The organism is Paenibacillus sp. YPG26, from assembly GCF_023704175.1.
Lineage (GTDB): Bacteria > Bacillota > Bacilli > Paenibacillales > Paenibacillaceae > Fontibacillus.
The window spans coordinates 2,593,187-2,650,857 of the sequence record NZ_CP084530.1; the positions used below are offsets into that span (position 1 = coordinate 2,593,187).

A 57,671-nucleotide genomic window follows, 5' to 3' on the forward strand; every position below is an offset into this window, starting at 1 on the left:
CGCGCTCCCCGATTAGGGCAATGACGTTCACGTCGGCAGCTGTATTTCTCGCAATCATCCCCATCAAGGTACTCTTTCCTACACCCGATCCGGCAAATATACCCACCCGCTGGCCTTTGCCTATTGTCAAAAGACCATCTATCGCGCGAACGCCAATGCTGATGGGGTCTTTGACCCTCGGCTTGCTTAGCGGATTCATCGGCTTATTGTAAGTGGAGTAATGACCCATCCGGGATGGAAGCATGGAACCGTCCAGCGGCTGGCCTAACCCGTCAAGCACCTTTCCAAGAAGCTCTGAACCCACCTGAACACTAAGCGGCTTACCTGTACCCACCACATCGCAGCCCGGTCCGATCGACTGAAGCTCTCCGAGAGGCATGAGAAGAACCTTGTTATCTCTAAATCCCACGACTTCTGCTTGTAGAGGCTGTGAGGACTTGGTTGGATAGATGTAGCAGACATCCCCTATACTTGCATCCGGCCCTTCTGACTCCACCATAAGACCAATCACCTGGGTTACCTTACCATTGACCCGGACTGGATCCAGCTGTCTCAAGTGTTCAAGATAGCGTTCAGAGTCAAGCCTCTTCATAGTTCTGTCCCCGTTCTTCGCCTTGGAGCGAAATCCGCATTAATTCTTTTTTTATCTCGGTAAGCTGAGTATCAATTCTTGCATCTATACTGCCGAAGGAAGAACGAATGACACACCCGCGGTCCTTGACAGTTGAGTCAGGAAGGATCTGAAGTTCTGCCTGTGAATCAATAACAAGACTCAGCTCTTCTCTCGCTCCTTGTACAAAGCTGAACTGGGAAGGCGCTACACAAAGGGTCAATATACTCTGGTCTCTCTTTCTCGCCAGATTCTGTTTGATTAAGTTCAGAGTGTATTCTGGCTCCAGCGTAAGCTGACGTTCTATAACTTTCTCGGCGATAGAGGTGCTGAGTTCAACCAGGAACGGCTCAGCTTCCTGTATAATCTGGTCTTTAGCCTGGTAAGCCTGTTCAAGTACCGCCGCTGCTTCCTGCATCATTTCATCAATTTCACTTTGAAGCGTACGAAGAGCTTCTTCCTTACCTTCCTCGTACCCCTGATTGAAACCTTCGGACTTCACAGCCTCGATCAGATGTTCATCCTGCTCTCTCCGCTCCTGCCACCACTGCTCGATCTGCTCTTTGGCCTCGGCAAGAATTCGCTCCGCTTCTTCTGAAGCATCCCTAACCTGCTTCTCCGCAAAATCTTTCGCGTCAGTAAGCATCTGACGCCTATTCTCTTCTGCTTCTTCATTCTTCAAGCGGTTCTGTTCAGCTGCATAAGAGTAAGGCTGCTGACTTTCAGATTCTTGATCTACAGCTGAAGGATAATGCTTGGATAAATCCAGCTGTTTCAGCAATTCGACAGGAACGTATTGAGTAGATTTGATCAGATTAGACAATGATGTCATCTCCTCCGCCACGGGCAATTATAATTTCACCTGATTCTTCCAGTCTGCGGATCGTTGCAACAATTCTGGTCTGGGCTTCCTCTACATCACGAAGCCTTACAGGACCCATGTACTCCATTTCTTCCTTGAAGGTTTCGGACATCCGCTTCGACATGTTGCGGAATACCGCCTCCCGGACTTCTTCGCTTGCCACCTTAAGCGCAAGCTGAAGGTCTGCATTCTCGATATCCCGGATAATACGCTGAATCGAACGGTTGTCCACGTTGACAATATCCTCGAATACAAACATCCGTTTCTTGATCTCTTCCGCAAGCTCGGGATCCTGAATTTCGAGTGAATCCAGAATGGTCCGTTCTGTGCCGCGGTCTACACCGTTCAAGATCTGAACGATCGACTCGATACCGCCTGCGCTTGTGTAATCCTGCGTTACTGTAGCAGACAGCTTCTGCTCAAGCACTCTTTCGACCTGAGAGATGACCTCAGGAGAAGTGCTGTCCATAACAGCAATTCTTCTGGCGACCTCGGCCTGCTTCTCTTGAGGCAGGGAAGACAGGATCACCGCAGCTTGTTCAAATTGCAGATAAGACAACACTAAGGCGATGGTCTGTGCGTTCTCATTTTGAATAAAATTCAGAATCTGATTCGGATCGGCCTTACGGGCAAAGTCAAAGGGTCTTACCTGCAGCGTAGCTGTCAGTCTGTTGATAATATCGTAAGCCTTCTGCGTACCCAGAGCCTTCTCTAATATTTCCTTGGCGTAGTTGATACCGCCTTGCGAAATATACTCTTGCGCCATACAGATCTGGTGGAATTCAGCGAGAATCATTTCTTTCTCGGTACTATTCACGTTGCGCACGTTGGCAATTTCTAATGTAAGCTGCTCGATCTCGTCATCACGGAGATGCTTGAAGATTTGAGCCGAGACCTCTGGTCCGAGCGAGATCAGCAGGAGCGCAGCTTTTTGCTTGCCGCTTAAACCTTGATTAAGTGTTTTTGACACTGCGTTCACCTCTATTCATCAGCTAGCCAAGTCCGCAGCAGATTAACGAACTCATCCGGTTTCTTCTTAGCCAACGTCTCCAGCTGCTTGCGTACTTGGTTCTCATTGGTAACCGAATCCAGATTAATGGACGGGAACTCTGTTGGCATCGCAAGAGGAACATCTTCTTCGGTCTCTTCATCCTGGTTGCGGCGGCGCCGATAAATGAGATAACCGATACCTGCTCCAGCTGCTAACAGTGCCGCGCCGATTCCCCAGACAATCGGACTGGACAAGCTCAAACCACTTTGAGATGCACTGTCTGTCTGGAAGGCTTGAGAGAATACCGAAACTTTCTTGACCAGATCTTCATCTGTATATGTAGTTCCGGAATCAGCCAAATATGAGGCGACAATATTTCTGAGTACGTTCTGAATCGCATCCTCTGTAGCCCGGTCCAAAGAATTTTTTCCGGCAGGTGGTTCAACCATCACATTTATGGTTAAATCTTTTACAATGTAAGGACTCTGCACAATTTCTTTGTTAATTCGATTAACCTCGTAATTAATGGTCGAAGTGCTCTCATCCGAGGTCGTATCTGAGGACGAAGTGGAACCCGGATAATTCGGCACATCGGTCTGACCTGTCCCCGTTACCCCTCCGCTAGAAGGAGTACCTTGTCCCGTATAACTCTTCTGAATCTTTTGGGCACTGATCTCGATCCCTTTCATGTTCTCGGTATCTACCGGTGTAACCAGATTTTCCTTCTGGGTTACGTGATCGAAATTCAGCTTTGAGGCTACAAGGACATTGATCTTGTCCGGGCCTGTCAACTTGCCGAGAAATTGTTGGACACTTTGACGAACATCATTCTCGAATCTCTTCTGAATCGCCATATTCTCCGATACATCACTCGTCAGACTCCCTGCCTTCCCGCCATTCTTCCCAGCTGTAAGTATCACGTTCTCATCACTGCTTGTGATCGTAATATTCTCGACCGGAAGATTAGGAACCGCCGTTTTGATCAAGTTATAGTAAGCATCGATCGCATTTTCATCTGGACGAAATCCCGGTTTGAAATTAAGACTAACGGAAGCGGAAGCCTTCTCCTGTTCATCAGGGCTTGCGAAGACATTCTCTGCCGGCAGATTAATAAGCACCTTTGCTGCGCTGACGCCCTGCATGTTTGTAAGCAGCTGCTCAACCTCACCATTCAGTGCGGTCTTATATTTCACCGCGAACTCATTCTCTGTCATTCCGATTGGAGAAGACGTCGTACCGAACGTTCCTTCGAAGCCAATAGAACCATTCTTCACAATCCCCTGGGAACCTACATCAACCTTCGCTCTGGCAGCCTGTGTGCTCGGGACCGAGATGCTCTTGCCATCCGCGCTTAATTGATAGGGAATGCTGCCCGACTCCAGATAGCTAATAATTCCGGCCGCATCCGTGGAATCCAGGTTAGTAAAAGCTACCTCGTATTGTGTCTTGGAGAACTGGATCGTTAATAGAATGATGGCTAGCAGAATGATTGTAACGGTGGATATTAATAATGTTTTTTGTTTTTTTGTAAAATGGTTCCAGTACTGGCTTATTTTTTCTCTATACTGGGCAATTCTTTCATTCACATCGTCACCTCATCCGAAACTTTTGCTAGATTGAATTAAATTTGCGTCCGCATAATCTCCTGGTAAGCTTCAATTACCTTGTTGCGGACTTGCGATGTAAGCTGCAAACTCAATAAAGCTTGTTCCGAAGCGACCATGACCTGATCCATATCGACTTGACCGGTAAGAAACTTGTCACCCATCTTCTGGGCGTTCTGTTCCTGGCTCGCAACGCCTTCAATAGCGTCTTTGAGGAAGGACCCAAAATTCCTGACTGTCTCCGACGGAGTGGCTGGCGCCGGATTGATTTTGGGCTGAACCAATTCAAGGGGCTTTATTGCACTTGCGGTTGTACTCTGGATCATTAGACACTCTCCTTACTTGTTCTATTTAGTCTATTTGCCAATCTGCAATGCTTTGGATTCCATCGATTTGGACGCGTTCAATGCTGTAACGTTAGCTTCATAAGAACGGGTTGCCGAGATCATGTCTACCATTTCTTTCAGCACATCCACGTTTGGCATATAGACATATCCGTCCTTGTCCGCATCTGGACTTGTAGGGTTATATACAGGCTTGAAAGCCGTCTGATCTTCTTGAATCGCGCTAACCTTCACACCCTGACCAACCGGGGCTTGTCCACTCACAGCGGAATTCAGCATCTTGCCGAACTGGGTCTCATTTGGCGCCATTACCACCATCTTCCGTCGATACGGAACAGCTTGGCCATTCTCTATCTTGGCCCGGGTCGTCTCCGCATTGGCAATGTTTGAGGAAATAACATCCATGCGAAGCCTTTGAGCAGTTAGTGCTGAAGAACTAATATCAAAGCTGCTGTTAAGTCTCAACTCTATGCTCTCCCTTCTACTGCTGTCCGCATCATTCTGATTCGGCTGTTAAGCTGCTCAATATAGGCGTTATATCTAAGTTGATTTTCTGCTAATGACGACATTTCAGAGTCTATATCAACATTATTCATATTGTTATTCATTGAAGTTGATTGATCTGTGGTAATCAAGGTATCCGGCACATTATTTGCAGGCCCGATAGCCATATGCTTGGGGTCCGTTTGACGCCCCCGAAGAACTATTCTACCCTCATTTACCTGACTTTGCAGCAAGCTCTCGAAAGAAACTTCTGATTTTTTATAATATGGAGTGTCCACGTTCGCGATATTATTGGCAATGACACTTTGTCTGGTGTTAGCAGCCTTTAACGCGCCTTCCAATCTATCAAATCCTACCCCATTTAATAACTGCACATCCGAGCCCCCCAAAAAGTAATTTGACCTCATGCTTCTCTAGTATGTCTTCTCATATCTTACGATAATTTACCACATAATTCGACATTTATTTCTATTTTGTTTCTCTTTCTATTGGCCTATTATAGCAAAATCACCACTAATGTCATATATCCTAAGTTTCGTAGAGAATGGCCTATATTACAATGAGAAAAAAGCCCTATTTTTTTAAAGAATTTGGTAATTTAATATAATTATAGCTAAAAACTAATTTTTTTCTTTCCAGTTTGATAAAAAACGACATACAACTTCCAATTTTTTTCTCCAAAAGAAAAACCGACCTTTAGTCCCGGAATTCAGGACCTTGGTCGGTAACTAACTTCATAAAATGTCGAATCTATAAAATATACTGGCTCAGATCACGATTTTTAGCGATATCGCCTAACTTTTCCGTAACATATTGGGGAGTAATCACCATTTTATCCAAAGTGAGCTCGGGAGCCTCAAAGGATAAATCTTCAAGAAGCTTCTCTAGAATCGTATGGAGTCGTCTGGCTCCAATATTCTCCGTATTCGCATTCACCGCAGCGGCAATATTAGCAATCTCGCGAATGGCCTCCTCCGAGAATTCAATCTCGATATCCTCGGTGCGCAGAAGATCAGCATACTGTTTGGTTAGTGCATTTCGGGGTTCCGTCAATATAGATACAAAATCCTCAAGCGTCAAGCTGCTGAGCTCAACCCGAATCGGGAACCGTCCTTGCAGCTCAGGGATCAAATCCGAAGGCTTAGACACATGAAAGGCTCCGGCAGCAATGAAGAGTACATAATCTGTCTTGACCGGGCCGTACTTGGTCATGATAGTAGACCCTTCCACAATCGGCAGAATGTCACGCTGGACGCCTTCTCTGGATACATCCGGACCCGATCCCTGTCCCCGGCTCGCCACCTTATCAATCTCATCGATAAAAATAATTCCCGACTGTTCGGCTCTGCTGATTGATTCCTGTACCACATCGTCGTGATCAATCAGCTTATTCGCCTCTTCCTGGGTGAGCACCTTACGCGCTTCCTTCACCGTAAGCTTCCGCTTCTTCATTCGCTTCGGCATCAGGTTTCCGAACATCTCCTGCATATTCATTCCAAGCTGATCGTTCCCTTGGCCGGCGAACATGTCTAGCATATTGGGCGCACTGTCCTCCACATCAATCTCTACCGTCTCATTCTCAAGCTGGCCCGCCAGCAGATTGAATCTTACCTGACGGCGCTTCTCAGTGACCGTGCTATCCAGCTCCTTGTCCTCTTCATTCACCTGCTGGGCACCGGAATTCTGATTCCCGAAGAGCATTTCAAATGGATTGCGCTGATTCTTGTTCTTGGCGGGTGATGGCACGAGAATTTGAACAAGGCGCTCATTGGCCAGCTCCACTGCCTTATCCTTCACCTGCTCGGTGCGCTCCTGCTTGACCATTCGGATAGCTGTCTCTACCAGATCACGCACCATAGATTCCACATCGCGTCCAACATAACCAACCTCCGTGAACTTCGTCGCCTCGACCTTGACAAAAGGAGCTCCAACCAACTTCGCTAATCTGCGTGCGATCTCGGTCTTCCCCACACCTGTCGGGCCAATCATCAGAATATTCTTAGGCACAATTTCGTCACGAACCTCGTCGCCAAGAAGATTACGGCGGTAACGGTTACGCAGCGCGACTGCCACCGATTTCTTCGCCTGCTTTTGACCCACAATATATTTGTCCAGTTCAGCAACAATCTGTCTTGGAGTTAATGCCTGATTTGTCATCTAAGTCCCTCCTTGGCTCTCTAAGTCCTTTTACAGCTCTTCCACTATAATATTCCCGTTCGTGTATACACAGATCTCTGAGGCTACCTTAAGTGCTTCTCTGGCCATATCCTTCGCATCCAGACTGGATGCGTGACGTTTGAGCGCTCTAGCCGCTGACAAGGCGAAATTACCACCCGAGCCAATAGCCAGCACATCGTCATCCGGCTCAATAATTTCTCCTCCGCCCGAAATAAGCAGCATCCCTGTCTTATCCATGACAATCATCAGCGCCTCTAGTTTGCGCAGCACCCTGTCCTGACGCCAATCTTTTGCCAGCTCAACCGCTGCACGCTGTAAATTCCCGTGATGTTCTTCCAGCTTGCCTTCAAATTTCTCGAACAAGGTAATGGCGTCAGCCACTGATCCAGCGAATCCCGCCAATACCTGACCTCTATACAGCCTTCTTACCTTTTTGGCCGTCTGCTTCATAATGACACTTTCACCAAAGGTAACCTGACCATCACCCGCGATGGCTCCCATTCCGTTATGGCGAACAGCACATATCGTTGTTGCATGAAAAGACATTTCCATGGATATCACCTCATCTTACATTATGATTGAATTCATATTTTGAAGACTGAAAACAGATTCACCGCCCTAATGTTTAGGACGGCAACTGGTTGTTGTCATATCGACTCACGGGTTATGAAGTTCTCGAGACTGCTGAGCGCCCGCCGGGCAAGCGCCTCGTTCTTCTCGCTTTTCTTCCTGAATCTCTCTTCCAGCTTAGGGAAAAGTCCAAAGTTCGCATTCATCGGCTGGAAATGCTTGAAGTCAGCCGTAGTGATATAACGCGCCATACTTCCAAGTGTAGTATCTTCCGGGAATACAATGCCATCCTGCTCTCTTGCCGCTCTCGCCGCATTAATGCCGGCAATCAGGCCTGAGGCCGCCGACTCCACATAACCTTCCACTCCGGTCATTTGACCTGCAAAGAAAAGCTTCGGACGCTTCTTCGTCTGATAGGTAGGCTCAAGCAGTGTAGGTGAATTGATGAACGTATTGCGGTGCATCACACCATAACGCACAAACTCGGCGTTCTCAAGACCCGGAATCATGGAGAAGACCCGCTTCTGCTCTCCCCATTTCAGATGCGTCTGGAATCCGACCAGATTATACAGAGTTCCTGCGGCGTTATCCTGACGCAGCTGAACTACCGCATGCGGCAGTGTGCCGGTGTGCGGATTCATCAGACCCACCGGCTTCATCGGACCGAACAAAGCTGTCTGCTTGCCTCGTCTCATCATAATCTCGATCGGCATGCAGCCTTCGAAATAGATTTCCTTCTCAAATTCCTTAACCTGGGCGACTTCCGCCGTGATCAAAGCTTCATAGAAAGCATCGAATTCCTGCTCTGTCATCGGACAGTTGAGATAAGCTGCCTCCCCCTTGTCATAACGGGAAGCGAGATATACTTTCTCCATGTCGATGGAATCTTTCTCTACGATCGGGGCAGCCGCATCATAGAAGTAGAAATATTCTTCTCCCGTCAGCCCTTTAATTTGTTCGGAGAGAGCCGGAGAGGTAAGCGGGCCGGTTGCAATAACAACAATCCCTTCCGACGGGATTTCCTGCAACTCCTCATTAACTACGGTAACCAAAGGATGCTCGTGAAGCGTCCTTGTAATGTCCCCCGAGAAGCCGTCTCGGTCTACGGCCAGAGCGCCTCCGGCCGGAACAGCGTTCTTATCGGCAGAGCTGAGCACCAGAGAGTCAAGCCTGCGCATCTCCTCTTTCAATACTCCCACCGCGTTGGTAAGACCATTCGCCCGAAGTGAATTGCTGCATACCAGCTCAGCGAATTTGTCGGTATGATGCGCAGGCGTCTTCACGACGGGACGCATTTCATATAAAGTCACCGGGATACCGCGTCTGGCAATCTGCCAGGCAGCTTCACTGCCTGCAAGACCTGCCCCGATAACGGTAACCCTTGTCTGATCTGTCAATTTCATAACCTCCTAAAATCTTGCCAAGCCATTCAGAGATGAATGGTTACTCGGATGCATCGTCATCATTATCTTCAACAGCTTCTGTAAAGTCGCACCCCGTACATTGGAGCTTCGTTCCCTGCTTATTCCGCTTCTCAACAAGCATGGAACCACATTGTGGACACGGCTTCGGTGAAGGCTTATCCCAAGACACGAAGTCGCATTCAGGATAACGGTCACATCCGTAGAACACACGCCCCTTCTTGCTGCGGCGTTCCACTACGTGCCCTTCTTTGCATTTGGGACAGGTCACCCCGATATCCTTAATGATCGGTTTGGTATTCCGGCAGTCCGGGAATCCGGAGCAGGCCAGGAACTTGCCAAATCTGCCAAGCTTGTAGACAAGCGGCTTGCCGCATTTCTCACAAATCTCGTCAGATACCTCATCCTCGATCTCAATTTCTTTCATTTCCTCTTCGGCTACCTCAAGGCGCTTCTCGAAGGACTCGTAGAACTCGCTCAGAACCTTGACCCAATCTTCCTCACCTACCTCCACATGGTCGAGATCCCCTTCCATATGTGCGGTGAATTCCACATCAAGAATTTCGGGGAAGAACTGTTCCATTTGTTCTATTACGAGTTCGCCAAGCTCTGTAGGCATGAATTTCTTCTCTTCGATAGCTACGTAACCACGCTTCTGGATCGTCTCCAGCGTAGGGGCATAAGTACTTGGACGCCCTATTCCCAGCTCTTCAAGCGTCTTGACCAAGCGGGCTTCCGTATACCTTGGAGGAGGCTGGGTGAAGTGCTGCTTCGGATCAATATGTTCGGTCTCCAGCACATCACCGGCCTTCAGGGGAGGCAGAAACTTGTCATCATCCGTAGTTCCATCGTCATTCCCTTCCACGTAGACCTTCATGAATCCATGAAATCTCACCTTGGAGCCAACGGCCCGGAAGGTCGCATCTCCAGCGGCTATATCCACAGAAAGCGTATCCAGAACGGCTGAAGCCATTTGACTGGCCATGAATCGTTCCCATACCAGCTTGTATAGCCTGAATTGATCACGGCTCAGGAAAGATTTAATGGAATCAGGATCGCGCAGTGCGGAGGTTGGACGGATGGCTTCGTGGGCTTCCTGGGCATTCGCCGCCTTCTTGGAATACTGACGCGGGGCTTCAGGAACAAATTTGTCGCCGTATTTACTCACAATATAGTCCTTCGCCTCTTCCTGGGCAGAGACCGCGATTCGCGTGGAGTCTGTACGCATGTAAGTGATTAGACCCACCGTACCCTCCTTGCCAAGCTCAACGCCCTCATATAGCTGCTGAGCGACTGACATCGTCTTGGCCGCACGGAAGTTCAGCTTCCTCGCAGCTTCCTGCTGCATGGAACTCGTTGTGAACGGAGCAGAAGGATGACGCAGACGTTCCTTCTCCTTCACTTCGCTTACCTGGAATGAAGCCCCTTCAACCGCCTGGAGCACCTGCTTGACGGCTTCTTCGTTCGGCAGCTCCATCTTCTCGCCCTTGAGCCGATGGAATTTGGCCTCGAAGGAGGTGTCTTCAATCTTCAGAGCGGCTGTAATGCTCCAGTACTCTTCAGGAACGAACTCGGAGATTTCATTCTCCCGGTCGAGAATGATCTTGACCGCCACAGACTGAACGCGTCCGGCAGACAAGCCTTTCTTGACCTTCTTCCATAAAAGAGGACTGATCTTGTATCCTACCAAACGGTCTAATATACGTCTGGCCTGCTGGGCATTGACCAGATCCATATTAATTTTGCGCGGCGTTTTGAATGCATCCTTGACAGCATCCTTGGTAATTTCATTAAAGACTACCCGGCAGCTCTTGCTGGCATCCACATCAAGCAGATGCGCAAGGTGCCAGGCAATCGCTTCACCCTCACGATCGGGGTCAGCCGCCAGATAGATGTTCTTGACTTTCTTGCTCGCGCTTTTCAGTTCCTTTAATATAGAACCCTTGCCGCGGATGGTAATATATTTGGGATTGAAGTCGTTCTCCACCTCAACTCCAATCTGACTCTTTGGCAAATCGCGAATGTGACCCATAGACGCTTTCACGATATATTTACTGCCCAGATATTTGCCGATCGTCTTTGCTTTCGCAGGAGACTCGACAATAACTAGTGAATCCGCCACAGGTTCATCCTCCTCTCACAACACTATACAGAGTATCTCAGTAAGCAATTTATAATTTGATTTATCACTTATCTAGCCAGTTCCAATTTATATTATTTTGTAAATAGAACCAGGTAATTGCACAACCTGCTTTTTTATGATTAAAGATAACAGAACTGAATGCAAAAGTCCAAAATCCCATCCGGTTCCTGCGAGCAATCCATCAAAGCTTAGGCCGCCCTGCTCCAACATATGGTATATGTGCTGCTCCTGTTCTGTCAACTTGTTTCCTTTGTGCTCTACTTCTCTGCCAGGTGAACTCTTCCCGTTCAAGATCCCATACTCCTCCAATATATCCTCAGCCGAGGTAACAAGCTTGGCCCCCTGCTTAATTAAGCCGAGGGTGCCGCTGCTTTTGGGTGAGGTGATCTGCCCTGGCACCGCGAACACATCACGGTTAGCTTCCATGGCTGAATCTGCTGTAATTAGCGACCCGCTTCTGACGTCAGCCTCAACCACCAGGGTTCCGCGGGTTAGCCCGGCAATAATCCGGTTCCTCTGGGGAAATAACCCCGGATGAGGCGGGGTTCCGACAGCATATTCCGACACCACCAGGCCTTCGGCCGCAATCTGACGGTACAGAGACGTATGCTCAGATGGATACGCAGTATCAATTGCCGTTCCCAGAACAGCAATGGTTGACCCGCCACAGCGCAGGGCTGCCTCATGACACACTCCGTCAATCCCTCTGGCCATCCCGCTCACAATCGTTACCTCATGATGGCACAATTCCGCCGCAATCAGCTCCGCGACTTTACGTCCATATGCTGTAGGGACCCTTGTCCCAACCATGGCGATCGAGAACGAAGCCAGCAGCTTTCTGTGTCCTTTCAGATACATTACCCACGGGGGTCTGACAGCTTCCTTCATTAGTAGTGGATAATCCTCATCAAGCCGGGTCATCACTTCTATTCCTTTACTATGATTCAATGCCTCTCTCTGCTCCAACCATTCCTCGGTAAAATGAGCTGCCATCTTGACCGCCTGTGTCCCGGTAAATCCGCAGTTCATCCAATCTGCCGCCGTGAACTCGGTTGCGTTCTCTAATGAGCCGGCTTCCATAATCCGCTCTATACTCTTCCATCCGATCCCCGGAGTTTCGTGAAGTCCAATGAGGACTTTTCTTTTCATTATCATATCCAACCTATGTTCCTCCTCTAAATTAATACGCCAGGGCATGCATGGATTCACACATGCATTTGGAATGAACCAAAGACATCATCACTGACAGTCAGACAATCACCTGCAAGGCCTCGGCATTTAACGCGTTTGTCCTCTAGCTCAATCCATGTTGATGAACGAATCTAGTAACCTTGCTGACCTTAGCAGCGCAACAAAAAAAGCAACCTTCCTCCCGCATTTCGGGAAAGAAGGTTGCTTACCTTTAGAAAAAGTATAGCATATATTGGAAGCTTAGTTCTATTTCAAATTGCTGATTTAATCACGGCACTGTGATGAACACAGGAAGCGCCGGAAGTCGAGCACTGAAATAGCGTATCCTAATGTGTCGTACACTGGTTAAGAATACCGCGTTCTTCAAGCACACTCACAAGTGTTGAACCCATCTCGGCCGGGGTTGGAGCCACCTTGATGCCGCAAGCCTCAAGCATGGCGATCTTTTCTTTGGCCGTACCTTTACCGCCAGAGATAATCGCTCCCGCATGACCCATGCGTTTGCCTGGAGGAGCGGTGACGCCGCCAATAAAGCCAACAACCGGCTTCTTCATATTGTCGCGTACCCACTCTGCCGCTTCTTCTTCCGCTGTACCGCCAATTTCACCAATCATAATTACCGCATGAGTCTCGGGATCCTCGTTAAATCTGGACAAGATATCGATGAACTCCGAGCCCTTCACCGGGTCACCCCCGATTCCCACTGCGGAGGACTGTCCAATACCGCGAGTCGTCAATTGGTGAACCGCTTCATAGGTCAGCGTACCACTGCGGGAGACCACACCCACATGGCCCGGTCTGTGGATATAACCCGGCATGATACCGATCTTGCATTCGCCTGGTGTAATTACCCCTGGACAGTTCGGTCCGATAAGTACGGTATTCTTGCCTTCCATATAGCGTTTCACTTTCACCATATCGAGTACAGGGATGCCCTCGGTAATACAGATAACCAGTTCCATCCCCGCATCCACGGCCTCCATAATCGAATCTGCCGCATAAGCCGGCGGAACATAGATGACGTGCGCTGTCGCGCCCGTTGCTTCCTTGGCTTCACGAATCGAGTTGAAGATCGGCAGCGTTACCGTCTCGCCGTTCTCCAGAGTGATATCCAGACTTGTACCGCCTTTGCCCGGAGTTACACCACCGACCATTTGCGTGCCATATTCAAGCCCGCCTCTTGTATGGTAGAGTCCGGTTGCTCCCGTAATACCTGAGGTGGTGACTTTCGTATTTTTATCGACCAAAATACTCATATCCAAAGCCTCCTTCTAAATTCCGTATTATGATACGAGCTCTACAATCTTGCGGGCACCGTCAGCCATGGAATCCGCAGAGACAATAGCAAGTCCCGATTCAGCCAAGATTTTTTTACCTAATTCGACATTGGTCCCTTCAAGCCGAACCACAAGCGGACGGTCCAGTGAGACCTGCCGTGCCGCTTCAACAATTCCTTCAGCGATAACATCACAACGCATGATGCCGCCGAATATATTAACGAAAATACCTTTTACCTTGCTGTCGGAAAGAATAATCTTGAATGCTTCCGTTACTTTCTCCGCTGTTGCGCCGCCCCCTACATCGAGGAAGTTGGCAGGATCGCCGCCATAATATTTGATGATATCCATCGTTGCCATGGCAAGGCCAGCCCCATTAACCATACAGCCGATATTGCCGTCAAGGGCAATGTAGCTGAGATCAAATTTGGAGGCTTCGATCTCCTTCGCATCTTCTTCCTCCAGGTCGCGCAGTTCGAGAATATCCTTATGGCGGAACAGGGCATTGGAGTCAAAGTTAAGCTTCGCATCCAGCGCCATAACTTCGCCATCGCCTGTAACCACAAGCGGGTTAATCTCCGCTATAGAGCAGTCCTTCTCAATGAATGCAGTATATAGAGCCAGCATGAACTTCACAGCTTTGTTCACAAGTTCATTCGGAATGTTAATCGCGTATGCCAATCTGCGGGCCTGGAATACCTGGAGCCCCACAGCCGGGTCCACAACTTCTTTGAAAATTTTCTCCGGAGTTGCCGCCGCAACTTCCTCAATCTCCGTACCGCCTTCCTCGGAAGCCATAAGCACGATACGGCCGGTTGCGCGGTCAACGACCACACCGACGTAATATTCCTTGCGGATATCACAGCCCTGCTCAATCAGCAGACGCTTCACTTCTTTGCCTTCCGGTCCAGTCTGGTGCGTTACCAGAACCTTGCCAAGAATCTCATTTGCATAAGTACGAACTTCATCCAGATTTTTAGCTACTTTGACGCCACCTGCTTTACCGCGGCCACCTGCGTGTATTTGAGCCTTCACGACGACCACTGGGCTGCCCAGTGCTTCGGCTGCTTCCACGGCTTCATCCACCGTAAATGCCACCCGTCCTTGCGGAACGGTCACTCCATATTGCTTTAGGACTTCTTTTCCTTGATATTCATGGATATTCACTCTAGAATCCTCCTATCAACGGGCGGTTATTAAGGTTATGAAAAATTCCATATTATTTCAAACCCACAATATTGTATCATGTTTTTAAAACGCTTTCCTTAAAAAATTCAGGGATTCCCCACTTTTTTTGATATCGTTTTCATCGCGGGTTGAGAATGATCTCCCAGATACCTGGAATCTTTGAAAATCCGGTCTAGATAGAGTGATCTCCCTCCCCTCTCTACCGCTCATTCTAATGAGAACTTGACATATCAAGAAAATCATCTAATATTTAATCATATTATTATGGATATGAAGGAATTTATAAGGAAGCACCTTTTTCCTCCCGGTATCTGGCTCTTGTATGCCAAGACTCCAAGTGAAAGGGTGTTTTTTTGTTATGTATGGAAAACTATTCAGTTCGTGCTTATATGGGATAGACGGGGTTATGATCGAGGTGGAAGTGGATCTGTCGAGCGGAATTCCGCAGACCGCAATTATCGGCCTGCCTGATTCCGCCGTCAGGGAGTCCATTGAACGGGTGCGCTCAGCGATCAAGAACTGCGGGTTCACCTTTCCTCTTCAGAGAGTCACGATTAATCTGGCTCCCGCTGATCTGCGTAAGGAGGGCTCCGCCTTTGACCTGGCTATTGCTCTCGGTCTTCTGACCGCAAGCGGACAGATCACCCTCCCCGAACAGGAGAAGACGCTGATCATTGGCGAGCTGTCACTCGAAGGAGGACTGCGCCCGGTGTCCGGCGTACTATCCATGGTTGATTTGGCGAAAAGACAAGGCTTCACTTCGGTTCTGCTTCCAAGGTGCAACTCGGAAGAGGCTTTGCTTCTTGAGGGTATGAAGGTATATGGACTCGCTCATCTGAAAGAGCTGGCACGTGAAACCAGAGATTCCACAGCTAATCAAGGAACTCCCCTTCATATCGGTTCCTTTGACCACTTGCAAGTGCAGCCCTCAAGCAAGGAGGCAGTGACGGTACGCTTCCCGTCAGCCCATGAAGATTACAGCGATGTCCTCGGCCAGCTGCACGTCAAGCGTGCTCTCACCATCGCTGCCGCGGGCATGCATAACATTATCCTTATTGGCCCGCCAGGGACTGGCAAAACCATGCTAATCCGCCGTCTTCCCACCATTCTGCCCCCTCTGTCCCAAACGGAGTCTCTTGAGGTGACCAAGATCTTCAGTGCGGCCGGCAAGCTCAAGGAGCCGGAGGCCGGCTTGATTCGCACAAGACCTTTTCGGTCCCCGCATCATACGATCTCACCCGCAGGCATTGTTGGCGGAGGAACCATCCCCAAACCCGGGGAGGTCAGCCTCGCCCATAAAGGGATTCTGTTCCTGGACGAGCTCCCCGAATTCTCGCGCGGGGCGCTTGAGGTGCTGAGACAGCCGCTCGAAGACCGGGCGGTAACTATTAGCCGGACAAAGGCGGCTTTCACCTTCCCGGCCCATTTCATTATGGCCGCATCGATGAATCCGTGTCCGTGCGGATACTTAGGAGCCGAGCCTCCGCTCCCGCCGTGCACATGTGGTCCAGGCCGAATTCTGCGTTACCGCGACAAAATATCAGGCCCTCTCCTGGACCGGATCGATCTGCAGGTCGAGGTCCCCCGGCCCGGAGATTGGCCCCATGATCCTGCACCTCTATCTTCGGCTTCCATGAGAGCGAAGGTTCAGGCTGCAGAGGCCCGGCAGCAGGAGCGTTACCGCAGCCACGCGATCTCCTGGAACAGTGAATTATCTGGTAAGACCCTGCGCCAGTTCACACAGCTCGGCAGAGAAGCCGAGGCATTGATGAGGTCAACCTTCGAGGCCTTGGGGCTGAGCATGCGTGCCTATGACCGGATTCTTAAGCTAGCACGTACGATTGCTGACATCGACCACTCGGATGAGATCACCTCAGCTCACGTGGCCGAAGCGATTCAATACAGACAGCTGGACCGCCGCAGCCGGGATCTGATGGGATAGTAGGTATTGCCCAGCCGACACTTTGCATATCTAGGTTGTAGGCCGGGCTATCCTGCTTCTGCGCTTGTTGGCAATGACAATTAAGTTCTAGAATAATGCCTTCCCGATGATCAACGTCAATTATTAGGCACCAGCCGATTCTTCATGCCGGATAGAATTCCAGCCGATTTGGTGGTGAAGATTGGGACTGTAGGATGTACTGCAGGATTGGGACTGTAGGATGTACTGTAGGTTTGGTGCTGTAGGATGTACTGTAGGATTGGTGCTGTATGCGACAGTATGAGTCTCGTAATGTGCATTACAGCAAAAAAAAGGGAAGCCACCATCGTCTGCGGCTTCCTGGCTGTTTATATGATAAATTTATCCTCTATTGGTTCTCTGCATTTTTTTATACGAAGTAATTATCATCCCAATAATTAACGCTACTCCCAGGAAAGTAAATATTAAATATAATGGTGAGCCAACTACCCCGAAAGCCACTTTCTGCTGAAGCACTTCCACTTTGTCCCATTTGTTCTCCAATTCGGGGATATGGTTCTTAGTCTTAATATAACCAATGGTCACGGCTCCAGCTATAAAGACGATATGAACGACTAGGGAGACAACTAGGGATTGAATCATTGTCTTCAATTCAGCAACCACTCCTTCATGTCTCTTAACTCAAACAGCAGACCAAATAGTGTTAATAGAGATTGTGTTCTCCTCTTGAATGGATATATCCAAATATGAATTTGATGTAGGGATATGAACATTATGTAATTATGATTATACGATGTTGATGCTCTGTCTCTCTTGAGTCTCGAGGCCTTACTCATGTATACCTCCCATTAAAGTTTAGCTACTGTAAGAGGGTCCCAGCAATATGGTAACCTCTCTGGAACATATTCGCGTTGCCCACAAGCAACTCAATCTTAATCAAAGATGTGCATAGACATGACTCTGCAACAAGCTTAATAGCCGCAAAAAAGAGACCTTAAAGTTAAATACAACTTTAAAGTCTCTTGAATGTCTTCGTATGTAAATGCTGCTCGAAGGATTAGACCACAGGCGGCTGCATCCCGAAGGTACTCCACTCCTCCAGAGAAGGACCATAAACACCAGGTACCGCAAGACCCGCCTGACGCATCAGAACAGTCATTTGTCCCCTGTGATGAGCCTGATGATTGATCACCACTGCAAGCGTGAGTCCTTTGGACCAAGTATCCCCGTACATCTCCGCAGTCTCTGCAAGTGTGCTGTCGGTCCATTGCTGCCTGATCGCATCGCTTAATGCTGTGCTGGCTTGACGGTAGCTCTCGGCAATGGCGCTCGCTGTGGCTGGAACCGGCGCATCTTCATGAGGGGCTTCGAACACAAGACCTGTCCGCGATAACATCTCATGCAAAGTGGTGACAATGTGCCATGCAATCCGTCCCAATGTCCGATGATTCGGTGCTATAGCCTGGGACAAGGATTCATCTGTTAAGGCGTTCAGAATGTTCCCAGTCATTGCACTTTCGTGTTTCCAGCTTTCCTCGAACGATTTAAGCGTTGTGAACATGAGCAACCATCTCCCTAATTCAAGTTTGTTTTGTTAAAAGGCATTTTCCACATGCTCCAGCGATTCAACCTGTCCATCAGGTCCCAGCTGAACCGCGACTACATCGAACCGTACGGGTGAGTCGGAGCAATGACGGCTGTGAAGATACACGGCAGCCGTTGATCTGACCTGGTTCACTTTACGGGGAGTGACAGATTCCATCGCAGTTCCGTAAGCTGAAGATCTGCTGCTTCGGCTTCGAACCTCCACAAAAATAATAACATGATTCTGCTCGGCAATCACATCAATCTCGCCCGTTCGGCATCGCCAGTTCCTGTGTAAAATACGGTAACCTTTATCGGTTAGGTAGGACACGGCCTTATTCTCCGCGTAGCTTCCTCTTTCCTTTCGCAGATCCTTGTATTTCCCCTTAATCTTCGGATTATTCACCAAGGCTTAGCCCCTTTTCGGCCGCCCGGTCTGAACGGTAGATGAAGCTGAGAATCTCGGCTACCAGCGCATACAGCTCGGGTGGAATCTGCTGATCCAGATCCAGCTTGGAGAGTACTTCCACCAATGCGGCATCCTCCTGAACCGGAATCCCGTGCTCCTTCGCCTTCTCCAAAATCCGTTCAGCCAAGTGCCCGGTCCCTTTGGCGGCAATGACAGGCGCTTCGTGCTCCGACGGCTCGTATTTGAGGGCTACCGCCCGCTTCATAGAGAGGTGTCGTCCTGACTTCTCATTCATATCCGGAAATCCACTCCTTTATAAGCCGGAGGTACATAGAGCGAGGGTACACTGTCCGCCCCTGGTCTGTCGGAAGAAGCATCGATGGGCTCCGCTTTTAGGGATAACAGCCGGTACCCGGCCGATTCGATAGCTCCGTGAATCTCCTCCTGCCTGCTCTCGATAAATGTTCCGACGGCCTCCTGCTCACTGTGTATCTTCAAGATGACTTTCTTGTCAGCCACCTGAACATCGACCATCACCTGTCCTAGGTGCTTCATGTTCAGGTCGAACCAGAGCCGGCAGTTCGAGGCGTCAAGCTCCCCTCGTCTCCCGCGTCTTGACTGAATATGCACGGAAGCCGTCTGATCCCCATCCGGGCCAGTAAACGGCAGATACATCGTCATTTGAGCAAAAGGAGCTGTGCGATCTGTATTCATCAGCAGCTGCTGACCGGTAAGCTGGTTCACCAGCTGCTTCGCCGTATCCTGCAGCTGCGGCGGCAGGTCGCTTGATTCAAGCACCTGCATTAGGACGCTCTTGAGCGTCTCTCTGACCGCTGCGGCGGGCTCTGCAGCCGCTGCGGGAACTTCCGGCAGCGCCGCGGGGCCTCCGGCCGCGGCGTGCCGCTCCGGCTGCCCGGCAGGCACCGCCGCCCCGGGCACTGCCGCTGCCGCACCGCTGCGCGCTGGTGCGGCCTGCTCCCCCGGCGCGGCCTGCGGCACGCTGCCGGCAGGCACTTCGCCGCCGGGCGCTGCTGCGCCGCCCGCAGCGGCGGAAGCCGCGCGCGCCGCTGTTGCAGGCGGCGCTTCCGGCTGCGCCGGTGACGCGCCCAGCGTCACCGTGCGCGCAGTCTGCTGCTCGTGCTCTGCACCGAGCAGCTTCAGCACCCGCGCCACCCACGGCTCTGCCGCGTGGGTGCGCGCCGGCGCTGCTGCCGCAGGCGCAGCGCCCGGCTCTTCAGGCGCGGAGGCTGCCGCGCCTGCGCCTTGTCCACCCGCGCCTGTGCCTGCCGCTCCCGCCGCTCCGTGCGCACCCGCGCCTATCACTGCCGCTCCCGCTGCTCCTTGCACATTCGCGCCTGTCACTGCCGCTCCCGCCGCTCCTTGCGCACCCGCTCCTGCCACTGCAGCAGCAGCCGGTCCTTGTCCACCCGCTCCTGCCACTGCAGCACCAGCCGGTCCTTGTCCACCCGCTCCTGCCACTGCAGCACCAGCCGATCCTTGTCCACCCGCTCCTGCTGCTCCTTGCGCACCCGGTCCTGCCGTTGCCGAACCCGCCGCTCCGGAAGCAGCGGCTTCTCTTTGGCTGCCATTACCATTTAGAGTTCTGTTTATATTAGAACCTTCCTCTGTAATTGTACCATAATTATCCAACCCCGCACTATTCCCAGCTGTGGAAGAAGCTGCACCTTGAGATCCCAGGCTGCGCAGCTCATCGAGCAGAACTTGAATTTTAAGCAGAAGGTCGCTTCCCTTTGAGGGCACCGCTGCTGCAGACTGTCCAGTGAGTCCATTACTTCCTGAACCTGACCTGCCCGCCCCATCCGGATTGGCACTTCCCTCAGTATCAGAACTCGGAGCACTCATCCCGGCAGAAGGATTACCCTGCTTGCCGGAATCAGGCCGAATATTCTCTAGGTCTGAAATCTCTGCCAATAAGGCGGCAACCTGATCTCCAAGTGCGGAGAGCAGATTCTGTACCGAAGGGCCGAACACGGCCTGATTCAGCCCTGCCACGCTTGCTGCCGTTATCGGCAGCCCCCGGTGAAAGGCTATTGCGGCGGACTCCACCCATTGTTCCAGCGGGAGCCCCTTCGGCATACTGGCCATCGATTGCTGGAGCGCTGCAGCCGCATCCTTTGTCAAGGGCATCCCCTGAGTCTGCATCAGCTTCAGCAGTTCACGATTTTCCGGTGTATTCTCCATGCCGAAGCTGTCCAGCATTTCAGACAAAGAACGATCCGTGAGTGCACCGGCAGAGGTCAAGTTAAGAGGCTTTAAGACGGCCATTCCGTCCTTGCCTGGAGGCTGTACTTGGAGCAGGGTCGTCTGCCCTTTTTGCAGCGGTGTCTCCAATACTGCCCTTAATTGCACCCCCTGAACCTGAACTACAGCTTCCTGACCGTTATCCGATACACTCAGTACAACCCCGCGTATAACCTGACCCATCTTTAATTCCAATTCCTTGGGCTGACCGGCCCTGTTCTCACCAAGAAGTCCCCGTACGATGGGCCCGATGTTCATCTTTATTGCTCCCCCTTTATTCAGTATTGCGGTTCTGCCCCGAATAAATATAGCACCTGCTGGCGCCTTTTCCGATTAAAACCCTTATCTTTATTATCGGAAGCTCTTCCTGAATAGTTGAACCTCCTAACAAGAAAGACAACCCCGCCTTCTAAGCGGCGGGGTTGTTAGAACAGTTCCTGCTGACGTATGAACAAATTACGCATAAAGCTTTTCCGGTGCATAGGTGTTGCACCCAAGGCCAGGATTTGTTCCCTGTGCAGCTGAGTCGCATATCCTTTATGTACTGCAATTCCATACTCCGGGAACATGGCTTCCCATTCCCCTCTGCAGAGCCGGTCCCTGGTAACTTTCGCCACAATGGAGGCAGCCGCAATAGATTGACTTAATGCATCTCCTTTAATCACGGCCATCTGCGGAATGTCCGAATCCACCTTTTCCGCATCAACTAGCAGGTAATCCGGTGTAATGGACAGCTGCTCCACAGCCTCTTTCATGGCCAGGCGCGTAGCCTGCTTGATATTGACCCTATCAATGGTTGCAGCGTCCGCAAATCCTACGCCTACGGCTACCGCTTTCTCCATAATCGTCTCGTAGAGCATCTCCCGCTTCTTCTCGCTAAGCTTCTTGGAGTCAGTTACTCCTTCAATTAGGGTATCCTGCGGAAGAATAACGGCAGCCGCAACTACATCTCCAAATAGACAGCCGCGGCCCACCTCATCAATTCCAGCAATATGGCGAAAATTCTCCCTCCAATACTGCTTTTCATAAGTTAACATATCCGTCACGTGCTTCTTCACTCCCCGCCACTTTAACGGCCGGAGCCTTAGACTTAGTACTCTCAAGCACAACTGACTTCCGATACCCAATAGGCTTTGGTACCACTTGCTCCAGAGTCCTCAGAGGACCCTGATCCATCAGATCAAATGGACTGCTAAGCTTTTTCGCCTTATGCTCCGCACCGTTCTTCATTAAATTGATCAGCTCATCGGGATTATTCTTGATCCCCCCGGCATTGAGCCGATACCCATTCAACTGTCCTTTTGCGTTAATTCCCGGTTTAACGGTAAATGTAATTTTAATCCCCAGCTCGCGGCAGACTTCCAGCGTCGACTTTGTATAAGCTCCATATGGGAAAGCCAGAACATCCATGTTGTTGCCGAGCTTTTCTTTCAGCATGGCCTGTGCCTTGGAGAGATCGGTTTTAACCCGGGACTTAAATTCAGCGTTCGTTTCTTTACGATTTAGCTTCTCCAGATACATGGGACCTGCCAGGACAGCTCTTGTTGCCTGGTGAGAGGCGTCTGTCGGCGCCTGGATATGGGAATCATACGTATGGTTGTAGAACTCAATTCCGTTCTGTTGCATGGTGTTGATCTGCTTCCATGTTAATTTCGGAATCCCGGGATGCTTTGGATTGTCCACCGTATTAAGAATGATGAACATCGTTGCCGGAACCTTGTTTTCTTTTAAGATCGGATAAGCATATTGATAGAATGACTCGTATCCATCGTCAAAAGTCATCAGCACCGCGTTGTCCGGCACCGGGGTACCCTTCAAGATGAAATCATGATACTGCTTCATGGTAATCCACTTGAATCCGTTAGCCTTCATCTGTTCAATCTGCCGTTTGAATTTGGATACCAGCACCGTACCCGCATCAATCTGATCCGGTGTTACCTCATGATACATCAGGACAATAACCTTATTACGATAATATACTTTATTAGGCGTTGCAGGGGATGGTACTTTCTGGATGCTCTGTATATTAACCGTGCCCCCGCTTGTTTTACCTGTGCCAAGACTGGCTCCCATCTGGCCGATTGTGTTGAGCGGAGTTAAGTTGTTAATTTTATTATTGCTGTCCCCATTCTCCCATAGAAATGCCGCCGATACTACAATTATCAGGCCAATGATTACGGCTGCAGATATCCAGTTTTGTTTTCTCATCTTCCTTCTATTTCCTCTCCATCCAGTTAAACTAATTTCTTAATCAGATTAACATACTGTATCTCAAGCTTCGTTTCTAATTTGTAATATTTTTATCGGTTAAAGCGCCGCATTCCTAAAGGCATTCTTGGAGAATAATTGGGCTGCCGCGATCCTTCCCTGCCTCCTCCCACGCTTTCTGTCAATTAAGACGTCTCTGAGAGGAAAAAGGTTTCAATATTATGGGTAATTTTCCAAATAAGCTTATGCAAGTCAAAACAAAAAAGCGCCGGATCAGCCGACGCTTTAATGTATATTATTAATATGGTGATTCCATACTGAAACGGCCCAGCTTGCCAGCGCGGAGCTCTCTAAGCATAATTCCTGATGCCTTCTCCAGATCCACACGGCCTCCACTGATGATACAGCCGCGCTTTCTTCCAATGGCCTCCATGACAGCGACAATCTCATCGGGATTCTCAATGTCTTCCGGACGTTCTCCGAGATCGAACCTTTCCTGCAGCTGGGTCCAGTAATATTGACTCAGATATTTAATCGCAAAAAAAGCAATGTCTTCCACATTCAGAATCTCTTCCTTGATCGCTCCCGTTGCGGCCAAGCGGTAGCCGACATTCTGATCTTCGAATTTAGGCCACAGGATACCCGGAGTATCCAGCAGCTCCATTTCTGTTCCTACCTTGATCCACTGCTGTCCTTTCGTAACCCCCGGCCGGTCTCCTGTAGCAGCTATGGCGCGGCCTGCCAAACGGTTAATTAGCGTGGATTTGCCCACGTTCGGTATTCCGACTATCAAGCCCCGGACTGCTCTCGGTCTAATCCCTTTTGATATCTGGCGATCAATTTTCTCTTTGAGCAGCTCCTTTGCCTTGAGCGGGATCTCTTTAACCCCGGCTCCTGTGGAAGCCTCTGCCGTAATCGCGGTATGTCCTTCACGCTTGAAGTAATCCACCCACTCCCGAGTCACCGCAGGATCTGCCAAATCGGCTTTGTTCAGCAGAATAAGCCGCGGTTTGTTCAGCAGAATCTCATCAATCATGGGGTTGCGGCTGGACAATGGAAGGCGGGCGTCCAGCAGCTCAATGACCACATCGATCAGACTCAGCTTCTCCTGAATCTGTCTCCGTGCTCTCGTCATATGTCCCGGGAACCATTGTATTGTCATCGTCTTGTACACCTCTGTTTTCCCTATACTTATGGATCGTTCCATATATAGAGAACGAACTAAAGACTGTGGCCAGCTTTAGTTCGCTTCTATGTAAAATGGATGAACAAGTCTATTCTCCGTCCATCCACTTTAAGTATTAGTGTTTAATAAAATGAATATCCTTTAACGGCCAGAATACCAGATCGGCACGGCCAACAATTTCCTTCTGGGAGATGAAACCTAATACACGGCTGTCTGTGCTGTCCGAGCGATTGTCCCCCATCACAAACACATACCCTTCCGGTACTTTCCCGTCCGTGATCCGCTCATTCGGGAAATCGGATTCATTATTGTACAGCTGATTGTTCTTATGCTTCTCATCTATAGCGTCTTGAATGTAAGTCTCATTAACTTTGACTCCATTCACCGTAACTGTGTCGCCTTCCACCTTCACCGTATCACCCGGAACTCCGATCACACGTTTGATGAAATCTCTGCCTTCAGTCGGCACATGGAACACAACAACTTCCCCATGACGAGGCTGTCTGATGTCATAAATAATTTTATTAACAATAATCCGTTCACCCGTATGGAAGTTCGGCTGCATGGAAGGACCATCCACAATAAACGGGGCAAAGAAAAGCCAACGAATCAGGAGAACCAGTACAACCGCAATTACAATAGCTTTAAGCCATTCAAGTGCCTCATTTTTCTTTTTCTTGGACGGTTCCGTTGTAACCTGCTCTCGATCCGGTTGCTCCGATTGAAATTGCTGCTCCATAGCTAGCTGCCCTCTCTTTATCTACAGGATGATATTCGTATACCTATTTTATTAAAGACGAAAGGGGCTTGAAGATCAAGCCCCTGGATCGTTATCCATAGATTAACGACGTACTTCTTTAATTCTAGCTGCTTTACCGCGAAGTTCGCGAAGATAGTACAGCTTAGCACGACGCACTTTACCACGGCGAGCCACTTCGATTTTATCGAGTTTTGGGGAATGAAGCGGGAAAGTTCTTTCCACACCTACACCATTGGAAATTTTACGAACTGTAAAAGTTTCACTGATTCCACCGCCACGACGCTTGATAACAACACCTTCAAACAACTGGACACGCTCACGAGATCCCTCGATAACCTTAACGTGCACTTTCAAAGTGTCACCAGGGCGGAAACTCGGAATATCCTGACGAAGTTGTTCCTGCGTAATCGCTTGTACGATATTCATATATGACTCCCTCCTTCCACTCAGGTGTTCTTACATCTTCCGAAGAAATCCTATGTTCTTCATCATTATCCGCAGAGGACCACCGAATTCACAACAAATGCAATTTTATCATATCCAGACATGTATAGCAAGAACTTTAACCATTCTGGAATAGAAAAGTGAACATCACTTTATTTGTGTGTCATCCATCCTTTCACGATATTCATATACCTGTCTCTGTCACCAAGATTGGAGTAAATCCGCTCTGTGAGCGTATTAGGACTTCCGAAGAAGAATCTCTCATATTGTGTCTGCCTTCCCCCGAATGCACTCACGCTCAGTTCCCAGGCCAGCCGGAACAACTGAACCTTGGAGTAAGCGTCCGTATCACTTCCTTGAAGATACTTATTTAAGTAAGGAGAGATGGGGGAGCTGAAATCCTGCTCGGACGGAATCATAATCAGATCACTTGAACCGAGCAGCTGTATGGTCTCGATGATCTGTGGGTAGACTTTAGGATACCAGGCATTTGCCGCATACAGCGGCCTCGGATCAGGCAGCATCCTACCCCATTCGTCCAGGCTGGACTGCGCTTCAGAAGCGATAACCAGAGCTTTCAGAGTCTCAAGTGTAATCAGGATCTCCGAGACCCTGTCGATAAAGAACTTATCCCCGCTGCGATCCAGGCACTCCGCCATATATTCAAGCACACCAACAAGAAACTCCGTTTTTGCAATATATCTGCACAGGATCTGGTGCGACACATGCGTGTGGAAATGACTTCTTGCGAAAAAGCTGGCTGACAGCTCCTCGTCCCCATAAAGAAACATTCGGTCATGCGGAACCAGCACATGATCCAGAATGACCAGCGTATCCATCTCCTCATAACGCGAGCTTAGCGGATAATTATACTTCGATGAACCGTTCACCGTATTCTCCCGGCAGACAAACTTGATTCCCTCAAGATTGCTTGGAACGGCAAAAAAGAAAGCATAGGGGTTCACCTCATCATTACTCATTGAAGGCTGGGGATAGATTAACAGCTCTTCAGAAGTAGCCCCCTGCGTGTTGAGCAGGAAAGCTCCGCTTACAATATAACCGTCTTGCGTAATTTCATGTACCCGTGCGGCGGAGGATTCATTCCCGTTATCCAGTACGGCTGACAGCATGCTTATTTTGGACTGAATAAAGCCATGGGACAAGGTAATATCGTTCTCGCGGCAGTAGACGTAATAGTTCCTGAGATTATCAGCAAATTGCGGATTTGTCTCCGCCAGCATTCCAGCTGCTCCTGCGAAGGCCATCAAGGCCGTATTCATATAGTCAGGAGCGCGTCCCAAGAAGCCATGATGCTGGTCAGCCCAGAGTGACATCATGTTCCTCCGTCTCTGCAGGTCGCCTTTGCTGCTTGGAGGCAGATAAGATAAGCCTACGCGATCCCCTGTATCTGGAGAAATATAGGTCATCCTGTCCCTGTACCGTTCCTCGAACTGCATATCATACAGCGAGGCTTGAGACTTGATCAGTCCGCGAAAAGCCGGGTGCTGCGATATCTTCCCTTTGATCCGTGCTCCATTCAGCCAGATTTCGGGACTCAGCTTGTTCAGATTCTTAATATATTGCTTACCGGTTTTGATAGGCATATGAACGCCTCCTAAGGATACAACCACCCTGACAATCAACCCCAAAAGCGGTATATTAATATAGACGAGTACCATAACCTATTTGGAAAGAAGGAATTCCGCATGACTAAAAAGCAGCTTTCCCCGCTAGTCGAAGCCTTACAGCTGTCCCCACATGAGGAAGGAGGATGGTATAAGGAGTTATGGAAGGCTCCTGTTGAAATTCCGCAGTCACTACTTGGAGAGGAATACTCAGGCCCACGCTTTGCAGCTTCCTCTATTTATTTCCTTTTGCATGCTGATGAAGCCTCGGAGTGGCATACTGTCCTCTCCGATGAAGTCTGGCTATGGCACTCGGGGAGCCCTATTCTGTTAACCTTGGGCGGAGACGGCGATGAGCCTTCAACGACCCAAGAGATTATTCTGGGGCCAGATATTCTGAACGGCCAGACACCGCAAGCCCTGGTTCCCGCCAAGGTATGGCAGTCAGCCAAGCCGCTCGGGGATGAGCCGGTCTTGGTCTCCTGCGTTGTGGCGCCAGGATTTCATTATGATGACTTCCGTCTAATCGACAAAAGCAATAAATAACAGCCTGCCTTGCAGACTCCATTAGTACTATACGAGGATCAGCTTCACTAAATGTATGTCTATTAAAAAATAAAAAAAGATCATTTCCCTGGCGGCTCCGAGTCCGTTCAAGAAAATGATCTTTTTTTATGTGAAATAGGCCGCGTGGCACTCTGCCATTTACTCATTAGGCAAAGACTCAATTATACGGTCTGTCTCGGCCTGAATAGTATCAGGAAGCTCGTACATACTGATTCCTCCTTCATTTACTTACGATTCGCATAGTAGGCAAGCACATCGTCCACCGTTTTTAGAGGCTCTGTTAATGGGTACTCCGACTCTTCCTCTGGCTCCAAATATAATTCTATTGTAGGCAGCTCCTGCTGCGTATCCGGTATCATGTCTTAATCCCTCTCTTGTCATTTGCTGTGTTGTATTAGTTTATTACCCGGTTTTCCTCCTCTCTTAACAAAATACTTCTTTATTTTATGCATTAAGACCAATCCCGGCACCTCGTCCTATCAAAAAAACCTCCTCACAGGCAGATGATTGCTCTGCTCTGGAGGAGGTTATCCAGCTGTCCCGCTATTCACTCTCAAGCTTTATTTCTGCCAGCCATTTGAGATCCTTGGCACTAAGGTCAGCATACTCAAGAAGATCGGGACGGCGCTGCCAGGTCCGTCTAAGCGCTTCGCGGCGTCTCCAGTCGGCAACATTCGCATGATGACCGCTTAGAAGAATATCCGGCACCTTGTAATCTCTGAACTGGGCTGGTCTCGTATAATGCGGATATTCCAGCAGTCCCGTACTGAAGGAGTCCGTTATGGCGCTTGTTTCATTTCCCAGCACCCCGGGCAGCAGTCTGGCTACACTGTCGATGACCACCATGGCAGGCAGTTCTCCCCCTGTCAGTACGTAGTCCCCAATGGATAGCTCATCCGTAACCAGATGCTCCCGAATCCGTTCATCATACCCTTCATAATGACCGCAGATGAAGATAAGCCGATCCTCACGCGCCAGCTCTTCCGCTTTCTTCTGTGTGAAAGACTCTCCTTGCGGACACATCAGAATGACTCTGGGCGGACGCAGAGATTCTGCCTGACCTGGAATCGAGTCAGACTCAAGCAGGCTCTCTACCGCATTGAAGATAGGCTCAGGCTTTAATACCATGCCGCCCCCCCCTCCATACGGGGTATCGTCCACCATTTGGTGCTTGTTGTCCGAGTACGCTCTGAAATTTACCGCATTTAACTTAATTATCCCCTTGGCCTGAGCCTTCCCCAAGATACTGGAGCCGAAGACCCCGTCAAACATCTCCGGAAATAAAGTCAGTACATCTACACGCATTTACAACAATCCTTCCATCAGATGCACCTTCACGAGCTTGTCTGTGACGTTCACATCCAGCACCACATCATCAATTACAGGAAGAAGAATCTGCTTGCGGGCAGGTGTCTTCACGACCCATACGTCATTGGCCCCAGGACGGAGAATCTCATCAATGACTCCAAGCTCTTCCCCTTTTTCAGTGACAACCCGGCAGCCGATAATTTCGTGGAAATAATACTCATTCTCTGGAAGCTCGATGGTCTGGTCTTTGGTTACTTTCAAATCCCATCCCTTATACTTCTCAACCTCGTTGATGTTCCCATACTCCTTGAACTTCACCAGGTAAGTCTGTTTGGATGGACGAGATTGGTCTACTATAGCTTTGACCTGCTGCTTCGTCTCCGGGTGTACCATGATCAGCTCTTTCCCTGGAGCGAAGCGCACTTCGGGGAAATCTGTACTAAGCAGCACTTTAAGCTCTCCACGAATCCCATGTGTATTCACAATCTTACCAACCGTTAACAATGAATCGGACATAATTCCCTCCTGAGCACTTCAAAAATCGAGTGTGTATATAGAATCTGCGGCACGTATAGTCTTCAGCATGTACGAAAAAGGGCTAGGAAATGCATCCTAACCCTCTTTCGTATATTTTTAAGACATAATGTCCACGGTGACCCGTTTGTCTAGCTTCACTGCTGCAGAGGTGACAACCGTGCGAAGCGCCTTGGCGATTCGCCCCTGCTTACCAATGACCTTCCCCACATCGTCCGGATGTACAGTTAGTTCAAAGATAACAAGCTGCTCTTTCTCCACGACGTTCACACGCACATCTTCCGGATGATCAACTAAAGCCTTCGCAATTACGCCGACTAATTGTTCCATAAGAGGACCCTCCGAATCAGCAATTATTTCTGGTTCTTAAGTTCATGGAACTTTTTGAGGACACCAGCTTTGCTAAGCAGGTTACGGACAGTGTCAGATGCTTGTGCACCATCTTGCAGCCATTTCAATGCTTTTTCTTCATTGATGTTTACAACGGCTGGTTCAGCGACCGGGTTGTAGTAACCAATTTCCTCGATAAAGCGACCGTCACGTGGGGAACGGGAATTCGAAACCACGATACGGTAGAAAGGAGCTTTATGAGCACCAATACGTTTCAAACGAATACGAGTTGCCAACGAAATTCACCTCCTTAAATAAGATAAAATATATATCTAAGACTTAACGGAATGGAAATTTCATTCCGCCGCCTTTCAGACCTTTCATACCCTTCATGGCCTTAGCCATCTTGCCAGCTTTAGGACCACCCATCATATCCGAGAATTGCTTCATCATCCGGCGCATCTCATCAAACTGCTTAATCAGCCGGTTGACATCAGCTACGGAAGTACCGCTGCCGAGTGCAATCCGCTTGCGGCGGTTATTATTGATCATCTCCGGATTCTGCTTCTCCTGCTTGGTCATGGAATGCACAATCGCTTCAACGCGCCCCATCTGCTTCTCATCGACCTTAACGTCCTTGAGCTGCTTAACCTTGCCCATTCCCGGGATCATATCCATGATCTGATCAATAGGTCCAAGCTTCTTAACCTGGTCCATCTGCTCAAGGAAATCGTCGAAAGTGAATTCGGCATTGCGCATTTTGCGCTCCATTTCCTTGGCTTTCTCAGCATCAATATTGGACTGGGCCTTCTCAATAAGAGAGAGCATATCGCCCATCCCGAGAATCCGGGAGGCCATCCGCTCAGGATGGAAAGGCTCCAGTGCATCAATCTTCTCCCCAAGTGCCGCGAACTTGATCGGACAGCCGGTAACAGCTTTAACAGATAAAGCGGCACCACCGCGGGTATCGCCATCCAGCTTGGTGAGTACAACCCCTGTGAGCTCAAGCTGCTTATGGAAGCTCTCCGCAACATTGACGGCATCCTGCCCAGTCATGGCATCGACTACCAGCAGCACCTCATCCGGCGTTGTAATTTCATGAATCTGACGAAGCTCTTCCATCAGCTGCTCGTCCACGTGCAGACGGCCCGCTGTATCAATAATCAGATAATCGTTGCTGTTCTCCTTGGCATGCTGAAGCGCCTGACGGGCAATCTCGACCGGATTAACACCATCACCCAGTGCAAATACAGGAACCCCAATCTGCTCACCGAGCACCTGAAGCTGTTTGATTGCAGCGGGTCTATATATATCTCCCGCGACAAGCAGCGGCCGGTGATTCTGCTTCAGAAGAAGCTTGGCCAGCTTGGCCGAGGTCGTCGTCTTACCGGCCCCTTGAAGACCCGCCATCATAATTACGGTTGGAGGCTTGTTACTCTTAGCCAGCTTCGCTTGGCTGCCGCCCATCAGATCCGTTAATTCCTTGTTAACGATGTCGATGATGACCATTCCGGGTGTGAAGCTATCCATCACTTCGCTGCCGATGGCCTTCTCCTTCACCTTGGCGATAAATTCTTTGACCACTTTAAAGTTAACGTCCGCTTCGAGCAGGGCAAGGCGCACCTCGCGCATAGCCTCATTCACATCATCTTCCGATACCTTGCCTTTACCGCGCAGCTTGCTGAACACATTCTGCAGTCGGCTGGTCAATCCTTCAAATGCCATAATTAGTCACCTCCGTTATCCATTCTGATCCTGCTAATCACCACTCCTGTATATTGCGGACCATGCCAAGAGCAGTCTCTTTATGTACATCCGTAAGGTTGCTGTCTTCGAGCAGCTGGCGAAGATTCTCAAGCTGTCCGAGACGCTGCTGCTGCTTCTGAAGCAGTCCAAGTTTGTCTTCATATACTTCCAGCATCTGTTCAGCCCGCTTGATATGCTCATACACGGCCTGACGGCTGATCTCAAATTCCGATGCAATCTCGCCAAGCGAGAAGTCATCATGGAAATAATATTTCAAGAAAGTCTGCTGCTTCTCAGTAAGCAGCGGTTCATAGAAATCGAACAGGAGATTCACTCGGTTCGTCTTCTCAAGCCTATTCTCTTGACTCACAGCGGGCACTCCCTCCGTCAAGGAAAAACACTTTACAGTGCATCAACGAACCTTATCATAACGAAAATAAAAGAAGATGTCAAGCTATTTCCCTTAACATCTTCTCAGATTCCTCACAATCTCGTTACAAGTTAATTCCCGGGCAATAAATAGAGCAGTATCGCAAAGAAATGGAGCACACTCCCCGCGAGCACGAACAAATGCCAAATCGCATGATGATAAGGAAATGCCCGCCACACATAGAATACTGTTCCGAGTGTATACGATAGACCCCCGAGTACAAGCAAGTTAATACCCATTCCCGGAATAGCTGCGATTAAAGGTCCCCAGGCGATAACAATCAACCAGCCCATCAGAATATAGAATATGGTTGAGAGAAACAGAAACCGTTTCACAAAATAAGCCTTAAACAATACACCCAGGAGCGCAATCCCCCATACTATACTGAACAAGGTCCACCCGAGCGAACCGCGAATCGCTACAAGCATAAATGGCGTATACGTCCCCGCGATGAATACATAGATAGATGAATGGTCAAAGAACTCGAACAGATCCTTCAGCTTACCTTCTTTAAAGCTGTGCACCAGCGTTGAGCTTGTGTACAGCAGCAGCATACTTACACCGTAGATGGTGAAGCTAACCACATGCCAGGCCGTTCCTTTCATACTGGAAAATACGATAAGAAGCACAAGTGCCACCACGCTTAACAGTGCCCCGATACCATGAGTAACCGCATTGGCGATTTCCTCCCTGCGCGGGTAAGTATGGGTGTTGGCCATGATCATCCCTCCTTTTTAGGACTGGACTTCAGATTCATCTGTCTCTTCCTTCAGTATACCGGCGAATAATCCATGCACGAACTGCTCAGAATCAAATTTCTGCAGATCCTCCATCTTCTCACCCAGACCGACCAGCTTCACCGGCAGACTTAACTCTTGGCGGATAGCCACCACGATCCCGCCTTTTGCCGTTCCGTCAAGCTTGGTGAGAACAAGACCGGTAACCCCGCTTTTCTCTCCAAACAGCTTAGCCTGGCTTAGCGCGTTCTGACCTGTGGTTGCATCAAGCACCATCAATACCTCATGCGGCGCATCCGGAATTTCACGCTGGATCACACGGTAAATTTTGTTGAGCTCTTCCATCAGGTTGGATTTGTTCTGCAGACGGCCTGCCGTATCACACAGCAGAATATCTGCTCCGCGCTGCTTCGCGGCTTGAACCGCGTCGAACATAACAGCTGCCGGATCTGAACCTGCCTGCTGCTTGATCACCTCTACCCCTACGCGCTGACCCCATACCTCAAGCTGTTCGATAGCACCGGCACGGAACGTATCGCCTGCGGCCATAAGTACTTTTTTGCCTTCCTGCTTGTAGTGATGGGCAAGCTTGCCGATTGTGGTTGTTTTGCCAACCCCATTCACACCCACGAACAAAATAACCGTAATCCCATCCGGATTCATCCGAATGCTGTTATCCTCATCACCGCGCAGGAGCTCCTGAATCTTCTCGGATAGAATCGGCTGAAGCTCAGCGGCATCTTCAATTTTGCGTTTCTTCACTTCGCTCCGCAGATCATCAATCAGCTCAAGGACCGTATTCACCCCTACATCGGCCCCGATTAGAATCTCTTCCAATTCCTCAAAAAACTCTTCATCAATCTTCTTCCGGCGTGTCACCAGTTCAGCGACTTTCTCGACAAAGCCCTTCCGGCTCTTCTCCAGCCCTTCCTTGAACTGTTTGGTTACCGTTTCTGTTTTTGCTGCAATGCTCTCTTTTAACTTTTTGAAAAAACTCACAGATGGAATTCTCCTTTATTCTGTTTTACCCTCCCAAACCCTCCCTTGAAGGGAGGGCCCCGAGGGACTTCCCTCTGGACACCCGAATGGGTTGGAGTGAGTGGTTATTTTGTAGCACCCGTGTGACTGTACAGGGGAATGTCGCTTGCCACCCCTTACGGGGCCCGCTTTACTATGGCGCTCCTGCCGGGACTTAGATCACTATGTGCAATGAGCCGCTTGCCGTCCCTTCGGGACCCGCTTTACTGCCTGCGCGTTTTGGGAGCATTCATGTAACTATGGTACGTATGCCCGCTCTCCCTCCGGGATTCGCTTTACTGCCTGCGCTTCTTGGGAGCGTTCATGTGACTGTCGTACGTGTGCCCGCTCTCCCTACGGGATTCGCTCTACTGCCTGCTCGTTTATGAGCATTCATGTGACTGTAGTGCGTATGCCCGCTCTCCCTGCGGGAATCGCTTTACTGCCTGCTCGTTAATGAGCGATCATATGACTGAATGTGTATGTTGTTGTTCTTGTAGATAAGAGCGGTTACCCGTAGGGACCGCTCTACATTATTACCCACCCTTGATTGAAGGATGGGATGCTGTAAGCAGGGAGAGAAAGTTTGGAGCTGTAGAAGCGTCAGCGTTCGCCTTTATCTTCGGATTTCAACCTCATGGTTAGATACAATCAGGAAATCCGAAGATAACAGCGATCGGAAGCCCAAAGTTTCTCGGACTGTGCTTTTAATAACATAAGGCCGAAGTTTCCCGGACGATGCTCTTTACTAATTGCCATAATAGGGACAGACTTTAATCCGTCTCCCCCTATTATGGCATGCCAGCCTAGCTCTAAGCAATTTCCGCCTCGTCATCCTCGAGCCTCACGGACACGAGCTTCGATACGCCGCCCTCTTCCATGGTAACTCCGTATAGGACATCGGCTTCCTCCATCGTACCTTTGCGGTGAGTTACCACAATGAACTGGGTCTGTTCTGAGAACTCGCGCAGATACTGGGCGAACCTGATAACGTTCGCTTCATCGAGCGCGGCCTCTACCTCATCAAGGACACAGAAAGGAACCGGCTTGACCTGAAGAATGGCGAACAGCAGTGCCATGGCGGTCAAAGCTCGCTCACCGCCGGACAGCAGCTGCAGGTTCTGCAGCTTTTTGCCCGGAGGCTGGGCCACGATATCAATTCCTGTCTCCAGCAGGTTCTCCGGGTCAAGCAGAACCAGATCCGCACTGCCGCCTCCGAACAGCTTGGTGAATACAGTACCGAATTCACGGCGGATCGCATCAAAGGTAAGCTTGAAGCGCTTGGACATTTCGTCGTCCATCTCACGGATTACCTGATAGAGCGTGGTCTTCGCTTCAACCAAATCGTTCTTCTGAAGGCTCAGGAACTCATAGCGCTCAGATACGCGCTGGTATTCCTCAATAGCCCCAAGGTTAACTTCTCCAAGGGCAGATATGCTTCGCTTAAGCTCCTTCACTTCAGCCTGGGTAAGTGTAATATCCTCTGGAACTGAATAGCGCTGCTTGGCCCTCTCGTAGGACAGCTCATAGTCCTCACTCAGCTTCTTCAGAATATTATCGAGCTCCACATCCAGACGGTTAGCCTGAATCTCAATCTGGAGCAGCTGCTCGTCCACTGACTTCAGCGCAGCGCGTTGTTCCTTGGTCTCGCTCTCTCCTTCTTCGAGCTTCTTCATCAGCGCACTTCGGGAAGCCCGCTGCAGATCCAGCCGTTCACTTGTACGGCCTTTCTTTAATTTGTAATCGTTCAAGTCCTCAATCTGTCGCACACTCTGCGCTTCGTTCTCTTTGAGGTCAGCCTCAATCGAATTCAGAATCCGCCGGCTTTGCTCCAATTCTTTCTCCTGAACATTGAACTCTTCCTGCTGCCTGCTGAGCTGTTCCCGCAGAGACAGGCATTCTTGATCGAGCTTGCCCTCCCGTACTTTAAGCTCGGTAAGCTGAGTCTGCAGTTCTTCCTTGGCGGACTCATTCGCTTTGCGGGCGAATTCAGCTGCCTGGATCGAGTCGTGCTTCGTCTGCTGGTCCGCAGCCAATTCCTTGAGCTTCTGCTCTGCCTCTGCCTTGCTCTTATCCAGGTCTTCCATCTCTTTGACATAATGACTCTTCTCTTGACCATACAATTCGAACTGTTCAGAGACATGCCTGTATTCATGCTCGATCTGCTTCAGATCACCAGCGACTGTCTGTTCATCCGCACGCATGCGGTCACCAGATTCCCTTAATTTCTCAAGATCAGTCTCCAGCTGGGCAATCTGGCCTCTTACCTCTTCCATACTGTCGCGCAGCTTCGCGATCATTGTCTCGCTTTGGCGAATATCATTATCCAGCTGTTCAAGCTGACGGCTGCGTCCAAGCAGATTGCTGTTCTTACGGTGCTGGCTGCCCCCGGTCATGGAACCGCCTGCGTTCACCACATCCCCTTCCAGCGTAACTACTCTGAAACGATACTGGCTCTTGGCAGCCATCCGGTTCGCATGCTCAAGGGTATCTGCAAATACCACATTCCCCAGCAGACTGCCTACAATATCAGCGTACCGCGGCTCATAGCCAACCAGCTCCGCCCCGATTCCCACGAATCCTTCCGCATCTTCCATAGAACGTTTATCTGAAGCCGATATTTGACGCGGCCGGATCACATCCAGCGGCAGGAAGGTTGCCCGTCCCAGCTGACGCTGCTTCAGGAAAGCAATCGCCTGCCGGGATACAGCTTCATTCTCCATAACCACATGCTGCATGGCTGCTCCGAGCGCAGTCTCCACTGCGATCTCCAGCTTCTCGGGAACTCGGATCAGCTCAGCTACCGCACCGTGCACACCAGCTAGATTCCCTTTGCGTGAAGCTTTGAGCACTTCCTTAACCCCAAGTGCGAAGCCATCAAAATCATCCTGCATCTCCTTCATGGTGTCGCGGCGGGATACAAGAGCTTCACGCTTCTGCTCCCACTTACGCAGGCCATCACGGCTATCTTCTGTCAGCTTCTGCAGAGAGTGCAGGCGTTCGCTCTCCGAAATGTAGCTTTTGCGTACCTCGGCGATGTCTTTGGCCATCTTCTCCAGCTTGCCGCTAAGCTCCGCCTTCCTTTCGGCCAGCTTCTGCTGTTCCTCACGCCACTTCGTGCCCTCGGTCTCTGCTCTCTCCATCCGGCGGATAACGCCTTCCTTCTGCTGGTCGGCATAACGAATCTCATTACGCGCCTGCGCAATTTGATTCATGATCTCCAGCAGGTCTCCCTTAAGGGCTTCTTCCTGGGCCTGACTGATTCCCCCGGTGACACCAAGCAGCTTCGCTTCCTCTGCTGATAGCAGCGCACGAAGCTCTGTCAGCATCCGGTCCGATTCCGAGTATTTATCCGACATTGCTTGCAGTTCCAGTGCACGCTGATTATATCGTTCCTCGTTAACCGCAATAGAGTCGATCAGCTGCTGCCGGTTCTGCATTAAGTTCTTGGCGCGCTCCTTAAGCAGCCCCCCGTAACCTTCGTTCTTCTCATAATTTTGGCTATATTCAAGCAATTGTCCCTGCAGAGCTTCAATCTCTTCTTCAATTACACGCAGCTCGGAGCGTTCCTTCTCCAGTGTAGCGTCATGAGCAGATACAATTGTAGACAAGGTAACCTGCTCTTCACGCAGCCTGGCCAGCTTGGCATTCGCCTCACTCCAAGAATTGTGAATCTGATCGATTTGATAGATATACATAGAAATTTCTTTATGCTTAAGCTGCTCCCGCAGTTCCTTGTAATGAATCGCCTTCTCGGATTGTTCCTTCAGAGGCCCGATCTGATCCTCCAGCTCGCTGACCAAATCATGTATACGGAGCAGGTTGGTCTCTGTCTCATCAAGCTTCTTCCGTGCATCCTTCTTTCTGGACTTATATTTCACAATACCTGAAGCTTCCTCAAAGATTCCTCTCCGGTCTTCAGATCGAGTACTCAATATTTCTTCAATACGACCCTGTCCAATAATGGAGTAAGCCTCTTTACCAATCCCCGTATCCATGAACAGCTCGGTAATGTCCTTCAAGCGGCACGATTGCTTGTTAATCAAATATTCACTGTCCCCGCTGCGGTGAACCCGCCGGGTCACTGTAACCTCGTTGAAATCCAGAGGAAGCGCCTGATCCGTATTATCCAGCGTAAGCGAGACTTCTCCGTATCCAACCGCCTTCCTGGCATCACTGCCGGCAAATATAACATCTTCCATCTTCCCGCCGCGGAGTGACTTGGCACTTTGTTCCCCCAGCACCCAGCGAATGCCATCAGAAATATTACTCTTACCACTTCCGTTCGGGCCTACAACCGCGGTTATCCCACGCACAAATTCCATTTCCGTGCGATCCGCGAACGATTTGAAACCCGCCAGTTCAATTCTCTTCAAAAACATACGTACACTATCACCTCTAACGCCTATTGTACCATAATTAAGGTTCGCCTGTGACCCATCAAATCCCCATCAAACCCGCTTGTATCAACATTTTCCCGTAGTATTCACGCATGCAAATAACAGAAAATGGCAGACCCGGTATCGCTACCTTGGCCTGCCATTTAACTAAGACTTCACAACTAATCTATGAGGTCATTTCAATCTACCCTTGTACTCTTAAACGCTCCAGGGCAACTGCCGCGGCCTGCTGCTCAGCCTCTTTCTTGGAGCGGCCGCTCCCTTGTCCAAGACTCTTGCCATCCATGAATACCTCGGAGACGAATTCCCGCTCATGAGCGGGTCCCCGCTCTTCAATAATCCGGTATTCAAGCGCCCCCAGATTATGATGCTGGGTCAGCTCCTGAAGCTCTGTCTTATAATCAGTTACCTGAAGCTTTCCGTTTAAGACCACCTGAGTGAATACATGCTTGTCCAGGAAGGCACTGACTGCCTCAAGTCCCTGATCCAAGTATAACGCACCGACAAAAGACTCAAACACATCCGCAAGCAATGCCGGACGCGTACGCCCCCCGGTTAGTTCCTCTCCTTTGCCCAGGAGCACATAATTTCCGAACTCAAGAGCTTCAGCAAATTTAACCAGAGAAGGCTCGCAGACAATAGCGGCACGCTGCTTGGTTAATTCGCCTTCCGGCCGGTTCGGAAATAGGTTGTATAGATACTCCGAGACGGTCAGCTCAAGCACCGCGTCTCCCAAAAATTCAAGCCGCTCGTTGTCCTCATGCTGGCTGAACCGGTGTTCGTTTACATAGGAAGCGTGAGTAAATGCCTGTTTCAACAATTGTCGGTTCTGGAATTGAATTTGAAGTTTTTGTTGTAACTGCTTCAGATCTCCACTCAACAGACTGACTCCTTATGCATCGAATTTCTTCAGGATAATCGTGGCGTTATGACCACCAAACCCAAAGGAGTTGGACATTGCAATCTTTATATCTGCTTGTCTTGGTTCATTAGGAACATAGTCCAGATCGCACTCCGGATCCTGATCCTCAAGATTGATCGTAGGCGCGATAACTCCGTTCTGCAAGGAAAGACCACAGATCACGGCCTCGACGCCTCCGGCAGCTCCAAGCAAATGCCCGGTCATAGATTTCGTCGAGCTGATGGCTACTTGATAAGCGTGGTCGCCCAGCGCTTTCTTCACAGCCAGCGTCTCCGAACGGTCACCTACCGGTGTTGAAGTACCATGAGCATTAATATAGTCGATATCTTCGGGATTAATCTCCGCATCACGAATCGCCATACGCATACAGCGTGCCGCACCGTCCGGATCAGGCTCGGTCATATGATGGGCATCCGCACTAAGCCCGTACCCAATCACTTCAGCGTAGATCTTAGCTCCGCGCTGCTGTGCATGCTCCAGAGACTCAAGAATCAGAATTCCGGCACCTTCACCCATAACAAAACCGTCACGCCCAGTGTCAAAAGGACGGCTTGCCTTCTCAGGCTCGTCATTGCGGGTGGACATGGCGCGCATCGCACAGAATCCGGCCATTCCCGTAGGACGGATGGTCGCTTCTGCGCCTCCGCAGATCATGACATCGGCATCGCCGCGCTGAATGATGCGGAATGAATCTCCGATCGAGTGGGTTCCTGTCGCACAAGCGGTTACCTGAGTGGTATTCGGTCCTTTAGCTCCGAACATGATCGACATTTGGCCTGAGCCCATATTGGCGATCATCATCGGAATAAAGAAAGGGCTTACGCGTTTGGGTCCCTTGTCCAGCAGCACATTATGTTGATCTTCCCAGGTTCCAAGACCACCGATACCTGAGCCGATGGAGACACCGATTCGTTCAGCATCAATGTTCGATCCAATCTCAATCCCGCTGTCCTTTATCGCTTCAGAACCGGCAGCAATTGCGAATTGAACGAATCTGTCCATCTTTCTTGCTTCCTTACGATCGAAGTAATCCTCTGGATTAAAATCTTTCACAGAAGCCGCAATTTGGGTCGTATAGTCGCTAACATCAAAAGATTCAATGCGCGATACACCGGATTTCCCGCTAAGCAGGCTGTTCCAGAACGTGTCCAAATCCTTGCCAAGGGAAGTCATGACTCCCATGCCTGTAATAACTACTCTATGCTTCAAACACATTCACCTCGTATAGACTTCATGTGTAATATAAATGTTAATGAATACGATCATGTATTTCCTTATTCATTCCATATAGATGAGGAGAAGTCCCGCCTGATAAACAAGGTACGGGACTTAGAATGACTTAGGTATGAGATTGTATGTAATTTACAACTTCACCTACGGTCGTTATCTTCTCTGCATCTTCATCTGAAATTTCAAGATCGAATTCATCTTCCAATTCCATAACCAATTCAACGACATCGAGCGAATCAGCACCAAGGTCCTCTTTGAAAGAAGCCTCAAGCGTTACTTCGGCTTCATCAGCACCCAAGCGATCAACTACAATGCGTTTTACACGCTCCAATACATCGGACATCCGGTTCACCTCCTCTTTGGTATTATACGAGAATTAAAGTTAAAATGCCATAGAAGCTGTTCCAAAAACCTGCTTGGACGAAATATCGTCCTTGCGAAGCAGCCTACATGTACATTCCGCCGTCTACATGCAGTGTCTGTCCCGTCATGTAAGAAGCCCCTTCTGACGCCAGAAACAGAACCACATTAGCGATTTCGTCCGGCTTGCCAAGACGTGCCAGCGGGATATCTCCAAGCAACTTTGCGCGAATCTCTTCCGGCAATTCCCCAGTCATGTCTGTATCAATGAATCCAGGTGCAATACAATTCACCGTAATATTACGGGATGCAAGCTCGCGCGCGGAGGATTTCGTCAGACCAATCACACCTGCTTTGGCGGCTACATAATTGGCTTGACCTGCATTTCCAAGGACACCTACAACTGAAGAAATGTTGATAATCCGGCCTGAGCGCTGTTTCATCATCGGACGGGTTACGGATTTGATTCCATTGAATACGCCCTTCAGATTCGTCTCAATCACCTGATCGAACTCTTCTTCTTTCATGCGCATAATAAGATTATCTCTGGTAATCCCTGCGTTATTCACGAGAATATCAATTCGGCCCCAGGCTTCGATAACTTGTTTGACCATGGCTTCGAACTGGCTGCTGTCGCCTACATGAGCTTTAATCGCAAGAGCTCGGACGCCCATAGCTTCGATCTCACGGACAACTTCCGCAGCGGCTTCTTCATTACCCGCATAATTAACAGCCACATTTGCTCCTGCTTGTGCAAGCGAGAGCGCAATGCTTCTTCCAATCCCCCGCGAAGCGCCGGTAACCAGCGCCGTCTGGCCGGCAAGTGGTTGTGTCATTCCAATGTGCCTCCTTTCTCAAGCATATACTGCCCTACTGCAGCTCCCTGCATATAAAAGAGGGCGCGGCGCTTTCAAGAGCTGTCCGGGAACCCGGAGCAGCGCTAAAGCGCAGCTGCAGCGAAAGCTAATACATAACCGGATAATCCCGGCATGACTAAGCCTTCGCTTACGCAGGCGTGGCTGGACCACAGCCTCAGCCTCAGCCACAGCCTCAGGGCTTAAGGCTGTTCTTTCAACAACGCGGCCACTTGGTCTATGCTGTCGAGATTATTCACATTTAGCCCTCTTATGTTCTTGTCGATCTTTTTAAGCAGGCCGGTAAGAACATTGCCCGGTCCAATCTCGACAAAAGTGTCTACCCCCTGCTCAATCAACCAGCGGACTGTGTCTTCCCACAGAACCGGAGAATAGACCTGGCGGGTCAGCAGGCCAGACACCTCTGACCCTTTATGTACAGGCTGAGCCGTCACGTTCGCTACAACGGGAGCAGAAGCATCCGCATAATTGATACCCGACAGCGTCCCCTCCAGGCGCTCGGCAGCTGAACGCATAAGCGAAGAATGGAACGGCCCGCTGACTTCAAGAGGAATGGCACGCTTGCCGCCCGCTTCTTTGACCCGTTCAACCAGAGCATCAACTCCCGCACGGCTTCCGGATACAACGATTTGTCCCGGGCAGTTCAGGTTGGCAAGCTCGACTAAATGCCCTTCGGATGTAATCGCCGCACACAGCTCAGCCAGAGCGTTCCGCTCCGCTCCAAGCACAGCAGCCATTGCCCCTTGTCCGCCGGGTACTGCCTGTTCCATGAACAAACCACGCGCGCGAACTGTTGCTACGGCATCTTCGAATGAGAGCACACCAGCGGCCGTCAAGGCCGTATATTCACCAAGGCTGTGTCCCGCATAATAGTCAGGTGATATTCCTCTCGAAGCAAATATACGATATAGAGCGTAGCTCGTGGTAAGCAGCGCCGGCTGTGTATTCGCCGTCATCTTGAGCTCTGCCTCTGGTCCATTAAATATAAGGCCGCTTAAGCCAAAGCCAAGCTTCTTATCTGCTGTGCGGAACAGATCCCCTGCCTCCGGCACCTCATCATAGATATCTTTGCCCATTCCTACGGCCTGGGAACCTTGTCCCGGAAATACAAATGCTAACTTCCCCATAACTCAGATAGCTCTCCTTTGTTCCGGGCGCTTCTGGATGAATGCTCGCCCAGAAGGAGGAACGATTAATAATTAGTTGATTTGATTACCACACAAGCACAGATGCGCCCCATGTGAGGCCGCCGCCAAAGCCGACAAGAAGAAGAGTATCTCCCTCTTTCATACGTCCCTCTTCAGCCGCTTCTACCAGCGCCAGCGGAATAGATGCTGCTGACGTATTGGCATACTTATCGACATTGATGACACATTTCTCTTCGGGAAGATTCAGACGTTCCATAGCTGAATGAATGATCCGGATATTCGCCTGATGCGGAACGAACAAATCTACTTCCTCTTTCGCCACTCCCGCCTTGCTAAGCGCCGCCTCGGTCGCTGTGCCCATTACACGAACCGCAAATTTGAATACTTCACGGCCGTTCATATAGATAAAGTGTTTGCCCCCGGCAACGGTATCCGCCGAAGCTGGCAGCCTGGAACCGCCTGCTTCCAGCTTAAGCTGACTTCCTCCAGCACCCTCCGCACCAAGGTCGAAGGATAAGAATCCTCTTCCTTCAGGTACTTCGCCCAGAACTACCGCACCGGCACCATCACCGAACAGCACACAGGTGTTACGGTCTGTGTAATCTGTAATTCGGGACAACGTATCTGCGCCAATCACCAGCGCATTGTTGTACATTCCGGTCTTAATAAAGTTCGTTGCGGTTGCCAGACTATAGACAAATCCTGAACATGCCGCAGACAAGTCAAAAGCCGCGGCCTGCTTCGCTCCCAGCTTCTCCTGCAGCAGACAAGCTGTAGAAGGGAATGTCATATCCGGGGTTACTGTAGCTACGATAATAAGATCCAGCTCATGCGGAGCAATTCCCGCCGACTCAAGCGCCTTTAAGGACGCTTCATACGCCAGATCCGAGGTGGCTTGTTCAGGCGCGGCGATATGGCGCTCGCGAATTCCAGTACGCGAGACGATCCATTCGTCGTTCGTTTCCACGATTTTCTCCAAATCCGCATTGGTTAATACTTTCTCGGGCACATACTTACCTGTCCCAATAATCCCTACCGGTCGCAAATTATTCACTTTGTTACTCTCTCCCCACTGCCGAATTCTTTGGATATATTCTGAATCAACTGACTGCGCAGGGCAATCCTTGCCTGCCGGAATGCATTCTTGATCGCATCCGCATCCGAGGAGCCGTGCCCTTTGACCACAAGACCGCTAAGTCCAAGAAGCGGAGCCCCGCCGTGCTCTTTGTAATCCATCATACTCTTGAGTCCACGCAGTTCGGGCATCAGTACAGCGGCAGCCAGCTTGTTCTTAAGTGAGCTTGTGAATTTCTCCTTCAGAATAGAGAATAAGGCACCAGCTGTTCCCTCCAGCGATTTAAGGAGAATATTGCCTGCAAATCCATCACAGACCAGAACATCACACGCCCCGGCCAGCACACCGTGCGCCTCCACATTACCCACAAAGTTGATCGGCAGTTCCTGCAGCAGGGGATAAGCTGCTTTTGTAAGCTCATTTCCTTTGATAGCTTCAGTGCCCACGTTGAGCAGACCCACCCTCGGCTTCTCCATTCCATGCACCTGCTGACGGTACACGCTGCCCATCAAAGCGTACTGCGCCAGATGCTCAGGCTTGGCATCCATATTGGCACCCAAATCCAGAGCCAGAACACCCCTTCCGTCAACAGTGGGAATGATCGGCGCAAGCGCAGGACGCTCAATTCCTTCCATTCTTCCCACTACAAGAAGCCCTGTCGTCATCAGCGCCCCTGTGTTCCCGGCAGAAATCATCGCATCGGCCTCGCCTTCACGAACCATTCTTCCAGCAACCACCATGGAAGAATCCTTCTTGCGGCGAACCGCCTTGACCGGTTCATCTTCCCCGCCAATCACTTCCGATGTATGACGTATGGTCAGATTGGACGGACGCTCCTGCAGCAGCCCTTCAATCTGGGCCTGATCTCCGACCAGGACGATTTGGATGTCCTTCCATTCCTTGGCGGCCGCAAGCGCGCCCTCCACATTGGAGCGCGGTGCGTTATCGCCGCCCATGGCATCAATGGCTATCAACATGCATAGTTCCCCCTTCACTGTGTTCCTCTCTCCCGGAACGGTAGATGACGAAATTGCCTTGGAAGACCATCTCCTCACCTACATATGTGAACACCTCAACCTTAGCTTTTCCCTTATTGCCTGCTTCGGATCGGACATAAGCCTTGGCGATACATTTCTCCCCCAAATGCACTGATCTTACAAACCGGATATCCGCGGACGAAGTAAGTGCGATTTCATCATTGATTACGGCGACTGCAAGGGAATTGGCTTGCGCAAATACATGATGTCCCCGGGCGATTCCTGTACGTGAGAAGACATGCTCATCACGTATTTCAAATATGGATATCCCGCTCTTATCGAGCTGAAGATCAACGATGTCCCCGATCACCTCGTGCAGCGGCAGAGACTTGACCTGATCATAAGAAAGCTCGGCCATCAGCTTCATCCGCTCACGGAGTTCTGGAATCCCAAGCTCGAGGCGATCCAGACGGATCGTCTGAATGCTCACCTTCAGCTGGCGGGTCAGTTCCTGATCCGTGATGAACGGGTTCTCCTCAATCATTCTTACGAGCTGCTGCTGTCTCGCCCGTTTGGGCAAACGTTCGATAACTATCGCCCCCTGCGTGATCTATAAATTATAAGTATAGTAGATATATTATATTAGAACCAGGTACTAAGCTTCAGTATAAATCATCCGGTTTTAAAAAGAAAGACAATCCCGGCAGAAGCCGGAATTCAAAAAAAAATAGCACCCCATCTAAGATGTAGGTACTACTTTGATTTCATTCATTATTGCTTGATAATTTCTCTTGCTTTGTATGTGCCGCATACTTTGCATACGTGGTGAGCAAGCTTCAATTCTCCGCATTGTTCACATTTTACCATGCCCGGCACAGCCAATTTGAAATGAGTGCGACGTTTGTCACGACGCGTTTTGGACGTTCTCCGTTGAGGTACTGCCATGGTTCCCACCTCCTTATTCAAGTCAACCTGGTTCCATTGCTTAGTTTAGACGACCGTTAGGTGTCAGACTGTTATTATTGTTGTTTAAAAAAGTCCTTCAGCGCCGCGAGACGCGGGTCGATGACTTCTTTATCACAGCCGCAATCATGTTCGTTCAAATCGGTTCCACAAGTAGGGCACAGACCTTTGCAGTCATCTTTGCAGACGGCAGCAAATGGGAGATTCAGAAGCAAGGCTTCCTCTATGAAAGGAACCAGATTCACGTCATCCTCTGCAACGTAGCGGATATCGTCTTCTTCGTCCTGAACATTCTCTGTATTCTCACTGTACTTCAACCGTTCCTCGAAATCGATACCGACTTGCTTCTTCAAAGGCTTCAGGCAGCGGGAGCACGTCATGTCCAGATCCACCGTTAATCTACCCTTTACATCAACTTCTCCTTCACCAAAGGAACTTACCTTCAGATCAGCTTGAAGCGGACTCACGTGAGTAATATCCTTACGGTCCTTGGTTACATGATGAACATCCAGTGCTTCGTGGAATTCCACAGAGCCTTCGGTTAATGCCAATTTGCGAAATTGAAAGTGCATGATCATCACTCCAAACAAACAAAATTTATTATACCGATTTTTAGAGAGTTTTGTCAATAACTTAAACGTACTGTTACCTTTAGTATACGGTATCTCACGGCATCCTACCCATAACAAATTGCAAATCTGCTTGCGCATTCCTAAGGACAGGTCCGTAAATTATAGCATGTTTATTCGGTAAATGATGCAGTTCATGATATTATTTCTCTATAAAATCATGAATGCATGCAAGGAGGCCCCGATTTGAGCATCGTCGGCATAATCGTTGAATATAATCCGCTTCACCATGGGCATGTCTACCATTTCACCCGGGCCAGACAGGAGACGGGTGCCGAAGCCGCCATTGCCGTGATGAGCGGCAGCTTCCTTCAGCGGGGCGAGCCGGCCATCGTCTCGAAATGGGCCCGGGCCGAAATGGCGCTGCACATGGGCGCCGACCTTGTGCTTGAGCTGCCCACCGCCTATGCCGTGCAGCCGGCGGAGTGGTTCGCGTATGGGGCCGTGTCGCTGCTGAACGCGACTGGTCTCGTGACGCATCTGGTGTTCGGCAGCGAGGAAGGAAGCACGGACAAGCTGCACGAGCTGGCCTCGCTGCTCGCCGAGGAGAGCAGCGGCATGAAGCGCGCCGTGGCGGAGGAACTCGCCTCGGGCGCGAGCTACCCCGCCGCCTATGCCGCGGCGGCGGAGCGGGCCCTTGCGCGCGGCGCAGCCGAAGGCGCGCGCGGGCTCTTGATGCAGCCCAACAACTCGCTTGGGCTGCACTACATGATCGCGCTGCGCCGGCTGGGCAGCGCGATCAAGCCCTTGACCATCCGGCGCGAAGCGGCCGGATATCACGATGCGCAGCCTGGCGAGGGCGCCATCGCCAGCGCCACGGCGGTCCGGCGGCTGATACTGGCTGAGGGACTGCCGAAGGCGAGTCCCTACATGCCTGATTATGCCGCCGACATCATGGCCCGCGAGCTGCGCGAAGGCCGCGGGCCCGTGACCTGGGAATCGCTCCGCCCGCAGCTGCTGCATCAGCTGCTGACCAGTCCTGCGGAGCAGCTCTCCCAGATCCATGAGATGACGGAGGGGCTGGAGCACCGCATCAAGAAGCTGCTGCCCGATCTAGCGGAGCCCACAGTGATAAGCCTCCTTCAGGCCTTGAAGACCAAACGTTACACCCATACCAAGCTTCAGCGCCTGCTTGTCCATGTGCTTCTTGGCCATAATAAGCTGTCCAACACCCGGGAGATTCTCGCCGGAGGCCCGGGCTATCTGCGTGTGCTTGGCTTTACAGAGAAAGGCAGAGAGCTGCTCAGACGCATGAAAAAGACGGCCTCGCTGCCGATCCTGACGAGGCCGCCCGAATTGTCACATCCCCAGCTTGAGCTTGACCTACAAGCTTCGGCTGTCTATGCGAGCTCCTTCCCTGTCCCGGATACGAACCAGCTCTTCCGGGATTATCGCCAGCCGCCTATCCGGCTTTAGGCGCAAGCGAGCTTAGATATTGAAGCGCGTCGTCCACGGTCTTGACGGGCACCAACTTCATGGGAGTGCCGATGTCCTCGGCTTTCTTCTTCGCCGCTTTATAATTATCCTCAGGCACAAAGAAAATCTCCGCCTTCTTCCGGTCCGCCGCCACAATTTTGAAGGGTACGCCGCCAATTGGGCCCACATGGCCATCGGCGGACATCGTACCTGTTCCAGCGATCCGGTACCCTTTACTGAGGTCCCCTGGTGTCAGCCGGTTGTAGATCTCCAGAGTGAACATCAAGCCGGCGGAAGGCCCGCCGACCTCCGTCTTGGTGAACTCAACCTGCTTGCGCGGATCCACCGATTTCACCTTTCTAAGCTCAGCTATATTCAGTCCAAGACCGGGCCGCGTCCCCCCTGTGGCAGGGTCCTTCAAGCTGACAAGCTCAGCCTTGCCGGCGAGCTTTCTACCGCCCCGTTCAAGCTCTACTTGAACAACCTCTCCCGGCTTCCTGGTTTTAAGCATTCCGCTCAGTTCTTTCAACCGGATAACCCGTCTCCCGTCTATCTTGCGAATGATATCTCCAGGAGCAAAGTCTCCCTTGGGAGCAGGTGACTTGGATAGAGAGACGACAAAGATATATTCGGGTAGGATCCTATAGGGCAGCTTGGCCTTGGTATAGGCTGCTGCCATCGCGCTGGACTGCGAATCGCTCATATAGTACACCTGCCGGGTTTCGTATTCTTTCCCACCCTGTTCGGGCGTCTTGCGGACAATCTCTGCCTCGGAGTTGAACTGGGACGTAACCAGCATGGCCAGGTTCGCATATGTCACAGACACCGTGGTCATCATGAAGGATCCCTTCTCCTCCGGATCTCCCTCCTCCACTTTAACCATCGGCTTGATCTCCAGGGCCGCACCCGGCTGATTAATCATATAGGGTGTAGGCATATACACCACAACATACACAACAACTGTCATCACGATGAAATATAATGCCGCTTTGAAGATTCTTGAATTCTTGAGCTGCACCGGTGTCTCCCTCTCCCTTAATCTGCAGTATGGACAAAGGCTGGTCTGATCTGTGTCCGCCATGCATAAATTTGTACTAGCCTTAAGAGCATCAGGAACTCTCATTGCAGGCAGTTCCATCATCATTTATTTCATAATGAGGTGAGTCATTCATGGAGGGAACACAGCGGCAAGGCGGACGGCTGTGGGTAACTATCATTCTAGGCAGCAGCGCTGTATTGCTTGCAGCCAGCATTGTGATTTCACCTGGAGCCGCATTTGAAGCTTCGCTTCAGGGCCTGACACTGTGGTGGAGAATTGTATTCCCGGGTCTTTTGCCATTCCTGGTTCTGTCCCAAATCCTGGTTGCTTATGGATTAGTTCATGCTGTGGGTATAACACTCGATCCCCTGCTTCGCAAAGGACTCGGGACACCCGGTGTTGCCGGCTGGGTAATCCCTCTCGGACTTATTGCCGGCTTCCCCGCGGCCGCCGAGGCATCTGTTCAGTTGTACAGAGGGGGCAGAATTACAGCCAGGCAGGCGGAAAAGCTAGCTGCTGCCGGACATTTCTGCAATCCTATGCTGATTATAGTCGTTGTCGGCACCGGCTTTCTCCATAAGCCGGGGCTTGGCCTGCTTCTGGCCGTGGTCCATGGAATTGCCGGCATAGCTGCGGGCCTTACTCTTCATAAGGTCATTCTTCAGAGCCGCAGAGACTTATACCAGGCGGGGCCTGAACCCATACGCACAGGCTCAAAAGCACAGCAAATTGCCCGCAGCATTGAGGAGGCCCGCCGGTTGGACGGGCGCAGCTTCGGCAAGCTGCTAGGTGATACTGTGGCTGCTGCGGTTCAGACGTTAATGATGATAGGCGGGTATATGCTAATCTTTGCAGTAGTTATTCGTATGCTTCAGTACTATATACCAGGACTCGTTCCTTCCTTCTTCCTTCCAGGAATCTTCGAAGTTCATCTTGGCACTTATGCTGCAGGAGGCCTCTACACCTATTCTCCAGCACTGCAAGCTGCGCTTCTGGGTGCGATTTTAGGGTTCAGCGGGCTGTGCGCCTATCTGCAGGTTCGTGCCATTCTCAGGCCCGCAGGGATTGGTACAGGCGGGTTCCTGATCACCCGGATTCTGCACGGAAGTTATGCTTATGTACTCACACTCCTGCTCTGGGAACCGCTGATCAGGCTTTTTCCAGGAGCCGCCCCTGTCTATGGGGATATATCCCCTCATGGCAAGCCGGATTACGGCATCCTTCAGCTTCCGAGCTGGACACAGACCTTCTCCCTGATGGGATGGCAGTTCATCGCACTCTTGTCTATCACAGCCGCCCTGATGCTGTTCACCGTTCTTTGGCGCTTTCGTTATCCCATATCCCGATAGAGATTTATCTGTTCGAAGTGAACTTCTGTCTCAGCGCTTCTTCAACCTCGGGAAGTACCAGATCTACAACCTCTCCTTGGAACCGGGCAATTTCTTTTACCACGCTGGAGCTCAAATAGCTGTATTTCGGGTTCGTCATCATAAATATGGTCTCCACTTCACTGTTCAGCTTGTGATTGATGGAGGCCATTTGCATTTCATATTCAAAGTCAGTCACGGAACGTACGCCTTTCACAATAACGTGAGCCTTCTTCTGCACCATATAGTTCACAAGAAGATCGTTGAAGCTGTCCACTTCGACATTAGGCAGATCCTTCGTCGCCTGCTGAAGCAGCTCTTTTCTCTCTTCCATGGTAAAAAGCGGATTTTTACTCGAATTGTTAAGGACGGCTACAATCAAGACATCAAATTGCCTGGCAGCACGCTGGATAATATCCATATGTCCCATGGTGACAGGGTCAAAGCTTCCCGGATACACCGCAATTCTTAGATTCTTGTTAGTTTGACTCATGCTGTTCTTCCTCCTGTCCGGCCTCTTCAGCATCTCCGCCCGGCTCATATCTATATACAGAGACTACTGTCTCGCCGTATTCCGCTAGGCGTACGCGTGTGAAATTGCCAACCCTCTCCGGATACTCATAGGAAGATTCATACTCCAGAACAAGGATAGCCTTGTCCTCCAGAAGAGCCAACTCGTCCATCTTGTTCATCAGCTTGTCCCCATGCTTGAGGCGGTATGGAGGGTCCAGAAATACGAGGTCAAACGAAGTCTCGCGTCTCGCCAGTGCCTTCAAAGCCCGCTCTGCATCATTCTTGTACACCTCGGCTCGATCTTCCAGTCCTGTTGCTCTGAGATTGGCTTTAACAACTTCCAGACTTTTGTATTCAAGATCCACAAATACTGCCCGCTCCATTCCCCGGCTTAACGCTTCTATCCCGAGTCCTCCGGTTCCTGCGAACAGGTCGAGCGCTCTGCCGCCATCGAAATAAGGCCCAATCATACTGAAAATAGCCTCTTTCACCTTATCTGTAGTCGGTCTTGTGCCGGTACCAGGCACGGCTTTAAGCGGCCTGCCCTTGGCAGTTCCTGAAATTACACGCAATTCGTGTCACACCCTATCCTCGTCACATCCGTGTCGCTTTTTTTATGACGATATCGTACCATACTCCTACCTGAATTGAAAAACTCATATATCACTAATTAGTTATCCGCCCGTCCCTGGTTGAACAATAACACGCGAATTAATCGATCTTTCCCTTTTTTTGAGACTTCAGGTATAAAAGCGGCAAAGGCGGACACAATAAAGATATCGACATCACCAAATGTCGTAGACAACCGCGGAGAAGACTTACGTTTCCCCATAAGCTCTTCGTCCGGTTTCTCCTCTCCCATGATGGGCGTCCCGCGAGGGGCGCCCGGACAAAAGCCCTTGTATCGTGCAATTGTACGAGGGTTTTTGTCCTTTTTTTTGTGGATTGATGACCAAATTCAGCTGTACTAACAAAAACAACCGGCAATTCTTCACTTATCATATAAAAACCACTCCTCAGAGTGGTCAAGAACATATTCACATATCCACATCAGTGCGCATTTCATTTAGGCAGATGGATGGTCATAATATGATCGCCATGAATAAGACTAGTCACCCCACTGGCATCGATCATTTCAAGCATATTATTATCTAGAGCTCTTAGGAGTCCTGCATGACAAGGCTTCTCGCCAAGATTCACAACAATGAGTTCACCTTCTAATTTCTTGATTTGCTGGTCTAAAGTTCTGGATATAGGTAGTGCGGCCGGCTGAACAGGGAAATGATCTTGACTTAAATTAAAGGGGGTCTGATTGGGAGGGTAAGGAACCAAGTATTTAACATGATTAATAGATACATATACACTTCCGTATATTGGCGAGTAAAAAACAAAATAATCGTTCATGATACCGGTCAAATATCCGTGTATGGAGCGTTTATTGCCAATGGAGACCGCAGTGAACATTCCTCTGGAATTCATAAGCATTTTTCGATATGAAATTTGTTCCTGCTCCAACGAAGGGCTGAGGTTCGAATCATTCAACTGAAGATCATCCAACGACAGATACGCATTTTGCAAATGGTGTATAGGGATATAAATGAATTTTGATCCCGAAAATAACACTAGTATGTCGCTTCCAATATCAATTAATCTGCCGATGATACGTTCGTTACATCCAGACAACTCAAGCTCAACAGTTTGATTTAACCATTTTTTGAAGACCTGCATTCTCCTCCTCCTCTCAAAGCAGGAATTGTGTCCATACAAATAAGGACATCAGACTAACAATCAAACCGATAGGTATCACGATTAGAGTTACTTTCATATACTGTTTCCACGTTATGGGAATATGATGATTTTTAAGAATATACATCCAAAGTAATGTGGCAAGAGTACCTACAGGTGTTAACACTGCTCCTATATCACTTCCTATGATATTAGCCAAATACGCGAGCTGAAGAGACTGTTGTTCCAGCCCCATATCCGTCACGGCAAAAGTACCAATCATAACTGACGGAAGATTGTTAACCAGATTCGAGAGAAGCGTCAGCATCAATCCCGAAGCGGCTATTAAACCAGCTTCACTCTTATCGGCAAAAGGTTGCAATAAAGTTATGAGCCATTCTGTCATCCCTGCACGGTGAAGACTATTGACGATGATATAAATGCTGAAGGCGAACAACAGAATATGCCAAGGTGTTTTTGTCACAACATCACGAAGGCCCTTCTTCGTCCGATACCATCTAACCACGATCATGAGTACTACCCCAATTAATGCAACGAGCTCTATAGGGATACCGATATCCTCGGCAAGAAAAAATCCCGCTCGAATAAAAACAACGATACCTATACAAGCTCTGAACAGCCACCAGTCTACTTGACTATCAATCTTATGGTTATAAAGAAGCGGGTGTCTCCCTGACTGTAATGAATATCTGATCGGAGTTTTGCTGATTTCACGGGGGATATCCCTTTGAAAATAGAGATATAAGAGAGCAGAAATACATAAGATTCCAATCATCGAAGGGACAAACATCATGGCGGTATATTGGTTTAGATCCAGTCCAACAATGCGAAGTGCAATTAGATTTGCCAGATTGCTTACTCCTATAGGCGCGCTTGATACCGTAGCTATCAATGCTCCAGAGAGCAAATAGGGGATTTTTTGCTTTGGTTTCAACTCTAAGATGTTACCGATCTGAATAATAATAGGTGTAGTTATGAGTATACTTCCGTCATTATTGAAGAAAAGAGTCATAAGAAAGCAAAGGAGAAGTATCAGCCAGAAGAGCTTTACACCAGAGCCTCTTGCCCGCTCGACCAGATTAAAAGCCACCCAGCGAAAGAACCCGATACTTTCAAGTATTATGGACATAACAATGGTTGAAAGGATTGTAACCGCGGCTCCTGATACGATTCCGAACACCTCGAGAATATGCCTGTAACTTACTACGCCAGCCAAGACAAGTATGAGTGCCCCCAGTGAAGTGGGGATCGATTCATTCATTCTCCCGGGACGCCACATGAGTAGAATAATGGTGAATACAAAAACTCCGAATGCGAGCCACTGCTGATAGTCCGGCATTATTGCGGTTCACCTCCCAAGGGGAGAATCTCAGATGAAGATGCTAGTTTTTGGGGTGCAGCCTTTACGGTTTTTGTCGGGAGAATAAGCCAATACAGCGGCAGGCCTAGAAGAATGCAGTATGCGTAGAGATACATTTCCTCTTCCTCCCTTCATACGGTTTTCGAAGTAATTCTTTCCCTCCTAAATAATTAAGATCACCTCCGTTTTTGATAGAGATAGATAAGCATGAGCTTAACTTTGCCGGAGTTTATTCAAGCTTCCTCCACGCTTGTCATTCATGTCCACCTCTAATGTATTCATATGTGTCAGGGGTGAGAAAGGAACTAGCCAAATATGCTGATTACTAACAAAACCCTCGAATATCTAGTATCCATATTCAAGGTTGGTGTTATGTATTTTGAGAATATTTTTTTTGATGTGGTTTTCGTCCATACGATTTTCCGGCCATGAGCATCTATTACATTGTACAATTACAAATCATGAAGGGAGATCAGGTATATGGATCATTCTTTTCACAAAGCAGTAGACAAATACAGAAAGCAATCAAAAGAGGCACGGAAGCATTTTAAGCATGTTAAGGATAAAGCTTTAGGTGAAGGCCTGGTAGCATTAAGCAAAAGTCTAAATCAGATCAATACAAAGTTAAATGTAATTAATAAAAAATTAGACAGAATAAAAAAAGGTCACCGCTATTAATTACCTTTTATTAGTTAAATTCTCTGCGAAGCTGTTAATGCAGCTTCTTTTTTTACTTTTGTTCTAACCCTATTACACCCTAACCGGGTCTTCTTCAGATTAATACACGCAGCACAAAATTCCCGCCAGGGCAACAAGACCTTGGCGGGAATTCGCGTCAAATCACTCAGGATTCAGATATTCTTCCTTAGTACAGGATAGAACGGGAGATAATAACGAGCAGAATGAACAGTACCAGAATTGCGCCTGTGGATGTGAACACTCCGCCACCACCGTAGCCGCCGCCTCTTACTTCACTCATTTGCGAAAACCTCCTTGTATTTAAGATACATTGGTATTGTATTCGCGGAGTCGCTCGGTGGATTGGACACCCACCCAATTGTCAGCAAATTGATCGCTTACGTCTCTTAATATTTCGTCCAATACTCTGTACTGCTGCTTGTGTCACTCCGGGAGAATCCCGATTGCTCGCGGTCCCAGCCCTCCAGAATCCGGATGGTTCCAACATCATCCCGGTCCTCCCACAATATGTATTTCTCCTTCTCAAGCCGAAGGATCCCTTCCTTAATATCCTCAGTACGATGTCTGCCCGTCAGGCGCTGAATCTCCCGAAGATCCGGGATGCGCCGATACTTCAAAGAGTAATTATACAGAATTCGCAGCAGCTTGCGCTCGAAATCCGGAAGCATACAAGGTCCCTCCTTCTCAGCTTACCAACCTATAGAATTACCATTCCCGAACCAGTCTTATGTCATTATACAGGAACATATGTTCTGTTATCAAGTATGAAGAAAACCCATGTCTTCACATGGGCTTTCTATTAGACTTATATCTGGATTGTCCTGACTGACTAAGTATGTGGTTCACTGCTTGTCTGGAAGATCAAAGCTGTAAGTAATAGGATATTACTTGGACTTAATTTCTTGTAATTCTCTAGGGAGCGGCTTAGCTCCGATAAAACTCTTAGGAGAAATGGAGGATTTCTTCGCACTTTTATACAAAAAATCAGAGATACTGCGGGCTAACTGCTTCTTCATCTTGACTCACCTCCTTTCCAGAAAGGAAGTATGAGAAAAGCTTGCACAGCACAGGCGAGAGCTATGGCTGAAGACTGAAATATGTAATTAGATAGAACCAAAGCTACCGAGATTGCTTTCATGTAAGGTGTGAGCGGCGGCGGATTCAATTCCTCCAGAATGTTAGGGGAGTAAATCAAGAATACGGCTGCAGATATAAGTGTGAATAACCGTATTTGCTCCGGGTCCAGCACGATGAAAGGAATACTTACAAAAATGGAAGCCGATACTAGAGCACAAAGTGTTAGTGACTTCATATGCACGCCGCCCGAGAACCGTCTTACCACCAGGAAGGAGACCATGGCCAGGCAGGCCTCCCATAAGTTCCCGGTTATCCATCCAGCCAGTACAGTCATAAGCAGTGTAGCTATAAAATTCAGCCTTATTCCGAGCTCATATTCCAGAATTTCAAGGCTGACCGGTCCCTCTGGATCACTTTCCTTTATCTTGCTCGAGAGATGCCTCGATAATGCTTCTAACCCCTTCATAGTCGCTCCTTTGAGAGAAGTAATAAGAAATGCTGAAGGTTGAGAATGTCATGATGATAAGACCCGGAAAGTCTACGTTGTACAGAAAAAAGCTGATCAGAAAAATAGTAATGGTCGAAAGAATGGAGGCAATTAGCAAGGATGTCTGCTCTTTCTGAGGAGAAGGGCGTCCGTCCTGCGGAATCTGGATAAAAGAGAAGCCCAATCTGAAATATTTAAGGAAGATCGATATACCATAAGCAGCGAGAATGGAGCTGATCTGAATCAGGTACACTGCACCCTCGGTTTTTAACAGATCACTCTGATAGATCATCCCCACCAGATTATAAACATAAGAGATTGTAAGCTGCAGAACCGCATAAGCCGTAATCCCTGCCCCTGCAACAAATGAGGAATGACTGAATTTAAGTCTGTACACATATTTGATAAAAATCAAAAAGAACAAATATTGAATCGGGAGATCAAGCTGGGGGATCTCGATTAAGAGCCTCATCACAAAGGAGAACAGAGCGATAAATACTGCAAAAGCAGTCACTTTATAGCGATGTGACCAGAGAGGAAGCCTGTAAAGGGAGATCATTAGAGCAAACATGGCGAGGGCGTCAAAAATCCCAAGGCCAATATAAACATAAGAAGACGACAAATCCCGCACCATCCTTTACTTATTAACTAAATTATAGGGAAGTGCAGAGGAAAGTTCTAGTACTTTCTAAATAGAATTTATGAATATATGAAAGTATTTTTAGTAGGATCTTCCCGAACGTATGGATATTATTGTATAATTAGTTAACATTTAAACGGGGAGTGATTATCTGTGAAAAGATTGGATTCATTCGAAAGAATTCTAATGCTCTTTGCTGCAGTCATCGTCCTCTTCATTATCGGCTCCTGTATGGCTTTTCTCTATTTCTCTTCACTTGTATCTCCATGATACCAAGGATTAATATGAACCAGCACCTCTTCTACGTAACTTACCCCGCTCTTTATCGAATTCCGAATTTCCTTGCTAACGTCATGTCCCTGCTGAACGGTCAGCTCACTCGGAATACTAACTCTGACATCAACAATAATATAATTCCCTAATTCTCTTGCCCGAATCCGATCTATCCGTCTCACATATTCAACTTGGTTCACAATCTGATGAATGGAGTCCAGCTTTTCTTGATCAATGTTCTTTTCCATCAGGATATCCACAGATTCCCGCCCCATCTTATAGGCCAGCTTGATTACGAAGTAAGATACGACCAGCCCCGCGATAGGATCTCCATATTTCGTGAACGGAATATCATAATAATCACCTAGCAGCGCAAGACCAATTCCCGCACAAGCAGCCGCTGACGCATAGACATCCGCAAGATGGTCGTAGGCCGTGGCCATCAGACTTTTACTGTTCTCTGCTCTACCTATCCGAATGCAATATACGTACAATACCTGCTTCCAAATCAAGGAAATCAACGC

The 57,671-nt window shown here is 49.4% G+C and carries 62 protein-coding genes (2 of these 62 running past the window's edge); 5 read left to right on the forward strand and 57 right to left on the reverse strand.

All coding sequences use genetic code 11. From position 1 onward, the window contains the following. The 14 genes from fliI to sucC form a co-directional block, all read right to left on the reverse strand. On the reverse strand, positions 1-592 hold the 5' end (the start) of the coding sequence (fliI, locus tag LDO05_RS12155) for a flagellar protein export ATPase FliI (RefSeq protein ID WP_251375656.1). It extends 728 nt beyond the left edge of the window; the window shows 592 of its 1,320 coding nt (coding positions 1-592); its start codon is at positions 590-592; its stop codon lies beyond the left edge, outside the window. Beyond that, complete coding sequence (gene fliH, locus LDO05_RS12160; protein ID WP_251375657.1) at positions 579-1,433, reverse strand: flagellar assembly protein FliH; 855 nt, start codon at positions 1,431-1,433, stop codon at positions 579-581. The genes fliI and fliH overlap by 14 nt, the downstream gene beginning before the upstream one ends. Continuing rightward, positions 1,426-2,442 carry a flagellar motor switch protein FliG gene (gene fliG, locus LDO05_RS12165; RefSeq protein ID WP_251375658.1) on the reverse strand — a complete coding sequence of 339 codons (1,017 nt, stop codon included), beginning with the start codon at positions 2,440-2,442 and terminating at the stop codon, positions 1,426-1,428. Before fliG ends, fliH begins: the two co-directional genes overlap by 8 nt. A gap of 11 nt (positions 2,443-2,453) precedes the next feature. After that, a complete protein-coding gene (fliF, locus tag LDO05_RS12170; RefSeq protein ID WP_251375659.1) occupies positions 2,454-4,049 on the reverse strand; it encodes a flagellar basal-body MS-ring/collar protein FliF in 1,596 nt (531 codons plus the stop codon). 35 nt (positions 4,050-4,084) lie between these two features. Beyond that, a complete protein-coding gene (gene fliE / locus LDO05_RS12175; RefSeq protein WP_251375660.1) occupies positions 4,085-4,393 on the reverse strand; it encodes a flagellar hook-basal body complex protein FliE in 309 nt (102 codons plus the stop codon). Positions 4,394-4,423: 30 nt separating this feature from the next. Further along, complete coding sequence (gene flgC / locus LDO05_RS12180) at positions 4,424-4,876, reverse strand: flagellar basal body rod protein FlgC (RefSeq protein WP_251375661.1); 453 nt, start codon at positions 4,874-4,876, stop codon at positions 4,424-4,426. A 2-nt stretch (positions 4,877-4,878) separates the two neighbouring features. Then, on the reverse strand, positions 4,879-5,289 hold the full coding sequence (gene flgB / locus LDO05_RS12185) for a flagellar basal body rod protein FlgB (protein WP_251375662.1): 411 nt from the start codon (positions 5,287-5,289) through the stop codon (positions 4,879-4,881). A gap of 376 nt (positions 5,290-5,665) precedes the next feature. Continuing rightward, on the reverse strand, positions 5,666-7,072 hold the full coding sequence (gene hslU, locus LDO05_RS12190; protein WP_251375663.1) for an ATP-dependent protease ATPase subunit HslU: 1,407 nt from the start codon (positions 7,070-7,072) through the stop codon (positions 5,666-5,668). Between the two features lie 30 nt (positions 7,073-7,102). Then, entirely contained in the window at positions 7,103-7,645 is a 543-nt protein-coding gene (gene hslV / locus LDO05_RS12195) for an ATP-dependent protease subunit HslV (RefSeq protein WP_251375664.1), read from the reverse strand. Positions 7,646-7,740: 95 nt separating this feature from the next. Further along, positions 7,741-9,066, reverse strand: coding sequence for a methylenetetrahydrofolate--tRNA-(uracil(54)-C(5))-methyltransferase (FADH(2)-oxidizing) TrmFO (trmFO, locus tag LDO05_RS12200; protein ID WP_481856991.1), 1,326 nt, complete (start codon positions 9,064-9,066; stop codon positions 7,741-7,743). A gap of 40 nt (positions 9,067-9,106) precedes the next feature. After that, complete coding sequence (gene topA, locus LDO05_RS12205) at positions 9,107-11,206, reverse strand: type I DNA topoisomerase (RefSeq protein WP_251375666.1); 2,100 nt, start codon at positions 11,204-11,206, stop codon at positions 9,107-9,109. 87 nt (positions 11,207-11,293) lie between these two features. Next, a complete protein-coding gene (dprA, locus tag LDO05_RS12210) occupies positions 11,294-12,379 on the reverse strand; it encodes a DNA-processing protein DprA (RefSeq protein WP_251378711.1) in 1,086 nt (361 codons plus the stop codon). 365 nt (positions 12,380-12,744) lie between these two features. Next, positions 12,745-13,674, reverse strand: a complete 930-nt coding sequence (sucD, locus tag LDO05_RS12215; protein ID WP_251375667.1) for a succinate--CoA ligase subunit alpha — start codon at positions 13,672-13,674, stop codon at positions 12,745-12,747. A 27-nt stretch (positions 13,675-13,701) separates the two neighbouring features. Further along, positions 13,702-14,862, reverse strand: coding sequence for an ADP-forming succinate--CoA ligase subunit beta (gene sucC, locus LDO05_RS12220; protein WP_251375668.1), 1,161 nt, complete (start codon positions 14,860-14,862; stop codon positions 13,702-13,704). A 379-nt stretch (positions 14,863-15,241) separates the two neighbouring features. Between sucC and LDO05_RS12225 the strand changes: the two genes are divergently transcribed. Then, a complete protein-coding gene (locus tag LDO05_RS12225; protein ID WP_251375669.1) occupies positions 15,242-16,825 on the forward strand; it encodes a YifB family Mg chelatase-like AAA ATPase in 1,584 nt (527 codons plus the stop codon). Positions 16,826-17,185: 360 nt separating this feature from the next. On the opposite strand, the gene LDO05_RS12230 is transcribed toward LDO05_RS12225, so the two are convergent. From LDO05_RS12230 to LDO05_RS12280, 11 genes are all read right to left on the reverse strand, one after another. Then, positions 17,186-17,446: a hypothetical protein gene (locus LDO05_RS12230; protein WP_251378712.1), complete on the reverse strand. Its 261-nt coding sequence runs from the start codon at positions 17,444-17,446 to the stop codon at positions 17,186-17,188. A gap of 415 nt (positions 17,447-17,861) precedes the next feature. Beyond that, positions 17,862-18,365, reverse strand: coding sequence for a DinB family protein (locus tag LDO05_RS12235; protein ID WP_251375670.1), 504 nt, complete (start codon positions 18,363-18,365; stop codon positions 17,862-17,864). Between the two features lie 33 nt (positions 18,366-18,398). Then, the gene (locus LDO05_RS12240) at positions 18,399-18,794 is read right to left on the reverse strand and encodes a YraN family protein (RefSeq protein WP_346657572.1); all 396 of its coding nucleotides are present in this window, start codon (positions 18,792-18,794) and stop codon (positions 18,399-18,401) included. After that, a complete protein-coding gene (locus tag LDO05_RS12245; RefSeq protein WP_251375672.1) occupies positions 18,787-19,092 on the reverse strand; it encodes an EscU/YscU/HrcU family type III secretion system export apparatus switch protein in 306 nt (101 codons plus the stop codon). Before LDO05_RS12245 ends, LDO05_RS12240 begins: the two co-directional genes overlap by 8 nt. Beyond that, a complete protein-coding gene (locus tag LDO05_RS12250; protein WP_251375673.1) occupies positions 19,089-21,317 on the reverse strand; it encodes a flagellar hook-length control protein FliK in 2,229 nt (742 codons plus the stop codon). Before LDO05_RS12250 ends, LDO05_RS12245 begins: the two co-directional genes overlap by 4 nt. A gap of 167 nt (positions 21,318-21,484) precedes the next feature. Continuing rightward, positions 21,485-22,105 (reverse strand): ribonuclease HII, encoded by a 621-nt coding sequence (locus LDO05_RS12255; RefSeq protein ID WP_481856992.1) that lies wholly within the window; start codon positions 22,103-22,105, stop codon positions 21,485-21,487. Then, positions 22,083-23,267, reverse strand: coding sequence for a polysaccharide deacetylase family protein (locus LDO05_RS12260; protein WP_251375675.1), 1,185 nt, complete (start codon positions 23,265-23,267; stop codon positions 22,083-22,085). Before LDO05_RS12260 ends, LDO05_RS12255 begins: the two co-directional genes overlap by 23 nt. A 298-nt stretch (positions 23,268-23,565) precedes the next feature. Next, positions 23,566-24,429 (reverse strand): ribosome biogenesis GTPase YlqF, encoded by an 864-nt coding sequence (gene ylqF, locus LDO05_RS12265; protein ID WP_251375676.1) that lies wholly within the window; start codon positions 24,427-24,429, stop codon positions 23,566-23,568. Between the two features lie 139 nt (positions 24,430-24,568). Further along, positions 24,569-25,192, reverse strand: a complete 624-nt coding sequence (gene lepB / locus LDO05_RS12270; RefSeq protein WP_251375677.1) for a signal peptidase I — start codon at positions 25,190-25,192, stop codon at positions 24,569-24,571. A 102-nt stretch (positions 25,193-25,294) separates the two neighbouring features. Continuing rightward, positions 25,295-25,639, reverse strand: a complete 345-nt coding sequence (rplS, locus tag LDO05_RS12275) for a 50S ribosomal protein L19 (protein WP_127200719.1) — start codon at positions 25,637-25,639, stop codon at positions 25,295-25,297. Between the two features lie 170 nt (positions 25,640-25,809). After that, entirely contained in the window at positions 25,810-27,261 is a 1,452-nt protein-coding gene (locus LDO05_RS12280; RefSeq protein ID WP_251375678.1) for a 4-hydroxyphenylacetate 3-hydroxylase family protein, read from the reverse strand. A 102-nt stretch (positions 27,262-27,363) separates the two neighbouring features. Here LDO05_RS12280 and LDO05_RS12285 point away from each other — a divergent pair, with 102 nt between their 5' ends. After that, the gene (locus tag LDO05_RS12285; protein WP_251375679.1) at positions 27,364-27,828 is read left to right on the forward strand and encodes a cupin domain-containing protein; all 465 of its coding nucleotides are present in this window, start codon (positions 27,364-27,366) and stop codon (positions 27,826-27,828) included. Positions 27,829-28,073: 245 nt separating this feature from the next. On the opposite strand, the gene LDO05_RS18850 is transcribed toward LDO05_RS12285, so the two are convergent. From LDO05_RS18850 to LDO05_RS12380, 20 genes are all read right to left on the reverse strand, one after another. After that, complete coding sequence (locus LDO05_RS18850; protein WP_276575511.1) at positions 28,074-28,208, reverse strand: hypothetical protein; 135 nt, start codon at positions 28,206-28,208, stop codon at positions 28,074-28,076. 184 nt (positions 28,209-28,392) lie between these two features. Then, on the reverse strand, positions 28,393-29,154 hold the full coding sequence (gene trmD / locus LDO05_RS12290) for a tRNA (guanosine(37)-N1)-methyltransferase TrmD (protein WP_251375680.1): 762 nt from the start codon (positions 29,152-29,154) through the stop codon (positions 28,393-28,395). Beyond that, entirely contained in the window at positions 29,155-29,673 is a 519-nt protein-coding gene (gene rimM, locus LDO05_RS12295; RefSeq protein WP_251375681.1) for a ribosome maturation factor RimM, read from the reverse strand. A gap of 117 nt (positions 29,674-29,790) precedes the next feature. Then, entirely contained in the window at positions 29,791-30,021 is a 231-nt protein-coding gene (locus LDO05_RS12300; protein WP_251375682.1) for a KH domain-containing protein, read from the reverse strand. Positions 30,022-30,044: 23 nt separating this feature from the next. After that, the gene (rpsP, locus tag LDO05_RS12305; protein ID WP_127200713.1) at positions 30,045-30,317 is read right to left on the reverse strand and encodes a 30S ribosomal protein S16; all 273 of its coding nucleotides are present in this window, start codon (positions 30,315-30,317) and stop codon (positions 30,045-30,047) included. Positions 30,318-30,360: 43 nt separating this feature from the next. Then, positions 30,361-31,746, reverse strand: a complete 1,386-nt coding sequence (ffh, locus tag LDO05_RS12310) for a signal recognition particle protein (protein WP_251375683.1) — start codon at positions 31,744-31,746, stop codon at positions 30,361-30,363. A gap of 37 nt (positions 31,747-31,783) precedes the next feature. Then, positions 31,784-32,137, reverse strand: a complete 354-nt coding sequence (locus LDO05_RS12315; protein WP_251375684.1) for a putative DNA-binding protein — start codon at positions 32,135-32,137, stop codon at positions 31,784-31,786. A gap of 131 nt (positions 32,138-32,268) precedes the next feature. Beyond that, on the reverse strand, positions 32,269-32,916 hold the full coding sequence (gene trhA, locus LDO05_RS12320) for a PAQR family membrane homeostasis protein TrhA (protein WP_251375685.1): 648 nt from the start codon (positions 32,914-32,916) through the stop codon (positions 32,269-32,271). A gap of 15 nt (positions 32,917-32,931) precedes the next feature. Continuing rightward, positions 32,932-33,933: a signal recognition particle-docking protein FtsY gene (ftsY, locus tag LDO05_RS12325; protein WP_251375686.1), complete on the reverse strand. Its 1,002-nt coding sequence runs from the start codon at positions 33,931-33,933 to the stop codon at positions 32,932-32,934. An 830-nt stretch (positions 33,934-34,763) separates the two neighbouring features. Continuing rightward, a complete protein-coding gene (gene smc, locus LDO05_RS12330; RefSeq protein ID WP_251375687.1) occupies positions 34,764-38,333 on the reverse strand; it encodes a chromosome segregation protein SMC in 3,570 nt (1,189 codons plus the stop codon). 202 nt (positions 38,334-38,535) lie between these two features. Continuing rightward, the gene (rnc, locus tag LDO05_RS12335) at positions 38,536-39,231 is read right to left on the reverse strand and encodes a ribonuclease III (protein WP_251375688.1); all 696 of its coding nucleotides are present in this window, start codon (positions 39,229-39,231) and stop codon (positions 38,536-38,538) included. A gap of 12 nt (positions 39,232-39,243) precedes the next feature. Beyond that, a complete protein-coding gene (fabF, locus tag LDO05_RS12340) occupies positions 39,244-40,482 on the reverse strand; it encodes a beta-ketoacyl-ACP synthase II (RefSeq protein WP_251375689.1) in 1,239 nt (412 codons plus the stop codon). 130 nt (positions 40,483-40,612) lie between these two features. Further along, positions 40,613-40,846 carry an acyl carrier protein gene (gene acpP / locus LDO05_RS12345; RefSeq protein WP_024630176.1) on the reverse strand — a complete coding sequence of 78 codons (234 nt, stop codon included), beginning with the start codon at positions 40,844-40,846 and terminating at the stop codon, positions 40,613-40,615. 103 nt (positions 40,847-40,949) lie between these two features. Next, positions 40,950-41,699 carry a 3-oxoacyl-[acyl-carrier-protein] reductase gene (fabG, locus tag LDO05_RS12350; protein ID WP_251375690.1) on the reverse strand — a complete coding sequence of 250 codons (750 nt, stop codon included), beginning with the start codon at positions 41,697-41,699 and terminating at the stop codon, positions 40,950-40,952. 221 nt (positions 41,700-41,920) lie between these two features. Further along, on the reverse strand, positions 41,921-42,865 hold the full coding sequence (gene fabD, locus LDO05_RS12355) for an ACP S-malonyltransferase (protein WP_251375691.1): 945 nt from the start codon (positions 42,863-42,865) through the stop codon (positions 41,921-41,923). 85 nt (positions 42,866-42,950) lie between these two features. Next, complete coding sequence (locus tag LDO05_RS12360; RefSeq protein ID WP_251375692.1) at positions 42,951-43,940, reverse strand: beta-ketoacyl-ACP synthase III; 990 nt, start codon at positions 43,938-43,940, stop codon at positions 42,951-42,953. After that, entirely contained in the window at positions 43,937-44,938 is a 1,002-nt protein-coding gene (gene plsX, locus LDO05_RS12365; RefSeq protein WP_251375693.1) for a phosphate acyltransferase PlsX, read from the reverse strand. The genes LDO05_RS12360 and plsX overlap by 4 nt, the downstream gene beginning before the upstream one ends. After that, positions 44,922-45,518 carry a transcription factor FapR gene (gene fapR, locus LDO05_RS12370; RefSeq protein WP_251375694.1) on the reverse strand — a complete coding sequence of 199 codons (597 nt, stop codon included), beginning with the start codon at positions 45,516-45,518 and terminating at the stop codon, positions 44,922-44,924. Before fapR ends, plsX begins: the two co-directional genes overlap by 17 nt. A gap of 191 nt (positions 45,519-45,709) precedes the next feature. Beyond that, entirely contained in the window at positions 45,710-45,883 is a 174-nt protein-coding gene (gene rpmF / locus LDO05_RS12375; protein WP_026263995.1) for a 50S ribosomal protein L32, read from the reverse strand. A 74-nt stretch (positions 45,884-45,957) separates the two neighbouring features. Then, entirely contained in the window at positions 45,958-46,473 is a 516-nt protein-coding gene (locus tag LDO05_RS12380; protein ID WP_251375695.1) for a YceD family protein, read from the reverse strand. A 243-nt stretch (positions 46,474-46,716) separates the two neighbouring features. On the opposite strand from LDO05_RS12380, the gene LDO05_RS12385 reads away from it, so the two are divergent. Continuing rightward, positions 46,717-47,946: a nucleotidyltransferase gene (locus LDO05_RS12385; protein WP_251375696.1), complete on the forward strand. Its 1,230-nt coding sequence runs from the start codon at positions 46,717-46,719 to the stop codon at positions 47,944-47,946. Here the strand turns inward: LDO05_RS12385 and LDO05_RS12390 are convergent. Beyond that, positions 47,933-48,964, reverse strand: a complete 1,032-nt coding sequence (locus tag LDO05_RS12390; protein ID WP_251375697.1) for a SepM family pheromone-processing serine protease — start codon at positions 48,962-48,964, stop codon at positions 47,933-47,935. The genes LDO05_RS12385 and LDO05_RS12390 overlap by 14 nt on opposite strands. A gap of 152 nt (positions 48,965-49,116) precedes the next feature. Here LDO05_RS12390 and LDO05_RS12395 point away from each other — a divergent pair, with 152 nt between their 5' ends. Then, complete coding sequence (locus tag LDO05_RS12395) at positions 49,117-50,334, forward strand: nucleoside recognition domain-containing protein (RefSeq protein WP_251375698.1); 1,218 nt, start codon at positions 49,117-49,119, stop codon at positions 50,332-50,334. 4 nt (positions 50,335-50,338) lie between these two features. On the opposite strand, the gene coaD is transcribed toward LDO05_RS12395, so the two are convergent. The 5 genes from coaD to LDO05_RS12420 all read right to left on the reverse strand — a co-directional run bounded on the left by coaD (position 50,339) and on the right by LDO05_RS12420 (position 53,950). Next, positions 50,339-50,845, reverse strand: a complete 507-nt coding sequence (coaD, locus tag LDO05_RS12400) for a pantetheine-phosphate adenylyltransferase (RefSeq protein WP_251375699.1) — start codon at positions 50,843-50,845, stop codon at positions 50,339-50,341. After that, positions 50,832-51,437 carry a 16S rRNA (guanine(966)-N(2))-methyltransferase RsmD gene (gene rsmD, locus LDO05_RS12405; protein ID WP_251375700.1) on the reverse strand — a complete coding sequence of 202 codons (606 nt, stop codon included), beginning with the start codon at positions 51,435-51,437 and terminating at the stop codon, positions 50,832-50,834. Before rsmD ends, coaD begins: the two co-directional genes overlap by 14 nt. 98 nt (positions 51,438-51,535) lie before the next feature. Beyond that, positions 51,536-51,727 (reverse strand): hypothetical protein, encoded by a 192-nt coding sequence (locus LDO05_RS12410; RefSeq protein ID WP_251375701.1) that lies wholly within the window; start codon positions 51,725-51,727, stop codon positions 51,536-51,538. Between the two features lie 200 nt (positions 51,728-51,927). Next, positions 51,928-52,593 (reverse strand): DUF2642 domain-containing protein, encoded by a 666-nt coding sequence (locus LDO05_RS12415; protein ID WP_251375702.1) that lies wholly within the window; start codon positions 52,591-52,593, stop codon positions 51,928-51,930. 13 nt (positions 52,594-52,606) lie between these two features. Then, complete coding sequence (locus LDO05_RS12420) at positions 52,607-53,950, reverse strand: arsenic transporter (protein WP_251375703.1); 1,344 nt, start codon at positions 53,948-53,950, stop codon at positions 52,607-52,609. Positions 53,951-54,451: 501 nt separating this feature from the next. On the opposite strand from LDO05_RS12420, the gene LDO05_RS12425 reads away from it, so the two are divergent. Continuing rightward, positions 54,452-54,649 carry a hypothetical protein gene (locus LDO05_RS12425; RefSeq protein ID WP_251375704.1) on the forward strand — a complete coding sequence of 66 codons (198 nt, stop codon included), beginning with the start codon at positions 54,452-54,454 and terminating at the stop codon, positions 54,647-54,649. Positions 54,650-54,836: 187 nt separating this feature from the next. On the opposite strand, the gene LDO05_RS12430 is transcribed toward LDO05_RS12425, so the two are convergent. The 6 genes from LDO05_RS12430 to LDO05_RS12450 all read right to left on the reverse strand — a co-directional run. Next, positions 54,837-54,950, reverse strand: a complete 114-nt coding sequence (locus LDO05_RS12430) for a YjcZ family sporulation protein (RefSeq protein WP_251375705.1) — start codon at positions 54,948-54,950, stop codon at positions 54,837-54,839. Positions 54,951-55,056: 106 nt separating this feature from the next. Continuing rightward, entirely contained in the window at positions 55,057-55,338 is a 282-nt protein-coding gene (locus LDO05_RS12435; RefSeq protein WP_251375706.1) for a hypothetical protein, read from the reverse strand. A gap of 216 nt (positions 55,339-55,554) precedes the next feature. Next, complete coding sequence (locus LDO05_RS18855) at positions 55,555-55,686, reverse strand: hypothetical protein (RefSeq protein WP_276575512.1); 132 nt, start codon at positions 55,684-55,686, stop codon at positions 55,555-55,557. Further along, positions 55,683-56,213: an accessory gene regulator ArgB-like protein gene (locus LDO05_RS12440; protein WP_251375707.1), complete on the reverse strand. Its 531-nt coding sequence runs from the start codon at positions 56,211-56,213 to the stop codon at positions 55,683-55,685. The genes LDO05_RS18855 and LDO05_RS12440 overlap by 4 nt, the downstream gene beginning before the upstream one ends. Further along, positions 56,158-56,856: a hypothetical protein gene (locus LDO05_RS12445; RefSeq protein WP_251375708.1), complete on the reverse strand. Its 699-nt coding sequence runs from the start codon at positions 56,854-56,856 to the stop codon at positions 56,158-56,160. The genes LDO05_RS12440 and LDO05_RS12445 overlap by 56 nt, the downstream gene beginning before the upstream one ends. A gap of 260 nt (positions 56,857-57,116) precedes the next feature. Then, a protein-coding gene (locus LDO05_RS12450; protein WP_251375709.1) for a cation diffusion facilitator family transporter crosses the window boundary here: on the reverse strand, positions 57,117-57,671 show its 3' portion. The gene runs 351 nt beyond the window's last position; only the last 555 of its 906 coding nucleotides appear in the window; its start codon lies beyond the right edge, outside the window — the gene reads right to left on this strand; its stop codon occupies positions 57,117-57,119.

Bases quoted from the DNA above. Each gene is read 5' to 3' on its own strand.
- LDO05_RS12410 (WP_251375701.1), bottom strand. From the start codon at position 51,727: ATGGGAGAGGAGAAACCGGACGAAGAGCTTATGGGGAAACGTAAGTCT.
- LDO05_RS12435 (WP_251375706.1), bottom strand. From the start codon at position 55,338: ATGCTTCCGGATTTCGAGCGCAAGCTGCTGCGAATTCTGTATAATTAC.
- LDO05_RS18855 (WP_276575512.1), bottom strand. From the start codon at position 55,686: ATGAAGAAGCAGTTAGCCCGCAGTATCTCTGATTTTTTGTATAAAAGT.
- lepB (WP_251375677.1), bottom strand. From the start codon at position 25,192: ATGGAGCAGCAATTTCAATCGGAGCAACCGGATCGAGAGCAGGTTACA.
- ylqF (WP_251375676.1), bottom strand. From the start codon at position 24,429: ATGACAATACAATGGTTCCCGGGACATATGACGAGAGCACGGAGACAG.
- trhA (WP_251375685.1), bottom strand. From the start codon at position 32,916: ATGGCCAACACCCATACTTACCCGCGCAGGGAGGAAATCGCCAATGCG.
- trmD (WP_251375680.1), bottom strand. From the start codon at position 29,154: ATGCGTGTAGATGTACTGACTTTATTTCCGGAGATGTTTGACGGGGTC.
- LDO05_RS12420 (WP_251375703.1), bottom strand. From the start codon at position 53,950: ATGCCGGACTATCAGCAGTGGCTCGCATTCGGAGTTTTTGTATTCACC.
- LDO05_RS12225 (WP_251375669.1), top strand. From the start codon at position 15,242: ATGTATGGAAAACTATTCAGTTCGTGCTTATATGGGATAGACGGGGTT.
- hslV (WP_251375664.1), bottom strand. From the start codon at position 7,645: ATGGAAATGTCTTTTCATGCAACAACGATATGTGCTGTTCGCCATAAC.
- LDO05_RS12250 (WP_251375673.1), bottom strand. From the start codon at position 21,317: ATGAACATCGGGCCCATCGTACGGGGACTTCTTGGTGAGAACAGGGCC.
- hslU (WP_251375663.1), bottom strand. From the start codon at position 7,072: ATGACAAATCAGGCATTAACTCCAAGACAGATTGTTGCTGAACTGGAC.
- LDO05_RS18850 (WP_276575511.1), bottom strand. From the start codon at position 28,208: ATGATACCGGATACGCAGCAGGAGCTGCCTACAATAGAATTATATTTG.
- LDO05_RS12380 (WP_251375695.1), bottom strand. From the start codon at position 46,473: ATGCACTTTCAATTTCGCAAATTGGCATTAACCGAAGGCTCTGTGGAA.
- fabD (WP_251375691.1), bottom strand. From the start codon at position 42,865: ATGGGGAAGTTAGCATTTGTATTTCCGGGACAAGGTTCCCAGGCCGTA.
- LDO05_RS12260 (WP_251375675.1), bottom strand. From the start codon at position 23,267: ATGAGAAAACAAAACTGGATATCTGCAGCCGTAATCATTGGCCTGATA.
- fliE (WP_251375660.1), bottom strand. From the start codon at position 4,393: ATGATCCAGAGTACAACCGCAAGTGCAATAAAGCCCCTTGAATTGGTT.
- LDO05_RS12395 (WP_251375698.1), top strand. From the start codon at position 49,117: ATGGAGGGAACACAGCGGCAAGGCGGACGGCTGTGGGTAACTATCATT.
- rpmF (WP_026263995.1), bottom strand. From the start codon at position 45,883: ATGGCAGTACCTCAACGGAGAACGTCCAAAACGCGTCGTGACAAACGT.
- ffh (WP_251375683.1), bottom strand. From the start codon at position 31,746: ATGGCATTTGAAGGATTGACCAGCCGACTGCAGAATGTGTTCAGCAAG.
- LDO05_RS12300 (WP_251375682.1), bottom strand. From the start codon at position 30,021: ATGGAACAATTAGTCGGCGTAATTGCGAAGGCTTTAGTTGATCATCCG.
- LDO05_RS12245 (WP_251375672.1), bottom strand. From the start codon at position 19,092: ATGAATGAGAAGTCAGGACGACACCTCTCTATGAAGCGGGCGGTAGCC.
- trmFO (WP_481856991.1), bottom strand. From the start codon at position 9,066: ATGAAATTGACAGATCAGACAAGGGTTACCGTTATCGGGGCAGGTCTT.
- LDO05_RS12415 (WP_251375702.1), bottom strand. From the start codon at position 52,593: ATGCAGGTCTTCAAAAAATGGTTAAATCAAACTGTTGAGCTTGAGTTG.
- rimM (WP_251375681.1), bottom strand. From the start codon at position 29,673: ATGTCCGATTCATTGTTAACGGTTGGTAAGATTGTGAATACACATGGG.
- LDO05_RS12430 (WP_251375705.1), bottom strand. From the start codon at position 54,950: ATGAGTGAAGTAAGAGGCGGCGGCTACGGTGGTGGCGGAGTGTTCACA.
- LDO05_RS12280 (WP_251375678.1), bottom strand. From the start codon at position 27,261: ATGCCTATCAAAACCGGTAAGCAATATATTAAGAATCTGAACAAGCTG.
- LDO05_RS12235 (WP_251375670.1), bottom strand. From the start codon at position 18,365: ATGTTCACAACGCTTAAATCGTTCGAGGAAAGCTGGAAACACGAAAGT.
- coaD (WP_251375699.1), bottom strand. From the start codon at position 50,845: ATGAGTCAAACTAACAAGAATCTAAGAATTGCGGTGTATCCGGGAAGC.
- rplS (WP_127200719.1), bottom strand. From the start codon at position 25,639: ATGAATATCGTACAAGCGATTACGCAGGAACAACTTCGTCAGGATATT.
- sucD (WP_251375667.1), bottom strand. From the start codon at position 13,674: ATGAGTATTTTGGTCGATAAAAATACGAAAGTCACCACCTCAGGTATT.
- plsX (WP_251375693.1), bottom strand. From the start codon at position 44,938: ATGTTGATAGCCATTGATGCCATGGGCGGCGATAACGCACCGCGCTCC.
- LDO05_RS12285 (WP_251375679.1), top strand. From the start codon at position 27,364: ATGACTAAAAAGCAGCTTTCCCCGCTAGTCGAAGCCTTACAGCTGTCC.
- smc (WP_251375687.1), bottom strand. From the start codon at position 38,333: ATGTTTTTGAAGAGAATTGAACTGGCGGGTTTCAAATCGTTCGCGGAT.
- LDO05_RS12440 (WP_251375707.1), bottom strand. From the start codon at position 56,213: ATGAAGGGGTTAGAAGCATTATCGAGGCATCTCTCGAGCAAGATAAAG.
- fabG (WP_251375690.1), bottom strand. From the start codon at position 41,699: ATGACACAACCACTTGCCGGCCAGACGGCGCTGGTTACCGGCGCTTCG.
- acpP (WP_024630176.1), bottom strand. From the start codon at position 40,846: ATGTCCGATGTATTGGAGCGTGTAAAACGCATTGTAGTTGATCGCTTG.
- LDO05_RS12230 (WP_251378712.1), bottom strand. From the start codon at position 17,446: ATGATTCAATCCCTAGTTGTCTCCCTAGTCGTTCATATCGTCTTTATA.
- LDO05_RS12425 (WP_251375704.1), top strand. From the start codon at position 54,452: ATGGATCATTCTTTTCACAAAGCAGTAGACAAATACAGAAAGCAATCA.